Source organism: Variovorax sp. JS1663, from assembly GCF_002157355.1.
GTDB lineage: Bacteria > Pseudomonadota > Gammaproteobacteria > Burkholderiales > Burkholderiaceae_C > Variovorax.
The window spans coordinates 1-55,280 of sequence record NZ_LYMK01000045.1; the positions used below are offsets into that span (position 1 = coordinate 1).

The following is a 55,280-nucleotide window of genomic DNA, read 5'->3' on the forward strand; positions in this document are numbered from 1 at the left end:
TAGGCGTTGTGGTGCTTGCCGTAGTGGTACTCCAGCGTTTCCTTGGAGTACTCGGGGGCCAGCGCGTCCAGGGGGTATGGAAGGGGTGGGAGGGTGTGTTCCATGGGGTTTCCTTTCTTGGTGGGTGGTGGGGGAACGGGAAATCCGGTCAGGCGCGGGCGCGGGGCCGCACCGCGTAGGCGCAGCGCCGCGCGCCCGCAAGCACGTGCTCGACGCGGCTGACCTCGACGTCGGGGCCGAGCACTTCGCCGAAGAGCTGCAGCTCGCTGCGGCAGAAGCCGGTGCAGGCGCGTGCGGCGGTGCAGATGGGGCAGTGGTTCTCGATGAAGAGGTAGCCCTCGCCCTCGGGCCGGAACTCGGCCATGTAGCCTTCGCGGCTGCGCACTTCGGCCAGCCGCGCCAGGCGCGTCTTGAGGCTGCGCGCGCCGCGCATCGCGTCCTGGTAGGCGGCGCGCATGGCGTCCTCGCGCGCGCCGATCAGGCGGTCCATGCCCTCCTGGCCGAAGACGCTGATGACGGCACCGATCATCTGCACCGTCATCTCGGCATGGGTGTCGGGGAAGCGGGCATGGCCCTCGCGGGTCAGGTGCCAGATCTGGGTCGGCCGGCCGCGGCCGGCGGCGCGGGATTCCGCCTCGACCAGGCCGTCGGCCTGCAGCCGCGCCATCTGCTGGCGCACCGCCTCGACGCTGACGCCGAGCAGCTTCGCCAGGTCGGGAATGCCCAGCGTGCCCCGGGTCTTGAGCAGGGACAGGATGCGCTCGGCCGGCTGGTGCGGCACCGGCAGCCAGGACGGGGTGTCGTCGGGCGCGGACATGGTTCTCGTGGGGGTGGGACTCAGGAAGCGATTGTCAGCTCGCGGGACCGCTCGCGGCCGGTGCCTGTGCAGCCGCGGCGTCGGATGGCGCTTCCCATCCACCGCCCAGCGCCTTGTAGAGCGCGACCAGGCTGGTGTAGGAGGCCGTCTCGGCCTCGGCCACCGCCTCCTGCGCGCGCAGCAGCGTGCGGTCGGCATCGAGCACCGTCAGGTACGGCGCCGCGCCTTCGCGGTAGCGCACCGCCGCCAGCTCGGCAGCGCGCCGGCTCTGCGTGGCGGCCTGCGCCAGCTGCTGCAGCCGCGCCTGGTTCTGGCCGTGGCTGGCGAGCGCGCCTTCCACTTCCTCGATGGCGCGCAGCACGGCCTGTTCGTACGCGGCCCGTTCGCCCTCGCTGCGCGCCTCGGCGCCGCGCAGGCGCGCGCGGGCCGAGCCCAGGCGCAGCGCGGGCCAGCGCAGGCCTGGCGTGACGCTGAAGGCGCGGCTGGCGGAACTGCCGAGGTCGGCGCCGCGCAGGGCGACGAAGCCGATGAAGGCGTTCAGGTCCACGCGCGGGTAGAGCTCCGCGGTCGCGGCGCCGACATCGGCCGTGCTGGCCGCGAGGCTGCGCTCGGCGCGCAGCACGTCGGGCCGGCGCGCCAGCAGCGTGCGCAGGTCGCCGAGCGGCAGGCGCTTGGCCAGCGGCTGCAGCGGCCGGGGCGCGATCAGCGGCTCCAGCTCGGCGGGGCGCAGGCCGGCGAGCACCGCGACCCGGTAGGCCGCCAGCCGGCGCGCGGTCTCCAGCGCGGGCAGCTGTGCCTCGGTGGTGGCGAGGTTGGCCTCGGCGCTGGCCAGGTCGCCCTCCAGGCCGCGGCCGGTGCGCACCTGCGCCTGCGTCACGCGCAGGCCGGCGCGCAGGCTGTCCAGCGTGCCGCGCGTGATCGCGATGCGCTGCTCGGCGCCGCGCATCTCGTAGTACTGGCGCGCCAGCTCGGCCACCGCGACGATGCGCACCTGAGCGAGGTCGGCGGCGCTGGCCTGGGCGCGTGCGTCGGCGGCCTCGGAGAGGCGGCGCAGGCGGCCGAAGAGGTCGATCTCCCAGGCGGCGTCGAAGCCCGCGCGGCTGCTCTCGGCCAGGGTGCGGGCTTCGGGCGGCTGGCCGTTGCCCTGGGCGATGCTGCGCGTGCGCTCGGCGCCGAAGGTGACGGCCGGCCAGCGCTCGAGCGCGGCCTCGTCGGTGACGGCGCGCGCCTCGGCCAACCGGGCCTGGGCGATGCGGATGTCGTGGTTGTGGGCCAGTGCGCGCTCGATCAGGGCATCGAGCTGCAGGTCCTCGAGCTGGCGCCACCAGTCGCGCTGCACCGCGTCGCTGGAGAACAGCGACTGCTCGGGCGCGGCGATCGCGACCGGCTCTACAGGGGGCGCGGCGTAGCGGGGGCCGACAGCGCAGCCGGCCAGCAGCAGCGCGAGCGCCGGCAGAAGAAAAGCGAATCGCGTCGGCATCGTGTCGGTCCTCATGCGCGTTCTCCCACCGGCAGCAGCTCGGCCAGCTCCGCCGCGCGCTGCGAGGCGCCGGCCGCTCGGTGGTCGCGCGCCAGCAGCGTGTACATCGTGGGCAGCACGAACAGCGTGAACAGCGTGCCCACCAGCATGCCGACCACGATCACCAGGCCGATGCTGAAGCGGCTGTTGGCACCCGCGCCGCTGGCGAACAGCAGCGGCACCAGGCCCACCACCATCGCGGCGGTGGTCATCAGGATGGGCCGTAGCCGGATGCGTGCCGCCTCCTCGATGGCCGTGCGCCGGTCGAGGCCCCTGTGCACCTGGATCTCGTTGGCGAACTCCACCATCAGGATGCCGTGCTTGCTGATGAGCCCGATCAGCGTCACCAGCCCGATCTGCGTGTAGATGTTGATGGTGCCGAAACCCAGCGCCAGCGGCACCAGCGCGCCGCAGATCGACATCGGCACGCTGATCAGGATGATCAGCGGATCGCGCAGGCTCTCGTACTGCGCCGCCAGCACCAGGTAGATCACCACGATGGCGAACACGAAGGCCATCACCAGCGCCGAGCCCTCCTGCGTGAACTGCCGCGCGTCCGACTGCCAGTCGTAGCTGAAGCCGGCCGGCAGCTTCTTCGCCTCTTCGCTCAGGAAGGCCACCGCGTCGCCCATGGTCACGCCCGGCATCGGAATGGCCTGGAAGGTGGCCGCATTGAGCTGGTTGAACTGCGTGAGCTTGTTGGGGCCCACGCTGGTCGAGAGCTGCACCAGGTTGGCCAGCGGCACGGGCTGGCCGCTCGCGCTCTTCACGAAGTAGCGCGAGAGCGCCTCGGCCGTCAGCCGCTGCTCGCGCGGCGACTGCGGAATCACGTCGTACGAGCGGCCGTCCATGCCGAAGCGGTTGACGTAGTTCTCGCCCACCAGCACCGCGAGCGTGTCGCCGATGGACTTCATCGTCACGCCCAGGCTGTTGGCCTTGGTGCGGTCCACGCGGATCTCCACCGTGGGGTTGTTGAACTCCAGGTCGCTGTCGACGACGGCGAACCTGCCGCTGTCGCGCGCCGACTTCTTCAGCGCCTCCATGGCCTCGAACACGGTGCGGTGGTCGCCCGCGCTGCGGATCACCATCTGCACCGGCAGCCCGCCGGTCGAGCCCGGCAGCGAGGGCAGCTGGAACGCGAAGACGCTGCTGCCTTCCACCTCGTTCATGCGGCCCTGCGTGTCGGCCTGGATCTGGTCGGCATCGCGCTGGCGGTCCTTCCAGTCGGACAGCTGCACGCCGCCGATGCTGTTCGACACGCCGTCCGAGCCGTTGATGAGCCAGCGGCCCGTGTTCTCGGGCAGCGCGGCAAACACCTCGTCCCACTTCTTGCCGAACTTCTCGACGTAGTCGATGTTGGCGTGCTGCGGCGACTTGATGGCGGTCAGCACCATGGCCTGGTCTTCGCCCGGGGCCAGCTCCCGCTGCGCCGCGTTGTAGAGAAAAGGCAGGCTCACCAGCACCAGCGCCGCGAACGCGCCGCTGGCCCAGCGGTGGTGCAGCGACACGTCGAGCAGCCGGCCGTAGCCCGTGGCGAGCCGATGGAAGAAGGCCTCGGCGGCGCGCGCCATGCGGCTGCCCGTGGTGTCCTGCGGCAGCAGGAACGAGCTCATCACCGGCGACAGCGTGAGCGCGATCACGCCCGACACCACCACCGCGCCCGCCAGCGTGAAGGCGAACTCCTTGAAGAGCGAGCCCGTGAGGCCGCCCATGAGGCCGATGGGCGCGTACACCGCCGCGAGCGTGAGCGTCATCGCGATCACCGGGCCGGCCACTTCGCGCGCGCCGATCAACGCGGCCTGCACGCGCGACCTGCCTTCCTCGATGTGGCGGTGCACGTTCTCCACCACCACGATGGCGTCGTCCACCACCAGCCCGATGGCCAGCACCATCGCCAGCAGCGTCAGCAGGTTGATGCTGAAGCCGAACAGCAGCATCAGCGCAGCCGCGCCCAGCATCGACAGCGGAATCGTCACCACCGGAATGAGCACCGCGCGCACCGAGCCCAGGCACAGGAAGATCACGATCACCACGATGGCGATGGCTTCGAGCAGCGTGTGCCGCACCTCGTCGATGGAGGCCTCGATGAAGCGCGCCAGCTCGAAGGGCAACTGCACTTCCACGCCCGGCGGCAGGTTCTGCTGGATGCCGGGCAGCAGCTCGCGGATGCGCTTCACGATCACCAGCGGGTTGCCGTTGGGTGCCGACTGCAGGCCGAGGTAGATGGCGGGCACGCCGTCCATCGTCGCGCTGCTGTCGGCGCTGGCCGCGCCCAGCTCCACCGTGGCCACGTCGCCCAGGCGCACGATGGCGTCGCCGTCGCGCTTGATCACCATGTCGCGGAACTCCGCCACGTTCACCAGGTCGGTGTTCACGCGGATGTTCGACACCACGTACAGGCCCTTCACCTGTCCGGGCGCGGCCTGCACGTTGTTCTGGCGCAGCGCGTCGGCCAGCTCGCCGGCCGAGATGCCGCGCGCGGCCATGCGGTTCGGGTCGAGCCACACGCGCATCGCCAGCGTCTGCCCGCCCGACACCTCGACGCCGGACACGCCGGTGATGGAGGCGAACTGCGGCTGCACCACGCGCGAGAGGTAGTCGGTGAGCGCCGGCATCGGCATCGTCTTGCTGGAAAAGCCGACGTACGCCACGGCCGTGGCCTCGCCCGAGGACTTCAGGATCACCGGATCGAATGCTTCGGCCGGCAGCCGGTACTTCACCTGGCTGACCTGCGCCATCGCCTGCGTGAGCGCCTGGTTCGCATCGGCATTGAGCTTCATGCGCACACTGATCACGCTGCGGCCCAGCGTGGAAGACGAGGACAGGTAGTCGACGTTCTCGATGGTCGCCACCGCCTGCGCGATCGGTTGCGTGACGAAGCCCTGCATCAGCTCCGGCGAGGCGCCGGGGTACTGCGTGGTGATGGTGAGCGTGGTGCTCTCCGTCAGCGGGTATTGCCGCACCGGCAGGTCGCCCAGCGCACGCGCGCCGAGCAGCAGGATGAGCGTGCTCACCACCAGCGCCAGCACCGGCCGGCGCACGAACAGGTCGGTGAACTTCATGAGCGGCGCTCCTGCGCCGCGGCCAGCGTGTCCTTGTCGTTGGGCTGCACCGGCGCGCCGTTGTAGAGCCGCAGCTGACCCGAGGTCACGACCCGGTCGCCGGCCTTCAGGCCGTGCTCGATCACCACGGTGCCGTCCTGCCGGTCGCCGGCCTTCACGAACACCTGTTCGGCCTTGAAGCTGCCGGCCGTCTCGCCGGGCCGGAGAACGAAGACGGAGTCGCCGTGCGTGCTGTAGCTGATCGCCGTCTCGGGCACCACGATCGCATCGGGCCGCGGCGGCAGCGCCACCCGGCCGCTCACGTACATGCCGGCGCCGAGCGCGGCGTCGGCGTTGTCCACCGTGGCCTGCAGGCGCACGGTCCGGGTGTCGCCGCCGATCTGCGGCTCGATCGCGCTCAGGCGGGCCTCGAAGACCCGGCCCGGCCAGGCATCGGCCTGGAGCAGCACGGCCTGGTTCTGCTTCAGCATCGGCAGCGCGGTCTCGGGCAGCGTGAGGTTGGCGTAGAGCGTGCGGCTGTCGGTCAGCGAGACGAGGGCGTCACCGGCCCGCACGAACTGGCCCAGGTGCACCTTGCGCAGGCCCAGCTTGCCGTCGAAGGGCGCCTTGATGCGCTTCTGATCGATCAGTGCCTGCAGGCGCCGCAGCTCGCCGCTCGCCGCATCGAAGCCGGCCTGCGCCTGCTCCAGCTGTTCCTGCGTGGCGGCCTGCTGCGGCAGCAGGCGGCGGGTGCGTTCCAGCAGGGCCTTGGCATTCGCGCGCTGGGCCTGCAGCCGTTCCAGGTCGCCCTGCTCGGGCGCGTCGTTGAGCTGCACCAGCGGCTGGCCGGCGCGGACCTCGGCCCCGGGGCTGAAGAGGATCTTCGCGACCCGCCCCTCCACCTCCGCCGGCACCTCGACCTGGCGGTGCGCCTCCAGCGCCCCGATGCCCGCCAGGTAGCGCGGCCGCTCGGTCTGCGAGGCGGTGGCCACCGCCACCTTGGCCGGCGGCATCGCGCCGCCGCCACCACCGCCGTCGGCCGGCTTGGCCCGCGCCATCAGCGCATAGCCGGCGGCTGCCGCGGCCAGTGCGGCGAGGCCGGCGGCCAGCCATGTTCTTGTTCTGGGGTTCATGACAGTCCTGCTATTAATCAAAGAAAGAACTTTGATTATTGGAGGGCTGCCGCCGGGCTGTCGAGAAGCGCTCCGCTATGCCCTGCATAGGCCGGGGCTATCACGCCGCCTGGCGCGCAGGCAGCAGGTAGACGTCCGGTCCCGGGTCCTTGTGGCAGCGCGGCGCTTTTACGCTTTCTTTACGGCCGCTCCCCGACTCTGTTCCCCATCTTTATGTGCGTCTCGCGAGACTGCCTGCCTATGCATTGCATGCAGGAGTGACAGATGGATTTCGTATGGATCGCCGCGATCGCGGTGTTGTGGGTCGTCATGGCCGAGGCCGTGCTCGGGCTGGTGAAGCTCGACGCGCCCAAGGGAGAGCCCAAGTGATCGGCCTCGGTGTGCTCTATGGATTCGCAGGCCTCCTGGCCGTGATCCTGTTCGCCTACCTCGTCTTCGCGCTGATCTGCGCCGAGGAATTCTGATGACCAAGCTCTCCCCCAGGCTCCCCCACTTCGTGTGGTCCGCCAACCCCCTCGCCGGGGGCAACACCAGCGGCCCGGCAAAGCCGGCTCCGCGGTGTTCGCTGGCGAAGGCATTCCACTGCGGAGGCTGCATCCATGAATAGCTCTGCCTGGACCTTGCTGGGTCTTTTCCTGGTGACGTTGTTCCTGCTCGCCTGGCCGCTCGGCCGCTGGCTGGCCGCGTTGTGCGAGGGGCGGCTGCCGCGCTGGATGCAGCGCGCGGAGGCGCCGCTCTACCGCCTGGCCGGCGTGGAGGAGGAGCGCTCCATGCATTGGCGCAGCTACGCGCTCGCGCTGCTGGCCTTCAACGCCATCGGCGCGCTGGCCGTCTATGGCCTGCAGCGGCTGCAGCACCTGCTGCCGCTCAACCCGGCCGGCATGGGCGCGGTGTCGCCCGACTCGGCCTTCAACACCGCGGTGAGCTTCGTCTCCAACACCAACTGGCAGGGCTATGCCGGCGAGTCGACGATGAGCTACCTGACGCAGATGCTCGGCCTGTCGGTGCAGAACTTCCTCTCGGCCGCCACCGGCATCGCGGTCGCCTTCGCGCTCGCGCGCGGCTTCGCGGCGCGCAACACGGATGGGCGCGGCTTCGTCGGCAACTTCTGGGTCGACATGACGCGCATCACCGCCTGGCTGCTGGTGCCGCTGTCCTTCGTGATCGCGCTGCTGCTGGTGGGGCAGGGCGTGATCCAGAACTTCGACGCCTACAAGACGGTGACGACCATCGAGGCCACCGCCTACCAGAACCCCAAGCTCGACGCCGCCGGCCAGCCGCTGAAGGACGCGGCCGGCAACGCGGTGACGGAAGACGCGAGCACCACCACCCAGACCCTGGCCATGGGCCCGGTCGCCTCGCAGGAGGCGATCAAGATGCTGGGCACCAACGGCGGCGGCTTCTTCAACGCCAACTCGGCGCACTCCTACGAGAACCCGACGGCGCTCTCGAACTTCGTGCAGATGCTGGCCATCTTCCTGATCCCGGCCGCGCTGTGCTTCGCCTTCGGCCGCGTGGTCGGCGACCAGCGCCAAGGCATCGCGATCCTGGCCGCGATGACGGTGATGTTCGTGCTCGCTGTGGTCGCGGTGATCCCGGCGGAGCAGGCGGGCAACCCGCTGCTGCCACCGCTGGGCGTGGACCAGGCCGCCAGCGCCGTGCAGGCCGGCGGCAACATGGAAGGCAAGGAAGTGCGCTTCGGCATCGCCGCCTCGGGTCTGTTCGCGGCCATCACCACCGCGGCTTCCTGCGGCGCGGTGATCAGCATGCACGACTCCTTCACCCCGCTGGGCGGCATGGTGCCGCTGGTGCTGATGCAGCTCGGCGAAGTGGTGTTCGGTGGCGTCGGCACGGGCCTCTACGGCATGCTGATCTTCGCCGTGCTCGCGGTCTTCATCGCTGGCCTGATGATCGGGCGCACGCCCGAGTACCTGGGCAAGAAGATCGAGGTCCACGAGATGAAGCTGACCTCGATCGCCATCCTGATCACGCCGATCCTGGTGCTCGCCGGTACCGCCGTCGCGGTGATCGCCGACGCCGGCAAGGCGGGCATCGCCAACCCGGGCGCACATGGCTTCTCCGAGATCCTCTATGCCTTCACCTCGGCCGGCAACAACAACGGCAGCGCCTTCGCCGGCCTGTCGGCCAACACACCCTTCTACAACGCCCTGCTCGGCGTGGCGATGTGGATCGGCCGCTTCGGCGTGATCGTGCCGGTGCTCGCCATCGCGGGTTCGCTGGCCGCCAAGAAGCGCCTGCCGGTCACGGCCGGCACCATGCCCACGCACGGCCCGCTGTTCGTGGTGCTGCTGATCGGCACCGTGCTGCTGGTCGGCCTGCTCAACTACGTGCCGGCGCTGGCCCTGGGCCCGATCGTCGAGCACCTGATCCTTTGGAAATGAGGCCCGAGGCCATGAAGAAGAATCCCTCCCCCGTCGCGGCGATCGGCGAGCCCACCGAGGCCGCGCTGACCGCCGATGCCAAGGCCCTGGCGCGCAGGAAGAAGCACCTGGGTCTGTTCGATGCCGAGCTGGTGCGGCCCGCGCTGTGGGCCTCCGTCGCCAAGCTGGACCCGCGGGTGCAGTGGCGCAACCCGGTGATGTTCATCGTCTACATCGGCAGCATCCTCACCACGCTGCTGTGGGTGCATGCGCTGAGCTTTCCGGGCGACACCGGCATGCAGCCCGGGTTCGTGCTGTCGATCTCCATCTGGTTGTGGTTCACCGTGCTATTCGCCAACTTCGCGGAGGCGCTGGCGGAAGGCCGCAGCAAGGCGCAGGCGGCTTCGCTGCGCGGCCTGCGCAAGGACACCTGGGCCAAGAAACTGGTGGAGCCGTACCACGGCGGCAAGTCTTTCGCCGCCGGGCCGCCCCAAGGCGAAAGAGCCCCCTCGGGGGGCAGCGCAGCACACGCAGTGGCAAGCGTGGGGGCCTGGTTACCGCAGCAGGCGCCGGAGCTGCGCCGCGGCGACGTGGTGCTGGTGGAAGCGCACGACGTCATCCCGCTGGATGGCGAGGTGATCGAAGGCGTGGCCTCGGTCGACGAGAGCGCCATCACCGGCGAATCGGCACCCGTGGTGCGCGAATCGGGCGGCGACTTCTCGGCCGTCACCGGCGGCACGCGCGTGCTGTCGGACTGGCTGGTGGTGCGCATCACGGTCAACCCGGGCGAGTCCTTCCTCGACCGGATGATCGGCATGGTCGAGGCCGCCAAGCGCCAGAAGACGCCCAACGAGATCGCCCTGACCATCCTGCTGGTGGCGCTGACGCTGGTGTTCCTGATGGTCACCGTCACGCTGCTGCCGTACTCGATCTTCAGCGTCGACGCGATGAAGGCCGGCACCGTGGTGTCGCTCACCGCGCTGGTCGCGCTGCTGGTGTGCCTGATCCCCACCACCATCGGCGGCCTGCTGTCGGCCGTGGGCGTGGCCGGCATGAGCCGCATGATGCAGGCCAACGTGATCGCCACCTCGGGCCGTGCGGTGGAGGCCGCCGGCGACGTGGACGTGCTGCTGCTGGACAAGACCGGCACCATCACCCTGGGCAACCGCCAGGCCAGTGCCTTCCTGGCCGCGCCCGGCGTGCAGCAGCAGCGGCTGGCGCGCATCGCGCTGCTGGCCTCGCTGCCCGACGAAACGCCCGAGGGCCGCAGCATCGTCGAATTGGCGCGCCGCGGCGGTGCCGACGACAAGAGCGTGGAAGGCGCGCATTTCGTGCCTTTCACCGCCCAGACCCGCATGAGCGGTGTGGACCTGCCGGCCGCGCCGGGCAGCCTGGATGGGGAGCCGGTGCAGCTGCGCAAGGGCGCGGTCGACGCGGTGCGCCGGCACGTGGAGGCGCATGGCGGTGCGATGCCGCCCGAGGTGATGCGCGCGGCCGACGAAGTCTCGCGCCGCGGCAGCACGCCGCTGGCGGTGGCCGAGGGGAACCGGGTGCTCGGCGTGGTCGAGCTCAAGGACATCGTCAAGCCCGACATCCGCGAGCGCTTCGCCGAGCTGCGCAGCATGGGCATCCGCACGGTGATGATCACCGGCGACAACAAGCTCACCGCCGCGGCGATCGCGGCCGAGGCCGGCGTGGACGACTTCCTGGCCGAGGCCACGCCCGAGGACAAGCTGGCGCTGATCCGCCAGTACCAGTCCGAGGGCCGCCTGGTCGCGATGACCGGCGACGGCACCAACGATGCGCCGGCGCTCGCGCAGGCCGACGTGGCGGTGGCCATGGGCAGCGGCACGCAGGCGGCCAAGGAGGCCGGCAACATGGTCGACCTGGACTCCAACCCGACCAAGCTGCTGGAAGTGGTGGAGACCGGCAAGGCGCTGCTGATGACGCGCGGCTCGCTCACCACCTTCTCCATCGCCAACGACGTGGCGAAGTACTTCGCCATCATCCCGGCGATCTTCGTCTCGACCTATCCGCAGCTCGCGGCGCTCAACGTGATGCGGCTGGCGAGCCCCTCGTCGGCCATCCTGTCGGCGGTGATCTTCAACGCGCTGGTCATCGTCTTCCTGATCCCGCTCGCGCTGAAGGGCGTGCGCTACCGCCCGGTGGGCGCGGCCGCGCTGCTGCGCCGCAACCTCGCGATCTACGGCCTGGGCGGCCTGCTCGTGCCCTTCGTCGGCATCAAGCTGATCGACAGGCTGCTGGTCGCGATCCACCTTGTCTGAAGAAATCACCATGACCAAGACCCTCCGTCCCGCCCTCGTGCTCTTCGTGCTGCTGAGCGCGCTGACCGGGCTGCTCTATCCGATGGCCGTGACCGGCGCCGCGCAGGCGCTGTTCCCGGCGCAGGCCGAAGGCAGCCTCGTGATGCGCGGCGGCAAGCCGGTCGGCTCCTCGCTGATCGGCCAGAACTTCAGCGACCCCGGCCACTTCTGGGGCCGCCCCTCGGCCACTGCGCCCATGGCCTACAACGCGAGCGCGTCGGGCGGCAGCAACCAGGGCCCGCTCAACCCGGCGCTGGCCGATGCGGTCAAGGGCCGCGTCGAGGCGCTGCGCGCGGCCGATCCCGGCAATGACAAGCCGGTGCCGGTGGACCTGGTCACCGCCTCGGCCAGCGGCCTGGATCCGCACATCAGCCCCGCCGCGGCCGAGTACCAGGCCGCGCGCGTGGCCCGGGCGCGCAAGCTCACGCCCGACCACGTGGCGCAGCTGATCGAGGACCACACCGAGACCCCGCTGTGGGGCCTGCTCGGCGAGCCGCGCGTGAACGTGCTCGCGCTCAACCTGGCGCTGGACGCCGCCCGCTGAGGAGTCCGATCCATGGCCTATGCAGGCTATCGAGAACCGGGGCTGGGCGGCATGGCGGTGCGCGCCGCCGGCCGTGCCGACACCTTCCACGTGCTCGACGTCACTGTCGCCTGCGCCGATGCGCGGCGCGTGCGCGAGGCGGTGGCGCGCTGCCCGCTGGCCGGCGTGGTGCGCTGCGAGCCGCTGCTGCATGGCTGCAGTTCGCAGGAGGACGACGCGCCGCGCGTGCGCCTGATGGTGCGGCTGCCGCTGTCGAGCTATGCCGCGGTGCTGCACGGGCTGATCGAGACCGTGCCCTCGGGCGAGATCGGCCGGCTGATAGGCTGGCGCGAACACCTGGCCCGCTGCGTGTCGCGCCATGGCCGATGAAGTGCTCCACGCGCTGTGCGCGCTCGCGGCCTTCTTCCTGCCGCTCGGCTTCGCCTGGCTCGTCGTGTGGCGCGGCACGCGCCGGCATGCATCGCGCCGCCGCCGTGGAGAGCGTCCGATGCGCTAACCTGCGGCGTTGCCTGCCTTCATGAACGACGCCGCCCGCCCCGACCCCGATGCGCTGCTGGCCGAGTTGCGCGCCCAGGACGAGCGCGCGCGGCGCGGCAAGCTGCGCATCTACTTCGGCGCCAGCGCCGGCGTCGGCAAGACCTGGGCCATGCTGAGCGCGGCGCAGCGCGAGCGCGCTGCCGGCCGCGACGTGGTGATCGGCGTGGTCGAGACGCATGGCCGCAGCGAGACCGCCGCGCTGCTCGCCGGCCTGGAGAGCCTGCCGCTGCGCGAGCTGCCCTACCGCGGCCGCACACTCGCCGAATTCGACCTCGATGCCGCGCTGGCACGCAAGCCGGCGGTGATCCTGGTGGACGAGCTCGCGCATTCCAACGCGCCCGGTTCGCGCCATGCCAAGCGCTGGCAGGACGTGGAGGAGCTGCAGGCCGCCGGCATCGAGGTCTGGTCGGCGCTCAACGTGCAGCACCTCGAAAGCCTCAACGGCACCGTCGGCGCGATCACCGGCGTGCGCGTGCACGAGACCGTGCCCGACACCGTGCTCGACGAGGCCGACGAGGTGGTGCTGGTCGACGTCACGCCCGACGAGCTCAGCGCGCGGCTGGCGGCCGGCAAGGTCTACCTGCCGCAGCAGGCCGAGCGCGCGGCGCAGAACTTCTTCCGCAAGGGCAACCTGATCGCGCTGCGCGAGATCGCGCTGCGCCGCACCGCCGAGCACGTGGAGGACGACGTGCGCGGCTGGCGCATCGAGCAGTCGGGCCGCGGCGGCGAGGCGGCGCCGCCGGCCTGGAACACTTCGGGCGCGATCCTGGCCTGCGTGGGGCCGCACGAGAGCGCCGGCCAGACGGTGCGCACCGCGGCGCGGCTGGCCGGGCAGCTCAACGTGCGCTGGCATGCGGCCTACGTGGAGACCCCGCGCCTGCAGCGCCTCGACGCGCCGCGGCGCGACCGCATCCTGGCCATGCTGCAGCTGGCCGAGAGCCTGGGCGCCGAGACCGCGGTGCTCACCGGCGAGAACGTGGCCGAGGCCCTGGCCGGGCAGGCGCAGCGGCTCAACTGCGCCACCCTGGTGGTGGGCCGCGCGGAGCCGCCGCGCGGCTGGCGCCGCTGGTGGCCGCAGCAGGCGCTGGCGCGGGAGCTGGCACGGGCGGCGCCCGGCGTCGACATCGTCGAGGCAGCCCATGCCGAGAGTTCGCGCCGCATCGCCCACGCCCGTCCCGGCCGCCGCGGCGATCCCGGCGTGGAGGACAGCGACCGCCCGCACGCGCGCTGGCCCGGCTATGCCTGGGCGGCAGCCAGCAGCGTCGCCGTCACCCTGCTGGCCACCCCGCTCGTGGGTGTGCTGGAGCTGGCCAACATCGTGATGCTGTTCCTGCTCGGCGTGGTCGGCGTGGCGATGCGCTTCGGCCGCGGCCCGGCGGCGCTGGCGGCGGTGCTCAACGTCGCCGCCTTCGACTTCTTCTTCGTCTCGCCGCGCTTCTCCTTCGCCGTGAGCGATGTGCAGTACCTGGTGACCTTCGTCGTGATGATGGGCGTGGGCCTGCTGGTGGGCCAGCTCACCGCTGGGCTGCGCTTCGCGGCTGGCGTCTCCACCAGCCGCGAGCGGCGCGCGCAGTCGCTGTTCGAGCTCACGCGCGAGCTGTCGGCGGCGCTGGAGGCCTCGCAGGTGGTGCAGCTGGGCGCGGCCGCGGTGCAGGGCCATTTCGGCGGCCGCGCGCTGGTGCTGGTGGCCGATGCGGGCGATCGCCTCGTGCTGCCCGCCGAGGCGCCGCCGGGTTTCGATCCGAGCGTGGCCGACTGGAGCTTCCGCCAGGGCCAGCCGGCCGGCCTGGCCACCGCCACGCTGGCGGCGCAGCCCTGGCACTACGTGCCGCTGAAGGCGCCGATGCGGGTGCGCGGCGTGCTCGCGCTGGAGCCGGCCCATCCGCGCTGGCTGCTGATCCCCGAGCAGGCGCAGCAGCTCGACACCCTGGCGCGGCAGATCGCGATCGCGCTGGAGCGGGTGCACTACGTCGAGGTGGCGCAGCAGGCGGTGGTCGAAATGGAATCGGAGCGCCTGCGCAATGCCCTGCTGGGCGCGATCTCGCACGACGTGCGCACGCCGCTGACGGCGCTGATCGCGCTGGCCGAATCGCTGCAGGCGCCCGCCGGCGCGGGCCGGACAGTCGACGCGCCCGAAGTGGCGCGCGCCATCGTTGCCCAGGCCCACCAGTTGCATGCGCTGGTCAACAACCTGCTGGACATGGCGCGGCTCGAAAGCGGCATCGCCGGCGGCAGCGTGAGCCTCCGGCGCGACTGGCAGTCGGTGGAGGAAGTGGTCGGCGCGGCCATCCGCGCGGCGCGGCCGGCGCTGGGCGAGATGGCGGTGCGCACCGAGCTGCCGGCCGCGCTGCCGCTGGTCGAGTTCGACGCGGTGCTGATCGAGCGCGTGCTGGTCAACCTGCTGGAGAACGCCGGCAAGTACGGCGCGCCGCCGGTGGTGGTCAGCGCCCGCGCCACCGAGCGCGCGCTGGAGCTGGCCGTGCGCGACCACGGGCCCGGCCTGCCGGCCGCGCTGCGGGGGCGGGAGCAGACCCTGTTCGACAAGTTCACCCGCGGCCAGGCCGAGTCGGCCACGCCCGGCGTGGGCCTGGGGCTGGCGATCTGCAAGGCGGTGGTCAGCGCGCACGGCGGCGAGATCCGCGCCGCCAACGCCGCGGGCGGCGGGGCAGAATTCACGGTCACGCTGCCGCGGCGCGATCCGCCCGAACCGGCCGAGCCCATCGATAGCTGAGACAGACATGCCCGCACCCACCGCCGTCGTCATCGAGGACGAGCCCCAGATCCGCCGCTTCGTGCGCGGCGCGCTGGAGGCCGAGGGCTGGCAGGTGCACGAGGCCGGCACCCTGCGCGACGGCCTGGCCGCGGCCGGCACGCGCCAGCCCGACCTGCTGGTGCTGGACCTGGGCCTGCCCGACGGCGACGGCGTCGCGCTGATCCGCGACGTGCGCGGCTGGTCGGGCGTGCCGATCATCGTGCTCTCGGCCCGCACCGACGAGGCCGACAAGATCGCTGCCCTCGATGCCGGCGCCGACGACTACCTGACCAAGCCCTTCGGCACCGGCGAGCTGCTGGCGCGGGTGCGCGCCAACCTGCGGCGCCCGCGCGCGGCCAGCGGCAGCGAGGAGCCGGAGCCGGTGTTCCGCTTCGGCGAGGTCGAGATCGACCGCGGCGCGCGCCTGGTGCGCCGCGCCGGCGCGGAGGTGCACCTCACGCCCACGGAGTACCGGCTGCTGTCGGTGCTGGCTGCCAACGCCGGGCGCGTGCTGACGCAGCGCCAGCTGCTGCGCGAGGTGTGGGGCCCGGCGCATGCCGAGCAGAGCCACTACCTGCGCATCTACATGGGCCACCTGCGCCAGAAGCTGGAGGCTGATCCGGCCCAGCCGAGGCACCTGCTGACGGAGACGGCGGTCGGGTATCGGCTGGTGCCCTGAGCGTTCTTTTTCTTCTACTCCGCCGTGGTCGGGCTGATGATCGCGTGCACCTGCGACACGCTGTCGGCCGGGAAGCCGCCGCGCTTTGCATGCTCGCGGATCATCTCGGCATTGGGCGCGACGTAGACGCAGTAGAGCTTGTTGTCGGTCACGAAGCTCTCGACCCAGTTGATCTCGGGCCCGAGCTCGTGCAGCACGTTGCGGGACTTGATCGACAGGGCCTTGAGGTCGCGCTCCGAGAGCTTGCCGGCGCCCTCGAGCGTGCGTTCGATGACATAGCGTGGCATGTATGCCTCCTGGGGAATGGGTGGCGAACCGTGGCTTGAGTATGGCCGCTGGCGCGCGGCTTGGCCATTTGCCATCCGGCCTGTGCCGCGCGCCCGGTTCGACCGGATGGCGGACAATGACGCGCCGATTCCGCCGCTGCCTTCCATGCCCGACGCCGCCCCCGAACCGATCCGACTCAACAAGCGCATGGCCGAGCTGGGCCTGTGCTCGCGCCGCGAGGCCGACGAGTGGATCGCGCAGGGCTGGGTCAAGGTCAACGGCCGTGTGGCCGAGATGGGCCTGAAGGTCGGGCCGGCCGATCGCATCGAGGTCGAGCGCCGCGCGCAGGAGCGGCAGCAGCAGCAGGTGACCATCCTCCTGCACAAGCCGGTCGGCTACGTGAGCGGCCAGGCCGAGGACGGGCACGAGCCGGCGGTGGTGCTGGTCAACGCCCGCACCCACTGGCGCGAGGACCCGAGCCGCCACCGCTTCGCGCCGCAGCAACTGCGCGGCCTGGCGCCGGCCGGGCGGCTGGACATCGATTCGGTGGGCCTGCTGGTGCTCACGCAGGATGGCCGCGTGGCGCGCCAGCTGATCGGCGAGGACTCCGGGATGGAGAAGGAATACCTGGTGCGCGTGAGCTACGGCCATGTCACGCAGAACCCGCAGGCCGCCTTTCCGCGCGAGCAGCTGCAGCGCCTGCGCCACGGGCTGAGCCTGGACGGACAGGCGCTCAAGCCGGCACGGGTGGACTGGCAGAACCCGGAGCAGCTGCGCTTCGTGCTGACCGAAGGCAAGAAGCGGCAGATCCGGCGCATGTGCGAGCTGGTGGGCCTGCAGGTGGTGGGGCTCAAGCGCATCCGGATCGGGCGGGTGATGCTGGGGCGCCTGCCGGTGGGGCAGTGGCGGTACCTGGGGGCGGACGAGCGGTTCTGAGCCGACGTCCCGGGCGACCTTTCCTGGCCTCCTAGATGGCGGTGAAGCCGCCATCCACCGCGTGCGCGATCCCGGTCACGAACGACGCGTCTGCCGAGCACAGCCACAGCACCGCCGTCGCCACTTCGTGCGGTTCGCCGATGCGCCCGACCGGGTGCATGGCCGCCATGCGGGCCGGCATGGCCGGATCCATGTTCGCCCAGCGCTCGGACATCGGCGTGCGAATCATGCCCGGGCAGACCGCATTGATGCGGATGTTCTGCCTGGCGAACTCGGCCGCCGTCGATCGCGTGAGCCCGACCACGGCGTGCTTCGACGCGGAGTAGGTCGCCAGCCTCGGCGCACCTTTCAGGCCGGCGACCGACGCCGTGTTGACGATGGCGCCGCCACCTTGCGCTTCCATTTGCTTGAGCTCGTGCTTCAGGCACAGCCACAGGCCCTTGACGTTGACCGCCATGATGCGGTCGAACACCGATTCGTCGCATTCGGTGATGCGCGAGGTCTCGATCTCGATGCCTGCGTTGTTGAAGGCGCAGTCGAGCCGGCCATAGGCGGCGACCGTCGCCGCGACCATGGCCGCCACGTCGGTTTCGCGGGTGACGTCGACCCGGAGGAAGCGCGCCTCGCCGCCCTCCGCGTGCGCCAGGGCGGCCGTCTCCTCGCCCGCGGACACGTCGACGTCGGTCACCATCAATCGCGCGCCGGCCGCCGCGAAGGCCTGCGCCGTGGCGCGGCCGATGCCGCCCCCGGCGCCGGTGACGAGAACGGCCTTGCCGTTGAAATCGTGGGTCATCGATGCCTCGCTTGCGTGACGGTCAGGGGTGGTGATTGTCGTGCGCCGGCGCCCCGGCGGGTGAGGCGAGCTATACACTTCGGTCGCGTCGATCGACCTCCGATCGATTGGCAACGCTCTTTCCATGTTCCGATCGAGGAGCGCATGAGCAAGGTCCGGGAATGGCTCGACGCCCACAAGCTGACCGAGATCGCGGAGGTGCTCGAACGCGAGCAGATCGACTGGGAAGCGCTGCTGGTGCTGACGCCGGCCGATCTCAGGGACCTTGGACTTCCGGTCGGACTGCGTGCCAAGCTGTCCGCCGCCTTGCGCTCGCTTCCGGGCGCGCATGCATCGTTCGAAGCCGAGTCCGGATCGCCGGCGAAGCCCCTGGGCGAGTCGGCAGGATCGCCAGACGATGGCGAGCGCCGCCAGTTGACCGCGCTCTTCTGCGACATGGTCGGCTTCACCGAACTCGCCAATCGCACCGATCCCGAAGTGCTGCAGCAGATCGTCCGCGCCTACGAGAATGCCTGCGAGGTGTGCATCGCACGCTACGAGGGCTACGTGTTCCAGCTGCTGGGCGATGGCGTCGTGGCCTTCTTCGGCTACCCGCTCGCGCACGAAGGCGAGGCCGAACGGGCGATCCATGCCGGGTTGGAGATCGTCGAGACCCTGTCCAGGCTGGACATCCCCGTGGCGGGTCGCCTCGCGGTGCGCATCGGCATCGCGACGGGCGTCGTCGTGGTGTCCTCGGCGGGAAAGGGTGCGGTCGGGGAGGCGATGAACCTGGCAGCCCGGCTGCAGGGCCTGGCCCGGCCCGGCCACGTGCTGGTGAGCGAGCAGGTGCATCGGCTGGCCGGGGGCAGTTTCGACTACGAGGATCTCGGCGAACAGGCGTTGAAGGGCATCGCCCGGCCTGTCCACGTCTATGGGATTGCGGGCGTCAGTGAAGCGGCCAGCCGCTTCGAGGCCGCGACCCTGGAAGGGCTGACGCCGCTGATCGGCCGCGAGCAGGAGATCGGGCTGCTGCTGGAGCGCTGGTCGCTGGCCCAGGACGGCGAGGGCCAGGTCGTCATGCTGTCCGGCGAACCGGGCATCGGCAAGAGCCGCATCCTCAATGCCTTTCGTGAGCGCGTCGAAAGCCAGGGCGCGAAGGCGCTGAACTTCCAGTGCTCGCCTTACTACGTGAACAGCGCGTTCTGGCCCAGCGCCAACAACTTCGAGCGGGGGTTGAAGTTCGCCCCCGACGAGTCGCCCGAGTCCAGGCTCGACAAGCTCGAAGGCCTGATCGTCGGCGTCTACGGGCGCCCGCTGGCCGATGTCGGCTTCATCGCCTCCATGATGTCCATTCCGTGCGGCGAACGGTACGGGACGAGCGCCATGACCGCGCAGAAGCGCAAGCAGGAAACGCTGCGCACGCTGGTCGACCTCACCGAAGCCGCGGCCCGCACGCAGCCGAGCGTGATGCTGTTCGAGGACGTGCACTGGGCCGATCCGACCTCGCTGGAAGTGCTGGACCTGCTCATCGACCGGGTCCGCAGCATCCCGCTGCTGATCGTTCTGACCCATCGCCCGGAGTTCAAGCCGCGCTGGTCCGAGCAGGGCCACGTGAGCGCATTGAACCTGTCCAAGCTGACCCGGGCGCAGGGTGCGGCGATGGTGTCGAGGCTGGCGGGCAACAAGGCGCTGCCCGCCGCGCTGCTCGAACAGATCCTCGCCAAGACCGATGGCGTGCCCTTGTTCGTGGAGGAGCTGACCAAGGCCATTCTGGAATCCGGCGAGTTGACGGAGCAGGCGGACCACTACGAATACCGGGGCGCGGCGAGTGGGATCACCATCCCGGCCTCGCTGCGGGATTCGCTGATGGCGCGGCTGGACCGCTTCAATCCGGTCAAGTTCATCGCCCAGGTCGGCGCGGCGATCGGACGCGTGTTCAGCTACGAGCTGATCGCGGCCGTGGCGCCGATGACGCAGGAACAGCTCGACGAGTCCCTCGCACGGCTGACCGAGTCGGGGCTGGCGTCCCGCAGGGGGTCACCGCCGGAAGCGACCTACACCTTCAAGCACGCGCTGGTCCAGGATGTGGCTTACGACTCGCTGCTCAAGAGCCGGCGGCAGGAGCTGCACGCCAAGATCGCCCGGGCGATCGAGGAGCGCTTCACGAACACCAAGGTCGCCGAGCCCGAAGTGCTGGCCCACCACCTGACCGCCGCGGGCCTGGCCGCCGAGGCCGTTCCGCTGTGGCAGAGCGCCGGCGAGCTGGCGTTCAAGCGCATGGCCCTGGTCGAGGCCATCTCGCATCTCAACCAGGGGCTGAAGCTGATCGCCACGCTGCCGCGCTCGATCGAGCACGACAGGCGCGAGCTCGCCCTCCGGCGCGCGCTCGGCGTGGCCTGGATGGCGGCCAAGGGCTGGCCCGCGCCCGAGGCCCGCGAGAGCCTGCTGCCGGCATTGAAGCTGGTCGACTCGGCCGCGTCGGGGCGGGACACGCTGCCGGTCTACTGGGGCCTGTTCGCCAACACCCTGAGCATGGGGCGCGTCGCGGAGTCGGTGCAGTGGGCCGAGCAGTTGCTCGCCATGGGCAAGGAAAGCGGCGACACCGACATCCTGGTCACCGCCCATCTGATGATGAGCGTCTCCACGTTCTGGCTGGGTGATCTGCTGACCTGCCGCGCGCACGCGGAGGCGGTGGCCAGCGTCTACGACCCCGTCAGGCACCGCCATATCGCCGACGAGATCAACCACGATCCCCTGACCGGCGCGGGCATCTACCGGGCGCAGGTGAGCTGGATGCTCGGATTCCCGGACCGTGCCGTCGCAGAGTGCGATGCCAAGGACGAGCACGCGCGCCGGCGTGGTCACGTGTTCGATCGGGGCTTCGCGTTGGCCGCCGGCGCGGACGTCTTCGAGTACCGCGGCGAACCCGATGCGCAGCGTGCGCGCGTCCAGGAATGCGAGCGCCTGGGCCGCGACAACGGCCTGTCCGTGCTCTGCCAGGTGGTCGCGCCGCTGCGCTACGGCGCGGCGCTGGTACGCGCAGGGAGGGCTGCGGAGGGCGTGGGCCTGCTGCAATCCGGCCTGTCGCTGCGCGAAGCGGGCGGCGGCTACGGTGGCAGCAACCCCTATCTCCAGGCCCTGCTTGCCGAGGGCATGGCCGCGATGGGTGACATCCCGGGCGCGCTGCGCGTCGTTGAAAAGCAGATCGAGCAGATCTTGCGGCCGGGCTGGGGTGAGCGCTGCCACTATGCCGAGATCCGTCGCCTGGAGGGCTGCCTCCACGCGCAGCGCGGCGACGCCGAAGCCGCCGAAGAGAGCTACCGCCTGTCGCTCGAATGGGCCCGGGTTCAGCAGGCCCGGTCCTGGGAGCTGCGCACTGCGGCCAGCCTGGCGGACATGCTTCGGCAGCAGGGCCGGGCGGCCGAGGGGCGCGCGCTGCTGATCCCCGTGTACGAGTGGTTCACCGAAGGCTTGGGCACGCGGGACCTGGTCCACGCCCGCGAGGTCATCGAGGCGCTGGGTTGAGCGGGTGCTTCGACCCGATCCACCGAAGTGCACTGATGCTCGGCAGGAAGGTGTAGGCACCGCCGCGCGTGCGAACGAAGCGCGGCAAGCCCCGCAGGCGGACCGAACCCGCGCTGGTCACCACATCGAACCAGCTCGCGTCCTCCTGGTTCGCACCCAGCAGCGGATCGTTGGAGCCGGTGATGCGAGGGTCCTGCAGCCCGAGGTTGATCCAGTCGTAATAGACGGCCTCGAACTGGGCCGACAGGTCGGCGCAGATGAAATTGCCCAGCAGCCCGCGCTCGACCCGCTCGTCGGCATCGCGATCGGTCGCGTCCCAGCGGGGGCCGTAGGGCATGCCGCGGCGCACCAGCCGGCGCGTGTGGTTGGCGATCCGTTGCACGATCCTGGCACCGCGCGGATTCGTGCGCCGGGTGTGCGCGCCCAGGGGGCATTTCAACCCCTCGTCGTCGTCGACAAAGTCGAAGTCGGTGTCGGACACGCGCGGACTCGGGGTGGGATCGCGCGGCGACAGCGCCAGCGGTGTCCCGTTGCGCCACCGGCCCAGCAGCTTGGCGGCGACGACTTCGCGCATGGACGCCAGCCGTGCCGATGGAGAAGCCTCGTCGCCCGCGCCGCCGATGGCCAGCAGGCTGTCGGCCAGGGGACTGGCCAGCAGCTGCGCGGCCGCGCGGTCCAGGAAGTTCTCGAAGGCAGGCACGTCCTGCTCGAGCACCCGGAACGCATTGAACGCACCGTTGAAGCCGAGCACGGGTGGATCGGGCAGGGTCCACTGCAACTGCTCGAGCGCCGTCTCGTAGCCCAGCAGCACGGTGCCGAGCGGCGCGAGGGGCTGGCCGTCGAGCTTGTAGGGCGGGCTGACCTGCGCGAACCGCGGCTGCGAGATGTTGTCCCGGTAGCCGAAGTGCACCTCGTCGCCATTGAATTTGGCGCCCTCGTTGCGGCCGCGGATCCTGAACGCGCGGCCGGCCAGGCCCGCCATCATGTCCTTCTCGAACCGATCGAGCAGCGCGGCGGTGTCCGCGTGCAGCGTCACGATCAGATGGACGGCGTCGCTCGCCTGGAACCACGGTATCCAGTGCTCGGGCGCGGAGTCGCCCCAATCGCCGATCTTCGAGGCGCGTGCGGCCATGCCTTCGCGGTACGCCTCGGGAAACGCGCTCATGGCGGAAGGCGGAACACCCAGTGCCTGCATTCCCGTGAACGTGATTCCGAGGTTGAAGCACACATCCGGTGGCCGCGCGCCCCAATGCGCGGCGTCCGTGATCGCGGGTGCCAGTGAACGATCGGGCCCGGCCGTGGCACCGACCCATGCGCTGGCCTGGCGCGCATCGATCACCTGGGCGATCAGGTGGCGCACCATCGACTTGCGGTAGCCACGCAGGATGTTGCCCTGCACGTCGGCCAGGTCCACCGATTCGCCCACGACGGCGCCGCGCGTCGGTGCGGCCATCACCAGCCCACCCCCAGCTTTTGCCGCACCTGGGCGACGGAGTATCCCGGGTAGGCGCGGTAGGCGCCGAGTTGAACGTTCGGGTTCCTGTCCAGCTGAAGCACCAGGTAGCGCGACAGATCCTGCAGGTTGTCGAGGTCCGGGGCCACCACGTCGATCATCGTTCCCGGGTCGTCGGGCAGCTGGAAGGCGTCGCGCTGGTGGACCCATTCGATGAAGGCGTCCACGTGCTGCCAGCACGGCAGCGGCGGCGGGTCCTCGATCAACGAGACGACGCCGTCGAAGGCGTTCCCCAGCGTCATGATGAAGTCGCGGATGTACGCGTGAAAGTCGCCGTCGTAGAACGAGAACATGAGCAGGTTGTTGTCGACGATCGTGAAGCGCGCCATGTGCACCGTGCCGACGTTGTCGAGCCCGCTGTAGATCTCGTCGAGGCTGGAGCCGACCACGAGCGCGGCCTGGGCGCGGCCGATCGCCGTCTTGTTCTTCAAGGGCATCACCAGGTTCATCGTGCGCATCACGTTGTCGGTCGGCTGCCGGCTGTCGCGGGGGCCGCCGGGTGCCACCGGTGTTTCCTGGAGCCAGCGCCAGATGCGGATGAGGATCTTCTCGAAGAGTTGCTTCAACCCGTTCGTGATCGAACTCATCGCGTGCTCCCGCCGCCCGAATGCAGGGGGCAACCCATGCCCCGGCGCTCCTGGCATCCGAGCTGGTAGATCTCGCCGCGGGCCCGGAGGATCTCGTCGCCGGAGGCTTCGATCCCGGCCGGCAGCCGCATCGGGTTGAAGCTCAGCTGCTCCACGTCGACCTGGTCTTCTTCGGCGAGCCGGTCGATGAAGAGCGTCCCCATGTTGATGGTCCGCCGCGTGACGGGCCATGACCTGGACGGGTCGTTCACCGCGTCGCCCGGGTCGCCGATCGCCATCTTCAGCGTGAACTGGGCGGCGGACCGGGTCAGGCGGGCCCGCATTTCCGTGGTCAGGAAATCGGTGGCCTTGGCGGCGATCTGGTCGGCCGGAACCGGGAAGACGCCATCGACCGGCTGCCATGAGAAGCGCACCGGCCGTCGCTCGCCGTCCGGCGCGATCGCAACGAAGGTGTGCACGGCGTGGTAAGCCGTGCGGGCCCAGCTCACCGGCACCTGCGAAAGCCCGGCCTCGATGGTGAAGGCCCGCACGAAGGGATGCGAGCCCGCATATTGCGCAAGTCCGGGGCCGCCGCTGATCGTCACGCCGGGGGGCAGGGGCGGCGGAGGACTTCGCAGCATCAAGGGGTCGAGGATGTGCTGCCGGATCCACGACGCCGGCTGCACCGGTTTCGGCACGAAGGCTGCTGCCACGTCCAGAAAGTCCTCGCGGGTCGTGGACCCGAAGACGCTCAGGGTCATCGACAGCAGGTCGCAGTCGGCGGCGTCGGCCAGATGGAACTTCACCGCCAATCCCCGGGTGTCGGGGCGCTCGTCATGGCGTTCGGGATCGGAAGAGCCATTCGAGAAGCGGGCCGTGACCGGGATCGGGCGGCCCTGGAAAGGCTCGGCGATGCAGAATTCCCTGGCCACGTCGGAGGCGACGAAATGCCCCAGAACGCCCAGGCCATGGGTGTGCGCCCAGCGGGTGTCCGCAGCATGTCCGGGGGCGTCTTTCTTGAACGCGTCCAGCATCTGCGCTGCCGTGATTTCTTGGTGCATTCAGGTGCCTTTGGCGACAGGACGTGCGAGCGTACTTCCGCACTACCGGCTCCACAAGCGAATTCGGCCGTCGATGGAATCGGCGGAGGCGCGAACGGCAGGGGCGCGAGGCGCCCAACCCTCATGACACGCTAAGAATCCGCGTGTAGCCTTGATTGCTTTCGCGAAAAGGAGGCGCCGTGCGCACGCTGCTGGTGGAAGACGACGAGATGATCGGGAGCAGCCTGCGGCATGCGCTCGAAGGCGCCGGCTGGTCGGTCGACTGGGTGCGCGACGGCGCGCTGGCCCAGAGCGCCTTCGCCGACGGCGGCTACACCTGCGTGCTGCTCGACCTCGGCCTGCCCAGGCAGGACGGCACCGAGGTGCTGCGCCGGGCACGCGAGCGTGGCGACACCACGCCCGTGCTGGTGCTCACCGCGCGTGACGGCCTGGAAGACCGCATCCAGGGCCTGGACCTCGGCGCCGACGACTACCTGCTCAAGCCCTTCGAGTTCCGCGAACTGCTGGCGCGCATGCGTGCGGTGATCCGCCGCCGCGACGGCGCCGCGCATTCGGTGATCGGCGGCGCCGGCCTGCAGCTGGACCTGACCACGCGCGAGGTGCTGCGCAACGGCGAGCGCGAGGCGCTGACAGCGCGCGAGTTCGCGCTGCTGCATGCGCTGCTGGAGCGGCCCGGCGCGATCCTTTCGCGCGAGCAACTCGAGAACCGCATCTACGGCTGGGGCGAGGAGGTCACCAGCAACGCGGTGGACGTGCTGATCCACGGCATGCGGCGCAAGCTCGGACCCGACGCGATCCGCAACGTGCGCGGGCTCGGATGGCGGGTGGCGGCGGCATGAGGGCCGTGAAGAAGCTGGCCGACCACCCCTGGTACAAGCCCTGCTCGCTGCGGGGCAAGCTGCTGCTGTGGCTGGTCACGCTGCATCTGATCGCGGCCGGGGCCGCGGCCTGCGCTTCTTACATGAGCTACGGCCGCATGGTCCACACCTTCATGGACGACCAGATGCGGCTGCTGGCCAACTCCTATGCGGCCAACGACAGCACGCCGGTGCTGCAGCCGCTGGCCGACGATGGCGTCTACAAGTGGGGCTCCTTCATCGTGCAGATCTTCGGTCCCGACGGCCGCCTGCTCGCGACCTCCTGGCCGAAGCTGGCGGTGCCGCTGCAGGCCGAGCCGGGCCTGCGCAACGTACGCACCGGCGCCGGCCGCGACGAGGACTGGCGCGTCTTCACCGCCGAGGCCGGCACTCGCGCCGGGCAGCCGCGCGTGCAGATCGCGCAGAGCGGCAGCTTCCTGCGTCACGAGGTGGCGCACCGTGCGCTGTTCGCGGCGCTGCCGATCGCGCTCCTGCTGCCGGTTTCGCTGGCGGTGCTGTGGCTGGTGGTGTGGTTGAGTTCCTACTCGCTGCATGCGGTGGCGCGCGAGGTGGCGGCGCAGGACGAGCGCAGCCTGTCGGAGCTCTCGCTGGCGCGCGTGCCCGACGAGATCGCGCCGCTGGTCGGCGCCTTCAACAGCCTGCTGGCGCGGCTGCGCGACGCCTTTGCCGCGCAGCGCCGCTTCGTGCAGGATGCGGCGCACGAGCTGCGCACCCCGGTGGCCGCCATCGGGCTGCAACTGGAGAACCTGCGCGCCCATGTGCCGTCCGGTGATGCCGCCGAGCGCTTTGCACAGCTGGAGGCCGGCGTCACCCGGGCCCAGCACCTGATCGAGCAGCTGCTGCGCCTGTCGCGCCAGGAGAGCGCGTCCCCGGCGGGGGGCGCCGAGCCGGTGGACGTGGCCGCGCTGTTGCGCGAGAGCCTGGGCCAACTGATGGTGGTCGCCGACCGGCGCCACATCGACGTGGGCTTCGACGGCAGCGTCACCCCGGTGGTGAGCGCCCCCGCAGCCGAGCTGCGCAGCGTGTTCGACAACCTGATCGACAACGCCCTGCGGCATGCGCCCGAGGGCGGGGTGGTGGACGTGCGGCTGCACGAGGTCCAGGGCCAGCCGGTGGTGGACGTGGTGGACAACGGGCCGGGTATCCCGCCGGAGTTCATGGGCCGGGTCTTCGACCGCTTCTTCCGCGTGCCCGGCACCTCGGCGGGCGGCAGCGGCCTGGGCCTGGCGATCGCCCGCACCGCGGCCCTGCGGCACGGCCTGCGCATCGCCTTGCGCAACCGCAGCGAGGAGGGGGAGGGCACCGGATTGATCGCGCGGGTCTACCTTCCGGTGTAGTAGTTGTGTAGTACTTCTCCAAAAGTCGTATGTAAGAAGAAAATCTAAAAAACCAGGCTTGTAACCTTATGTTTACATAGGCACAATGTATTACATGCAAGTTCAAGCCGACACCCAAACCCAGTGGTCCTCCAAGGGCCTCCTCCGCCTCCTGCGCGCCACCCTGCCGCCGGCAGGCAAGGCACCGGCGTCTGCCGCTTTCGACGCGCCGCCGCAGCGCCTCAGCAGCGAACAGCTGAGCGAGCTGGCGGAAAAGTGGCGCCGCCGCTCCGCCGAGGGCGACAAGGGTGCCGATTCGGTCGCGATGGCGCTGGAGCAACTGGCCGAGCGCCGGGCCATGGAACGGCCTTCGCGCATCCAGGCCGTCGGCCGGCGGCTGTCGGAGCTGATGCAGCTCAGCTGAAACTGACGTCCTCCGCTCGTAACGTCGAATTGGGCGCACTCAGAATCATGAAAACCCAAACCGAAGCGATCCGTGAAGGCTATGACATCGACCTGTCGGGACCTGGCCGGCCGATGGGTGCCAAGGGCAGGTATCCCAAGTACGAGGTGATCCCGCTGCTCACCGACATGGAAGCGGAACTGCTCAACACCCTGGGCCTGATCCGCACGCTGCTGACCGAGGGCACGCCCACGCCCGAGGCGCGGAACGGGGTGGTCCACGCCATCGACGGTCTGCTCTCTGTCGCACGCGCCTGAGCATGGGCGCCAGGCCGGGGCTAATGCCTGGCTAAGTTTCCTCTAACGATCGGCTCAGCCTGGCTGCCTAGAGTGCAGCCCAGGTCAGCCGAGGCGCATGTCGCACCCGGCGCGAGACCTGCCTCTCATCCCCGGAGCCCATCGCCATGCAAGCCTCCCTGAAGTTCCTCGCCGTCGCCTCCCTGAGCGCCCTTGCGGGCCTGGCCTCTGTGGCCGCTCGCGCCGAAAGCTATGACGGCGTGCACCAGAACGCCTCCACCCTGAGCCGCGCCGCGGTGGATGCGGAAGCCGCGCGCACCGCGGCTGCGCCGGACCAGAACGTGGTGCGCGGCTCGCGCGGTGCCGAGCCCTTCAAGGCGGTGGCCGACCGCAACGCGGTCGCACAAGAGGCCATGCGCGCGGCCGCCGCGCCGGACCAGAACGTGTCCTCCGGCTCGCGCGTGAACAGCAAGGTGATCTCCACCCTGCCGCATCCCATGGATGTGCGCACCTCCAACGCCAGCGGCGGCAGCCGGCTCTGATCGACGCGCAGCCTCGGCGCGGGTGACACCGGGCCGGACCTGGAGCCCCCTCCGTGCACCCGTCACACCCCTCGCGCGCGCCGCGCTCCGCGGCCGCGCTGCTTCTCCTCTTCCTCATCACGACCATGACCACGCTGGGACTGAGCGCCTGCGGCAGCACCGCCGACCGCCATGCCGATTCGCCGCAGTTTCGCGACGGCGCCTTTCACAACCCCGTGCCGCCGAAGACGGTCGGCTGGCGCGAGGCGCCGCGCCTGATCTGGCGCTTCCTGTTCGACAAGCCGGCCGAGGCGGCGCCCGCCACGCCCTTGCCGGTCGCGCAGATCAGCCGCGAGCAACTGTTGGCCGCGCCCGACCGCAGCCTGGTGCGCCTGGGCCACTCGACCGTGCTGCTGAAGCTGGACGGTGCCTTCTGGCTGACCGACCCGGTGTTCTCCGAGCGTGCCTCGCCGGTGCAATGGGCCGGGCCCAAGCGCTTCCATGCGCCGCCGATCGCCATCGAGGACCTGCCGCCGATCCAGGGCGTGGTGCTGTCGCACGACCACTACGACCACCTCGACAAGGCGGCGATCCTGCAGCTGGCGGACAAGGTCCGCTGGTTCGTCGCGCCGCTGGGCGTGGGCGACCTGCTCGTCGAATGGGGCGTGGACCCGGCCAAGGTGCGGCAGCTGGACTGGTGGCAGTCGACCACGGTCGAAGGCATCCGCCTGGTCGCGACGCCGGCGCAGCATTTCTCGGGGCGCAGCCTGCTGCGCAGCAATCCGACGCTGTGGGCCTCGTGGGTGATCGGGGCCGGCGACTTCCGGGTCTTCTTCAGCGGCGACACCGGCTACTTCGACGGCTTCAAGGCCATCGGCGAGAAGTACGGCCCCTTCGACGTGACGATGATCGAGTGCGGCGCCTACGACCGCCAGTGGTCCGGCGTCCACATGCAGCCCGAGGAGACGCTGCAGGCCCACCTGGACCTGCGCGGCCGGCGCCTGATGCCGGTGCACAACGGCACCTTCGACCTGGCGCTGCACGACTGGCACGACCCCTTCACCCGCATCGCCGCGCTGGCATCGGCGCGCGAGGTGGCGCTGCTCACGCCGCGCATCGGGGAGCCGCTGGACCTGCAGGCGACGACGGCCACCGCCGCCTGGTGGGCGCCTGCGCCCGCGCTCACGCAAGCCGACTGACCCCACCATCGATTCGCCAGGAGAACACCATGTCGCAGGCGCAATGGGACCGCAGCACGATCGGGGGCGCCGGTGCGGACGCCGGCCGCCGCCGCATGCTGGGCGCCGCGGCCGCCGGCCTGGCTGCGGGGCTGACGGCCGGCTTCATCGCCGGCATCGCCAGCGGCGTCGTGTCGGCGCATGCGCAGACGCTCTCGGGACCCGCCGACATCCGGCCCGGTCCGGTGATGCACGACCCGGATCGACGCTGAGGGCTGATGAACAGGGTGGGCCGCAAGGTCAGGCTGGCCTAAGCACGGCAACCTAGATTGGCCGCACGCACAGCCGCCGTGGCGCATGTCGCGCCGCGGCCACGCTGGGCCCTTTCATGCAGGAGACAGGCATGCGTGCTTCCACCCGAATTCTCACGATCGTCGCCGTTGCGGCACTGGCGTCTTTTGGCGCGCAGGCGCAGGAGAAGACCGACGGCTCCGACTACCACCCGCTGATGATGAATTCCCCGGACAGTCCCGAGGTGCAGGCCGGCGCGATGGCCGCGGCCCGGCCGGCCAGCACCGAGGTCGAAGGCCAGTCCACCGCCGCGCCGGCGATGGCCTCGAAGGTGTCGGATTCCGACGTGTATGCCGGCGCGGTCGCGGCCTCGCACCCGTCGGGCACCGAGCTGCCGGGCCAGAGCACGGCGCCCATGCCGCCCTCGGGCAGCACGCACTGAGCGAGCGCTACAGGCCGTGCACCACGTACAGCGCCGAGGGTGCGGCCGGTACCCTCAGCGTGGCTTCGCCCACCCGGTCGAAGCGGAACTCGCGGCCGTTGAGTACCACCGAGCGCTGGTTGGTCCACACGCGGTATTCGTGGCCCCCGCCATCGGCGTCACCTGCAGCACCCGGAACACCGGCGGCACGATCACCGTGAAGTTCAGCCGGGCTGTTGCGCTGTTCGTGCCCAGCCGGGTTTCTGCCAGGCAAGGAAGCGGCAGCGACAACAGCAGCAGGGCCGGCAGGGCGCTTCATGCAGATCCCCTTGGAGAAAACGCTGGCGGGTATAGGGCGTTAAAAAGTTACCAAGTAAGACTTTGTGACGCGTCGCATCGCCGCCACGCGTGGGCTGGAGCGGCTGGGGGTGGATTTCTTCACGTTGGCCCCCACTTGGCACTCTTGTAAAGTCATCGGTTCGCCTTTCGCGGCGCCTTTTTCCCGTTTCTCTTTCAGAGTCATGACGATCTCCAAGACCAAGCTCCCCTTCCAGGCCGAAGTCGCGCAACTGCTTCACCTGGTCACGCACTCGCTCTACTCCAACAAGGAAATCTTCCTGCGCGAGCTGATCTCGAACGCCTCCGACGCCTGCGACAAGCTGCGCTTCGAGGCCATCGACCAGCCGGCGCTCTACGAGGACCAGCCCACGCTCGAGGTGCGCGTGTCCTTCGACAAGGCCGCCAGGACCATCACCATCGCCGACAACGGCATCGGCCTGTCGCAGCAGGAAGCCATCGACAACCTGGGCACCATCGCCAAGAGCGGCACCAAGGAATTCATGAGCCGGCTGTCGGGCGACCAGAAGGCCGACGCGCAGCTGATCGGCCAGTTCGGCGTGGGCTTCTACTCGGGCTTCATCGTGGCCGACCGCATCACCGTCGAATCGCGCCGCGCCGGCCTGCCGGCCGAGGAGGGCGTGCGCTGGGTGAGCGCCGGCGCCGGCGACTTCGAGGTCGACAGCATCAACCGGCCGCAGCGCGGCACCAGCGTCACGCTGCACCTGCGCGAGGACGCCGAGGAGTACCTGAACCTCTGGAAGCTGAAGTCCATCATCTCCAAGTACTCCGACCACATCTCCCTGCCGATCCTGATGGAGAAGGAAGAGTGGAAGGAGGGTGAGGACAACAAGGGCGGCGAGATGGTCAAGACCGGCGAGTGGGAGCCGGTCAACAAGGCCAGTGCCCTGTGGACCCGGCCCAAGAAGGACATCAGCGACGAGCAGTACGTCGAGTTCTACAAGAACGTCAGCCACGACTTCGAGGCGCCGCTGGCCTGGAGCCACAACCGGGTGGAGGGCAGCACCGAGTACACCCAGCTGCTCTACATCCCCGCCAAGGCGCCGATGGACCTGTGGAACCGCGACAAGAGCGCGGGCGTGAAGCTGTACGTCAAGCGCGTCTTCATCATGGACGACGCCGAGTCGCTGATGCCGAGCTACCTGCGCTTCGTCAAGGGCGTGATCGACTCGGCCGACCTGCCGCTGAACGTGAGCCGCGAGCTGCTGCAGGAGAGCCGCGACGTGAAGGCCATCCGCGAGGGCAGCACCAAGCGCGTGCTGTCGATGCTGGAGGACCTGGCGAAGAAGCAGAAGACCACCACCAGCAACGCGGAAGGCAAGGTGGACGTGGGCTCCGGCGAATCGGTGCCGGCGCCCAACCCGGCCGACGGCGTGACCGACGTGGTCGACAAGAACGCCGACAGCACCCTGGCCGCCGAAGCCGCGGCCGAGTTCAGCGATGAATCGGGCAAGTACGCGAAGTTCTACGCCGAGTTCGGTGCCGTGCTCAAGGAAGGCCTGGGCGAGGACTTCGCCAACCGCGAGCGCATCGCCAGGCTGCTGCGCTTCGCCTCCAGCACCACCGACACGGTGAACGTGGGCTTCGCCGACTACAAGGCGCGCATGAAGGAGGGCCAGGAGGCGATCTACTACATCACCGCCGACACCCTGGCTGCCGCGAAGAACAGCCCGCAGCTCGAGATCTTCCGCAAGAAGGGCATCGAGGTGCTGCTGATGACCGACCGCGTCGACGAGTGGGCGCTCAACTACCTCACCGAGTTCGACGGCACGCCGCTGCAGAGCGTGGCCAAGGGCGCGGTGGACCTGGGCAAGCTGCAGGACGAGGCCGAGAAGAAGGCGGCCGAGGAAGCGGCCGAGTCCTTCAAGCCGCTGCTGGAGCGGCTCAAGGAGGCGCTGAAGGACAAGGCCGAGGACGTGCGCGTCACCACGCGCCTCGTCGATTCACCGGCCTGCCTGGTGGTGCAGGACGGCGGCATGAGCACCCAGCTCGCGCGCATGCTCAAGCAGGCCGGGCAGCCGGTGCCGGAGCTCAAGCCGGTGCTGGAGGTGAACGCGGAGCATCCGCTGGTCAAGAAGCTGGAGGGATCGGCGCATTTCGAGGACCTGGCGAACATCCTGTTCGACCAGGCCCTGCTGGCCGAGGGCGGCCTGCCGGCCGACCCGGCCGCCTACGTGCGGCGCGTGAACGCGCTGCTGGTCTAGCGAGGGCGCCGTGGGTCAGGCCGGTGCGTCCCCGATCGACATCACCGGCTTCGACCTGCGCGACCCCGGCGCGGCCTTCTACGAGAACCCCTATCCCTGGTACGCCGCGCTGCGCGAGGACTCGCCGGTGCGCCGCATGCCCGACGGTTCGCTGCTGCTCACCCGCCATGCCGACTGCGTGGCCGTCTACAAGAACACGCAGTGCTTCAGCTCCGACAAGCACGCCGAGTTCGCGCCCAAGTACGGCGTGGGCAGCCCGCTCTACCAGCACCACACGACCAGCCTGGTGTTCAACGACCCGCCGCTGCACACGCGCGTGCGCGGCCTGATCAACGGCGCGCTCACGCCGCATGCCATCGAGTCGCTGGAGGATGGCCTGCGGCACCTGGTCGAGGGACTGCTCGACCGCATGGAGGAGCGCCAGCATGCCGGCGGCACGGTGGACCTGATCGAGGACTTCGCCGCCGCCATCCCGGTCGAGATCATCGGCAACCTGCTGGGCGTGCCGCGGGGCGAGCGCGAGCCGCTTCGCCGCTGGTCGCTGGCCATCCTGGGCGCGCTGGAGCCGCAGCCCACGCCGGCGCAGCTGGAGGCCGGCAACCAGGCCGTGGTCGAGATGGTGGCGTACCTGCGCACGCTGGTGCTGGAGCGCAGGCAGCATCCGGGCGACCCGGCGCACGACGTGCTCACCCGGCTGATCCAGGGCGAGGAGGACGGCGGCGAGCGCCTGACCGAGAACGAGCTCTACCAGAACTGCATCTTCATCCTCAACGCCGGGCACGAGACCACCACCAACCTGATCGGCAACGGCCTGGTCGCGCTGCTCGACTGGCCGGACGAGAAGCGGCGGCTGCTGGACGACCCCTCGCTTGTCCGCTTCGCGGTGGAGGAGTTCCTGCGCTTCGAGAGCTCCAACCAGCTGGGCAACCGCATCAGCACGCAGGACAGCCAGGTCGGCGGCATCGACGTGCCCACCGGCACGCGGATCACGCTGTGCATCGGGGCGGCCAACCGCGATCCAGCCGTGTTCGCGGACCCCGACCGGCTGGACATCACGCGCTCGCCCAACCGCCACCTGGCTTTCGGCTCCGGCGCGCACCAATGCGTGGGCATGAGCCTGGCGCGCCTGGAAGGGCGGGTGGCGATCGGCGCCTTCCTCGCGCGCTTTCCCGACTACCGCGTCGGCGGGCCGGTCCGGCGCGGCGGCCGGGTGCGCTTTCGCGGCTACTTGAGCGTGCCGCTGAGCCTCGGGCTGCCGATCGAGTCCTGAGGTCCTTCAGCCTTCGAGGAAGCGCTCCCCCGGCGTCAGCGGCGCATGCCGATAGCTCGCTGGCGTGCGCGACAGCTTGATCGGCGAGGCGATGCCGCGGTAGCCGCCCCCGAGTTCGACCACCATGCCGCGGTGCGCGGTGTGCGGATGCTGCAGGGCGGCATCGACCGGCAGCACCGGCGCGGCGGGCACGCCGGCGGCCATCAGGGTGTCGACCAGCGTGCGGCCGTCGAAGGCGGCGAGCGCGGCTTCCAGCTGCTGCTTGAGTGCCTCGCGGTTCACCGAACGGGAGCGGGCGTCGCGGTACTGTGGATCGTCCGCCAGCGCCGGCAGGCCGATGCATTGGCAGAAGCTCGCGAACTGGCGGTCGTTGCCCACCGCGACGAAGATCGGGTCGGTGCCGGTCGCCAGCGCGTCGTAGGGGTAGATGTTGGGATGCGCATTGCCCGTGCGCTTCGGCGTCGCGCCGTCGAGGAACCAGTTGGCCGCATGCGGATGCAGCAGGGCCAGGCCGCTGTCGTACAGCGCAGCCTCGATGAACTGGCCGCGGCCGCTCTTCGCGCGCTCCTGCAGCGCCAGCAGCACGCCGATGGTGGCGTTCAGCCCGGTCACCATGTCCACCACCGGCAGGCCCACGCGCAGCGGGCCGCCCTCGGCCTCGCCGTTGATGCTCATGATCCCGGTCATGGCCTGCACCGCGGCGTCGTAGCCCGGCAGCGCGCCCAGCGGGCCGTCGGCGCCGAAGCCCGAGACGCGGCACCACACCAGCCGCGGGAAGCGCTGCGACAGCGTCTCGTAGCCGATGCCCCAGCGCTCCATGGTGCCGGTCTTGAAGTTCTCGATCAGCACGTCGGCCTCGGGCAGCAGCGCCATCAGCGTGGCGCGGCCTTCCTCCGAACCCAGGTCCAGGTGCTGCACCCGCTTGTTGCGGTTGAGGCCGCGGTAATAGGAGGACACGCCGTCCTGGAAGGGCGGGCCCCAGCCGCGCGTGTCGTCGCCCTGCGGCGGCTCGATCTTCAGCACGTCGGCGCCGTGGTCGCCCAGCACCTGGCCGCAGTAGGGGCCGCCCAGCACGCGGGAGAGGTCGAGGACGCGGACGCCCGAGAGCGCGCCGGTCGGGGTGGTGGTGTTCATGTGCAGTCTCCCGGGGTTCAATCGAGCTGCGCGCCCGACTGGCGCACGACCGTGGCCCACATCTGCATCTGCGCCTGGATGAACTTCGCCAGTTGCTCCGGCGCGGCGGAAGGCGCGGGCTCCAGGCCCTGGGCCGCGAACTGCTGCTTCACCTTGGGCGAGGCCAGCACTTCGGCGAAGGCCTGGTTGAGCTTCTTCACCCGGTCGGCCGGCGTGCCGGCCGGCGCCACGATGCCGAAGAACACGCTGACGTCGTAGCCCTTCAGGCCCTGCTCGGCGATGGTCGGCACCTCGGGCAGCGCCTGCGAGCGCGTGGCGCTGGCCATGCCCAGCGCGCGCAGCCTGCCCGCCTTGACGTAGGGCAGGGCAGTGAGCACGTCGGTGAAGCTCATGCTGACCTGGCCGCCCAGCAGGTCGTTCAGCGCCGGGCCGGTGCCCTTGTAGGGGATGTGCTGCAGGTCCACGCCGGCGGTCGTGTTGAAGAGCACGCCTGCCAGGTGCGAGGAGGCGCCGTTGCCCGAGGAGGCGTAGCTCAGCTTGTTCGGATTCGCCTTGGCATAGGCGACCAGTTCCTTCACGTCCTTGGCCGGCACCGAGGGATGCACCACCAGGATGTTGGGCAGGTGGCCGACCTGGATCACCGGTGCGAAGCTCTTCACCGGGTCATAGCCGATCTTGCGGTAGAGGCTGGCGTTGATGGCCAGCGGGCCGGAGGTGCCGAAGAGCAGCGTCTGGCCGTCGGCCGGCGCACGCGCCACGAATTCGGCGCCGATGTTGCCGCCGGCGCCCGCGCGGTTCTCCACGATCATGGGCTGCCCGAGGCGTTCCTTCATCTCGGCGGCGAGCGTGCGGGCCATCGCGTCGGTGGGACCGCCGGGCGGGAAGGGCACGACCAGGGCGATGGGCTTGTCGGGGAAGCTGTCGGCGTGGGCCAGCGGCACGAGGGCCGCGGCGCAGGCGAAGGCGAGGGTGGCGAGCAGTCGCATGAGGGTGTCTCCGTTGTTCGTGATCAGGATGCTGTGTTCCAGCCCGCCGGCACGGCGTCGGCCGAGAGCGGGTCGCGCGGCAGCACGCGGTGCAGCAGCACGCCCTGCGCCCACTGCACGCGCTGCGCCGAGCCGGTGCGGGCGCCTTCCCAGGCCATCGCGATCGCGCTGCAGCAGTGGTAGAGCGCGGAGGCCGCCTGGCGGGCGAGCAGGTCGCCGCCTTCCTGCGCGGCCTGCCGGGCGAGGGCCGAGGCCCGCCCCAGCGCGTCGCGCAGTGCGGCGGCGAAGGCGGGCGCGATCTCCGCCTCGGCCAGCAGCGCGCCGAAGTGCGCCTCGAGCGCGGGCAACGAGTTCTCGCGCGTCACGGCGCGGATCACGTCGAGCGCCACGATGTTGCTGGTGCCTTCCCAGATCGAGCCCAGGTGCGCGTCGCGCACCAGCCGCGGATCGGCCCATTCCTCGATGTAGCCGCAGCCGCCGCGCACTTCCATCGCATCGCCCGTCACCTTGCGCGCGTCGCGGCAGGCGCGGAACTTGATCAGCGGCGTGAGGATGCGCAGCAGCGGGTAGGCCGCGGCGTCGCCGCCGTCCGAGCGCGCCAGCGCAAGCGCGGTCTGGAACACCATGCTGCGCGCCTGCTCGGCCGGCAGGCGGAGCTTTTGCAGCTGGCGCTGCATCAGCGGCATGTCGGCCAGCCGCTTGCCGAAGGCGCGGCGCTCGCTGGCGATGAACTCGGCTTCGGCGACGGCACGGCGCATCAGGCCGGCGGCGCGCACGCCGTTCGACAGGCGCGAGTTGTTGACCATGTCGGCCATCTGCACGAAGCCGCGGCCGGGCTCGCCGACCAGGTAGGCCACGGCGCCTTCCAGCCGGATCTCGCCGCTGGCCATCGAGCGGGTGCCGAGCTTGTCCTTCAGGCGGATGATGCGGTAGTGGTTGGCACTGCCGTCCTCCAGTGTGCGGGGCAACAGGAACAGCGACACGCCCTTCATGCCCGCCGGCGCGCCTTCGGGGCGGGCCAGAACCATGGCGAAGTCGGCGTCCGGGTTGGAGCAGAACCACTTGTCGCCGGTCAGGCGCCACTGGCCGGCGGCATCCTGCGTGGCGCGGGTCTGGGTGGCGGCGATGTCGGAGCCGGCGGCCTGCTCGGTCATGAACATGGCGCCCTGGGCCAGCGTGTCGAAGTCGAGTGTGGTCAGGCGCGGCAGGAAGCGCGCCACCAGTTCGGGGCTGCCGAACTTCTTGAGCGTGCGCGTGAGCGAATCGGTCATCGAGACCGGGCAGCACAGGCCGAACTCGGCCTGCACGAAGAGGAAGGTCAGCACGTACTTGACCAAGGGCGGCATCTTGCCCTTCCAGCCCAGGGTTTCGTCGCGGTGCGAGATCGCGGCCAGGCCGAATTCGGAGAGGGCGAGACGCTCCATCTGCACGTAGGCCGGGTGCTTGACGATCTCCTGCCGGTCCAGGCCGGTGCGGGTGCGATGCGCCAGCGTTGGCGGGTTGCGGTCGGCGGTGCCCGCCAGTTCGTCGAGCAGGCCGCCGGCCAGCCCGCCCAGCCGCTCGAAGTGCGGCTGCATGTGCGCCAGCAGGTCGGGCGGCAGGTACAGCGCGAGCAGGCGCTGCAGCTCGGTGTCGGTGCTGAAGAGGTTCTGACCGTGACGGTCGGGCACGGGGTGGGCGGCGGTGTCGGCCATGAGTTTGTCTCCTTGCTGGAAAGGATTGTTCGTGGCACGACGATTTCTGTCTAATATCGATTAGGTCTTGTTCGATTCGATCTGACTATTCATGGAACTGAGGCATCTGCGCTACTTCTCGGTGCTGGCCGACGAGCTGCATTTCGGCCGCGCTGCCCGCCGGCTGTCGATTTCGCAGCCGCCGCTGAGCGTGGCGATCCGGCAGCTGGAAGAGTCGGTCGGCGCGCGCCTGTTCGAGCGCAACAGCAAGGAGGTGCGGCTGACGCCGGCCGGCCAGCAGTTCATGGCGTCGGCGCGCGCCTTGCTGCGCCAGGCCGAGGAGGCGGCACTCCAGGCGCGCGACGTGGCTTCGGGCTCGGCCGGGCGCCTGCGCATCGGCTTCGTCGGGTCGATGCTCTACCGTGGCTTGCCGCAGGCGCTGCGCAGCTTCCAGGCCCGGCATCCGTCGGTGCGGGTCACGCTGACCGAGCTCAACTCGGGCGAGCAGATCGCCGAGCTGCTGCACGACCGGCTCGACATCGGCTTCGTGCACAGCAGTCGCCTGCCGCCCGAACTGCAACATCGTCTGCTGCTGGCCGAGCCCTTCGTCTGCTGCCTGCCGGCCCGCCATGCGCTGGCGCGGCGGCGCTTGCTGGCGCCGGCCGATCTGCGGGCCGAGCCCTTCGTGCTGTTCTCGCGCAGCGCTTCTCCCGACTACCACGAGCGCATCCTGTCGATCTGCGCCGATGCGGGTTTTCGCCCCGAAGTGCGGCACGAGGTGCGGCACTGGCTGGCGGTGGTGTCGCTGGTGTCGCAGGGCATGGGCGTGGCGCTGGTGCCCGATGCGATGCGCCGCTCGGCGCTGCGGGGCGCCGTGTTCCGGCCGCTGGACCGGCCCGTCGCGCAGTCGGAAGCCTACGCCGTGTGGCGCGCAGGGCCGGAGAACGTGCTGGTGCAGCGGCTGCTGAACGCGATAGAGGCCTGAGCGAAAGACCCCCAGGCTCTCACGGGAAGCTGCCGTTCCGGCCGCAGGTACTTCTTCAGCGCCGCGTTGACGGCATCGGCGTCCAGCGTCTCGTAGGCCTGCGTGAAGCGCGCGTAGTGCGCCATGTCGCGCCCGTGGCGCAGGTTCGTGGCCAGGGTGCCGGCCAGGTTGGCGGGCTGGGCCAGGGCGTCGGCGCGGCCGCTCACGATGGCGCGCCGCGCGAAGCCGACCTCGGGCGCGGCGCCGGCGCGGCCGCCGAGCAGTTGCACGCCGGCGAACAGCGCCGGGAAATCCGGCGCCTCGGCATTCATCGCCAACGGGATGCGGGCGACGTAGTTGGCATTGGCCTTGTCGGGCACGCTGATCGGCGCCGGCGGCGCCAGCCGGTCGAGGTCGCTCGGGTAGGCGAAGACCCAGCCGCGGCGCCGCTCCGGTGCCTTCCAGTCGCCGATGGCCTGCTGCCGTTGGGCGGTGACCTCGTCCGGCGCGAGCGGGCCGATGAGCACCAGCTCACCGACGGTGGCGCCGCAGCACGGTGTGCGCGTCGATGTTGGCCGGTGTCAGCGCGAAGTCCTCCACCGCCGCGGTAGTCGGCAAGGACCTGCGCCATGTCGGTAGCCTGCGCCGGCGGTGCGCGCGGCGGCAGCGTGTCGCTCGGCAGGTAGCTGCCGCTGGTGCGGTTGGAGGCCAGCAGCCAGGTGGCGGCCATCCGCTGCACCTCGGCCGGCGTGACCGCCTCGATCCAGTCGCGCATGGCGAACCAGAGACGCCAGTCGCCCAGCGCGATCGATTCCGAGAGGCCGAGGCTCAGTTGTTCCGGGTCGCCGCGCCGGTCCGGACCGCGGCCGTGCCGCAGCCCGCCAGGAGGAGGGCCGCGAAAAAGCCGGCCAGCAGCAGCCGCAATGCCTTCATCATGTCGTCGCCTCCTCGATGTGCCGGCAGCCTTCAGGCGTACAGCGGCTCCTCCGCCATCGCCTCGCACTGATCCTGCAGCATCTGGATCTGCCCCTTCCAGTAGTCGCTCGAGCCGAACCAGGGGAAGTTGATCGGGAAGATCGGATCGCGCCAGCGCCGCGCCAGCCAGGCGCTGTAGTGGATCTGGCGCAGGGTGCACAGCGGCTCGATCAGCGCGAGCTCGCGCCGGTCGAATTCGCGGAACTGCTCGTAGCCTTCCAGCAGGCCGCTCAGCTGCGCGGTGCGCTGGGCGCGGTCGCCGCCGAGCAGCATCCACAGGTCCTGCACCGCGAAGCCCATGCGGGCATCGTCGAGGTCCACGAAATGCGGGCCGCCATCGGGCCGGTCGGTGGGCGTCCACAGGATGTTGCCGGGGTGCACGTCGCCGTGCAGGCGCAGCGTCTTCATTTCCGTGTAGGTGTCGGCGCCGAGCGCGGTGGCCGCGATCATCTCGAAGGCCTCGCTGCAGGCCTTTTCCCAGTCGCGCTGCACGTCCAGCGGGATCATCTCGTGCGCCAGCAGCCAGTCGCGCGAGGCCAGGCCGAAGCTCGCCAGATCCAGCGCCGGCCGCTCCACGAAGGGCCGCGCGGCACCCACCGTGTGGATGCGCGCGAGGAAGCGGCCCACCCATTCGAGCACCTCGAAGTCGTCGAGCTCCGGGCGGCGGCCGCCGCGGTAGGGGCTCACGCTGAAGGCGAAGCCGGCGTGGTGGTGCAGCGTTGCGCCCGCCAGCGCGAGCGGCGCGACCACCGGCACCTCGGCGGCGGCCAGTTCGCTGGACAAGCCGTGTTCCTCCGCGATCTGCGTGTCGCTCCAGCGGCCCGGCCGGTAGAACTTGAGCACCACCGCGCGCTCGTCCTCCAGGTGGGCCTGGTAGACCCGGTTCTCGAAGGAATTGAGCGCCATCAGGCGGCCGTCGCCGTACAGGCCGAGGCTGGTGAGCGCGTCCAGCACCACGTCGGGCGTGAGCGTTTCGTAGGGGTGCGCGGAAGAGGAGGAAGAGGATGCGGGGGTCACCGCGACATTGTGGGGCCTGGGCGTGACCCGGTCAGCGCTCAGCCGCGCGACAGCGACAGGATGTGCCCGATGCGCGGATCGCCGCGCCCGCCCAGCACTTGTGCATAGGCGGCCTGCACCGCCGCCGCGCCGTCGTGGTGCTGCGCCACCAGCCAGGGTGTCGCGGGCTGCGCCACCTTCGCGAGGAAGCCCTGCCACGCCTGCACCATGCGCCGGCCGAAGCCGTCGGCGCCCCATTCATCGGTGCGCTTCTTGATCTGGGCCGGCGCGAAGAAGAAGGCCGCGCGCGGGCCCGGCAGCTCCTTCGCCGTGCCCGGCGGCGCGAGCTGCTCGACGTGCGTGCCGCCGATCACGCAGTCGTGGCGCAGCTGCGGGAAGCGCGTGTGGATCGCGCGCCGCAGCTCGCCGTTGCCGGCGAAATCGATGTACACGCAGGCTGCATCGGCCGCCACCTGGTCCAGCTCGCCATAGGCCAGCACGCGGTGGTAGCAGCCCAGGCTTTCGCAGAAGGCCTTGTTGGCGGCCGAGGTCAGGCCCACGACCTCGATGCCCTCGCGCTGGTGCATCTGGAAGGCGGTGCCGTAGGCCGTCTTGCTCGACGCGCTGGAGAGCAGGGCGATGCCGGGCCGCGCGCCGAAGAAATCGTTGTCGTCGAAGAAGTCGTCGATCAGCCAGGAGGTGATGAAGAGCGGGCGCAGCAGCGCCTGCAGGTCTTCGGTCTCGGCGCTGTAGAGCGGGTCGCGCGCGCAACGGAAGTACTGGTTGTAGACGGCCGGCAGCGCCGCGCGGTGCGGCGTGCCGTCGGTGAAGCGCGCCGGCGACAGCCGCTCGGGCGAGAGCACGACGCTGGAGGCCATCGGCACGTAGCCGTACAGCCGCTCGCCCACCGCCACGCCGGGATGCGACGACTGCACCACCGAGCCGAAGCCCCACACCGGGATCGAGCCCCAGCCTTCTTCGCCGGTCGGGAAGAACTGCCAGTAGCTCATCGATTCGCCGAAGGCGGCGTAGGTGATGTTGTTGGAGGTGAGCGCGAAGCGGTCGATGCGCAGCCGGACCTGGCCGTCGGCCAGCGCCGTGTCATCGGCCGTGCGCAATTGGGTGGAAGCGAGTTCGTCCTTGCGGACCAGCAACTGCGTGGTGGTGCTCATTCGATGCCCTCCGCGCGCCTGTGGGAACGGCCCCGCGGCGCATGGCCGGCACCTTAGCGCGAAGCCGCGTCCGCTGCATGAAAAAAGCCCGGCATGGCGTCACCTGGGCGACGCGATGCCGGGCCTCCGGAGCGGGACTGCGTCAGGCGATCGAGAGCTCGACCTCGATGTTGCCGCGGGTGGCGTTGGAGTAGGGGCACACCTGGTGGGCGGTGTTGACCAGCAGTTCCTTCTGCGCCGCGTCCAGGCCCGGCAGGGTGATCGCCAGCTTGACCGCGATGCCGTAGGCCTTGCCTTCGTCCGTCGGGCCCAGCGAGACGCTGGCATCCACCGCCACGTCTTCCGGCACCTTGACATTGATCTTGGGCGCCACCGCCTTCATCGCGCCGATGAAGCAGGCCGAGTAGCCGACCGCGAACAGCTGCTCGGGGTTGGTGCCGGGCTTGCCGGAGCCGGGCGGGTTGAGCTTGACCTCGAGCGCGCCGTCGCTGGACTTGCCGGCGCCGCCATCGCGGCCGCCGGTGGTGTGGGACTGGGCGGTGTACAGGACCTTGTCGAGCTTCTTGACCATGATGATTCCTTCAGGTTGGTGGTTGGAAAAAAGGATGCTTCGTTGCCGAAGCGGCTGGGGAACTCTCGATGAAAACTAGGCGGCCGCCTTCACGCGGTCACGCAGTTGCTGGACCTGCTGCGTGAGCGCCACCAGCTCCTCGATCGAGCACTGGCTGGCGGCCATCAAACAGGCCGGAACGGAAGCGGCACGCGCCTTGAGGCGGCGGCCGGCGGTGGTGAGGCTGATGTGCACGCGGCGCTCGTCGGCCGCGTCGCGGATGCGGGCCACCAGGCCATTGGCCTCGAGGCGCTTGAGCAGGGGGGTCAGCGTGCCCGAGTCGAGCGAGAGGCGCTCGCCGAGCTCCGACACCATCAGGCCGTCACGCTCCCACAACACCAGCATCACAAGATACTGAGGGTAGGTGAGATTCAGCTTGTCGAGCAGCGGCTTGTACAGCTTGGTCATGGCCAGGGAGGCCGAGTAGACCGCAAAGCACAGCTGGTTGTCGAGCCGCAGCATCTCGTCCTGGGTGATGGTGGCTTGGGGCATGGGTTGAATTGTAGAGTGCAATTAAGTTGTGCGCAAGTTAATTGCAAGAATACCTTGTTCACTCTCCCGCTGGGAGAGAGGGCGCAAGTCAGCGCCCGCTGAACCGCGCCGGCCGTCTCTCGACGAAGGACCGCACCCCTTCCGCCGCATCCTCGCTGTTCGCCAGCCGCTGCTGCACCGGAACGAAGTCCTCGACGGCCGCCAGCGGCCCCTGCTCGATCGCCTTGAGCACGTTGAGCCGCGTGGCCACCACCGCCAGCGGCGCCTGCGCCGCGATGCGCTGCGCGATCGCCAGGGCTTCGTCCAGCTCCTGGCCGGCCGGCACCACCTTCTGCACGAAGTTCAGCCGCAAGGCCTCGGCGCTGCCGAATTCGTCGGCCGTGAGAAGGTGCAGCATCGCGTTGCCCAGGCCCGCGCGCTCCGCCATGCGCAGCGTCGCGCCGCCGGTGGCCATGATGCCGCGCTGCACTTCCATCTGCGAGAAGCGGCAGTTGTCGGCGGCCACCACGATGTCGGCGCCCAGCATCAGCTCGATGCCGACGGTGAAGCAGATGCCCTTGACCGCCACCACCATCGGCTTGGTGCGCCGCCGGTAGCCGGGCAGGCCGAAGTCGTGCGGCTCGACCAGGCCCTCGGGAATGGCCTTCTCGCCGCGCTTCATGTATTCGGCGACTGCGGGCAGGTCCAGGCCGGCGGTGAAGTGGTCGCCGAAGGCGTGCAGCACGCCGACGCGCAGCGCGGGGTCGTCGTCCAGCCGCGTGTAGGCCTCGGCCAGCTCCCGGAACATCTTCGGCGTCCAGCCGTTGCGCTTGGCGGGGCGGTTGATGCCGATCAGCAGCACGTGATCGCGTTTCTCGGTTGTGATGATGCCTTCGGGTGGTGAGAGGGACATGCAGAAGCCTCGCTGGAGATCGAACGTGCCTGGATCCTAGCGTGATTGCTCCATGCCGCCGGGAACGACGTGTCGTGTCCCTGGGCATTCATGGGCACCTGGGCTATGCCGTCGTCGCGCGGCGTTGATTTCTATCGATCACGTCAGCCGCAAACGGCACGAACGGAAGCGGCCCCAGAACGTTCAAAGGGTCGATTCTGTACTTTTCCCGCGTTCCTTTTTTCCCGGCAGTGAGCGACTTCCATATCTCGAAGTGGAGATGTGGGTAGGCTGCATCTCCGTTGCCGCTGATGCCGGTCAGTCCAATCAGGTGAGCCTTTTGTATCGGTGAGTCCTTCTTGACGTAGGTTTCCGCAAGGTGAGCGTAGAGCGAGAACCAGTTGCCCTTGTGACGGATCAACACGGCATTGCCCCAGTCTGTTGCGTCTTTCGGCAGGATCCACTCCACAACGCCGGGGGCGACCGCAAAGCAAGGCGTGTTTTGCTCAGCGAAAAGATCCACCCCGCCGTGGAACTTCGTTCGCGGCTTGCCGGAGCCGTCGGCTCGGACATATCCATAGGTGCCACCCACGAGCAACTGCAGATAGCGATCACATCGCAAGAAGCACTTGCGCAGCGGCAGATTCGTCGCGCAGGGCTGCGTCGGGGCCTTCGGGCTCGTGGAAGGAAGTGTGGCCATGGTGATTCGTCGAGTGCTGCCCTGAGTGGCGATTTTTGAAGCTTGGCTCATCTCTTCGGCAACGCAACCAGCTCTTGCCTGTCGTATTGTTCGATCATCCCGTTGGCGAGCCGCACCTTGGTCTCGTGAATGATGTCTGCGTCAATCCCCGGGGCGAGCCAGATGTCGCGCTCCAGCGCCGCGCGGCGATCGAGGTTGAAGCCACGCGCTTCGATCTTGTAGGCCTCGAAGCGGCCGGCAGGTACCGTGACGGTTTCCTTGCCCACCACTTTGAGCTGGTACCTGAAGGTGTTGTAGGTGCCGCGCTCGCGCGACTGGCGGAACATCGTGATCCATTTCTTTCCGACATACAGCTCGGCCGGATAGAACTGCCGCGGGCTGTCCATGGCGCCGCGCTGGTTCTTGACCACGTTGCCCATGCCGTCGGACACGTATTCACCGCCGTTGTACGTGACCTCGTCCTTTGCAAGGTCGATGCCGGTCACGCGCAGTTCGAGCGGCGCCGCCGAGCCGTTGAAGCGGTTGACGACCTGGTACTTGAACACGTCGCCAAGCTGGAAGCGACGCACGTACTCGTACGAACCCTGGTAGGTGGGCGTGGCGGGGACCGTGAGGTCCTGAGGCAGATCGACGGCGACGTCTTTGGATGCAGCGACTTGCTGGAGAACAACGGGTGCGGCTTGCGCGGCGGGTGGCGCGGCTGCAAGCTCGACGGCAGGTTCCGCCTGCTCCGGGGCCGCCGCTGCGGGCGGCATTCCTGGCGGGCTCGTGCTGGCGACGGCAACCGGTGGCGTCTCGGGCGCCGCCGCCGGCGGTGCTGCAGATGGCGGCATCGCGGCAGATGTCTGCTGCGCATCGGGCGGGACTGGCGCCGGCGCCTCTTCCGTCGCCCGCGTGACGGGCATCGTCGCTGCAGCCAGCACCATCTTGTCGGGTGGCGCCACGCTCGGCGATTCGGGAACATGCAACTGCGCGAGGCGGGGCCGCGGCGCCAGAGCGCGAAGCAGCGCGTTGAGCCGGGCCTGCGCCAGCTCGCTCACATTCCCGCTCGGAAATTCGCGCAGGAAGGCCGCCAGTGAATCGACGCTGTTGGTGGTCTTGGCAACGCGCCAGGCGTCGATCTCCTTGTCCAGCAACGCCTCCTGCTCGGCATTCGACAAGGCCGTGCGGCGTTGCGGCGGATAGATATAGAGATCCTCCTCGAGCGAGGTGCTCTCCCATGGAATCTGCCGACCGCGGGATGCCAGCCGCACGCCCAGGCGCACGCGCTTGAATGCGTCTTCCACGCGTACGCCCTTCACCGACAGCTCGCGCAACAGGTAGGTGGTGTAGAGCCCGTTGCGGCCCGCGCCATCGCTGGCCACACGGCCCGGACCCGTCGCGTAGGCGAGCAGGCTGCCTGCGGGTGCGTCGTACTGGCTCAGGCCCTTTGCAACTGGCCGGAAGGCGTTGCCGAAGGGATCGTCGCGGCAGGCGTCGAGGATCATCAGGAAGTTGCGGTCGCGCGTACGCGCCATCTCGGTCGTCAGCTCCGAGACGTCGACCGCCATCTGCGCCACGTCCTCGGCCGACTGCACATTCGCGTCGACCGGAACCAGGAAGTTGCGCCAGGCCTGCTGGGCACCGTGGCCCGCGTAGTAGAAGACGCCGACCCTCGTCCGCTTGTCCTTCAGCGTCTCGCCGAAGTCCTGCAGCGTCTCCAGCAGTTGGACCTTGGTGGTCTCCAGGCGCAATTCCACCTGGAAGCCCGCCTGCCTCAAGAGCTCGGCCATGTCGCGTGCATCGTTGACCGAGTTCTCCAGCGCACCGGCCCGGTAGGCGGAGTTGCCGATCACCAGGGCCACGCGCTCGGCGCCAGGGGCGGGACTGGCGTGGACGACGGCTGCGGCCGCTGCCAGTGCGCCGGCAGCCAGCCAGGATGCAGCGACACGGCTGTTCATGATGCCTAGTTGAACCGGGCGGTGCTGTAGACGCGGAAGCGTGCGTTCGTCGAACCGACGCCGGCCTGCCGAAAGCCCATGCCGGCGTACCCCGCGATCTCGATGGCATTGGGGTCTGCACAGGATGTTCCTGCTGCGGCGGTGCTGGGTGGCTGAGCGCTCACGGCGTCGACGTCGGCGTTGATGATCCTTGCGCCATCGGTGACGAACACCGAGTCCACAGGTGCGGCTGTTCCGTTGATGGGGTACCACTGGAACTGGAAGAAGCAGCGGGGAGGGGCGATCAAGCCCGGATCGAAAGCGGACGACGCCGCGAATTTGTTGTGTGGCAGCAGTTCCAGGTATTTGGGGGGCATCACGGGCGCCAGGATCCGGGCCGTCTCCACCCAGTCGGGCGTGCCCGTCGTATTGCTCGTGAGGAAGTATTCGATGGTGTAGCGGCTATAGGCCTGCATCGACGAATAGTCGGTCAGCGGCGCATCGGCGTGGTCTGGACTGCCAGCGCCCCAGGAGGGGTTGGCTGTAGGCTGGCTGTCGGCGGTCTTCTCTATTCCAAGGTAGAAGATCGGCCGGGTTCTGGCGTTTGTCATGCTCCCTGCGGTGATCTCGCCCGTCTTGTTGTGCGGCGTGAAGAAACGCCCCGCGCCGGGTGCCGTGGTAGGGGAAAGCACCAGGCCGGCGCTGGGCAGTCCCGGGCCCTTGACCCGCGCCGCCCGGAGATCGGCGGACACATAAGAACGCGTCGCGACATCGAAGCGCAACGGCGAGACTCGGATCTCCAGAAGGGATTCATACGTATGCGGCAAGAAACTCCAGAGGGCCAAGTGCCACTGGAACGCATACTGATAGCCAGGCTGGATCGAGGCGTCGAAGCGCTTCTGGTTGCCGCCCAATATCCAGTTTCCCGCTTTGGCCCTGGGGCTTGTCGTCGTCACGAATGACATCATGGTGGTGTAGCGAACGCGCCCGGCCACGTTGCCGGCCAGCGGACCGGTGCGCGGCTGGTCCACCGTGAATTCCACGATCGTTGCAGCAGATTCGGGCGGTGCGCTGCTTGCCGGGAAGTTGACGAGGATGGCGGGGTTGCTCAAGGTGCTGCCTTGCACGGCCGAGCGATCCGCCTCGCTGTACAGCGTGCGATAGGCTTCGGCGAGGTCCTTGCCGTTCTCCCTGAAGCCGGGCGATACCAGCCGGCTGCCATCGGCGTCGGCGCACTCCGGGTCGGCGGCGCGCGCTGCGGAGCTCAATGCGAAACACCGGTTCATCTCGTTCATCCAGGCCGTGATCTTCGCGAAGGCCAGCGCCGGGCTGCTCTCCGTGGCGACTGCGCTGGGCGCCAGCGGGGTACTGGCCGTGATCAGGCTCGGCGTCACGCTGCCATCCGCATTGGTCTGCGCGGCAGTCAGCTTGGTGCGCAACTGCGTCGCGCCGGTGGTCGGCTCGCGTGAATGGGTGATCGATTCGATGACCGCATCCACGCCCTTGCCGTCCAGCTCATAGATCGACCGCATCGGGTCGAAAGCGCTGCTGTCGGAAATGCCCGCCACAGCGAGCGCGGCCTTGGAAGATTCGACGAGGTTGCTCGTGGCCGTTGCGAGCCTGCTCAGATCCAGTTGCGAGCCGACCACGCGCTTGTCCGTGCTGCCCGCACTGGGCGCCAGCACGTCGGAGGCGATCTTGTCCGTCAGCGGGTTGACGTTGAGGCGGATCGCCATCCCCGTGGGGACCTGTTCCGCCGTGGTGCTTGCAAGCACGTTGCCGCCCGCATCGATGACCTGCAGGAGCAGGGGTGGCCTGATGGTCGCCGTCCTGAACTTGAGCAGGAACCTCCCGTTCGCATCGGTGGTGCCGCGGGCCACTTCGGGGTCGGGCGGAGGGGCGCCCGTATAGTTGGGCGGGACGACAGGAAGCGGCGTGGCGTCCTTGAGGATCACCGTGACACGGCGCAGTGGCGAGCCGTCGCCGGCCGAGCCCCCCACGCCGCCATCGCCCCCTGCATCGCCGCCGACGCCGCTGGGATCGATGGCCCACAGACCCAGGACCCTGCTGAGGTCCACCGGTTCAGCTGGTTGCAAAGGTGCCACCGTTGCCGTCTCCGTCCATGCGTAATAGCCGATGCCCTCGGGTGTGAACTGGGGAAATCTCGCGCGAACGTCAGCCTCCTCTTGCGCCGAGATGGTGTAGAAGTGCGTTCCCGTGCTCGCGTTGTAGAACCGGTACATCGGGATGCCCGACCCGTCGCCGCCGGTCGCTGCATACCAGGCCGGCCCATCGAACACGTAGACGGCGGCAAGGGTGTTGATCACCGTATCCCGCTCGGCCTCGCCGATGGTGTAGAAGTGCGTGCCGGTCCTCACGTTGTAGAACCGATAGACAGCGTTGAGTCCGGGTTGAGGGGCGGCATATGCAGTGAACCCCACACCCTCGTAGTTGAACTGCGGGAACCGGACCATGACCATGTCGCGCTCTTCGGCCGACATGGTGTAGAAGTGCGCGTTGGTCCTCGAGTTGTAGAAGCGGTAGATGGGCGTTCGGGGCCCGGTCAACGCGACGGGCCCCGCCTGGGCAGCGGCTGGGGCCGATGGCGCACTCGCAACGACTTGCGCGCTTTCCTTTGTCGGCGCAGGTAGCGCCACTGGTGCATTGCTGCCGCTGGCACCGCTGGCAACGTCGCCACCACCGCTACCGCCACCACCACCGCCGCATCCGGCAATCAATGCCGCGCAAAGAAGAGGTGCCGTCAAGGCGCCGATGCGCGCCGCCGCAGTCCGCACAGACATGTGATGCCCTCCAGCGAGCAGGCCCAGAAATGACAGGGCGATCTTTTCTTTGGGTCTCGCCGACGCAATCGTCGAGTGAAGCGCGCATCGGCGCATCAACCAAAAGTACTACACATTGTTGGAGATGCCAATGGCTCGAGCCGGGAGCCAAGGAGGCGCAGGACCCCTGGCAGGCTTCGGAGGACAGGAAGAACGCGGGACGCCGGGTTGGCCATCCCGCCGTCCTGCGTGCAGCCAGCCCAGGCGCGCAGGGCTGGCGCCGCGATCGGCAATTTCAGTAGGTGTAAACCCCGCGCCCGGTCTTGCGCCCCAGTTGCCCGGCCGCCACCATCTCCTTGAGCAGCGGGCACGGTCGGTACTTCGAATCCCCGAACTCCTTCAGGTACACCTCCATCACCGCCAGGCACACGTCCAGCCCGATCATGTCCGCCAGCGCCAGCGGACCGATGGGCTGGTTGCAGCCCAGCTTCATGCCGGCATCGATGTCCTCGGCCGTGGCCAGCCCCTCGGCCAGCACGAAGAAGGCCTCGTTGATCATCGGCACCAGGATGCGGTTGACCACAAAGCCCGGTGCGTTCTTCACCGTGATGGGCGACTTGCCCAGCCGCTCCGCCAGAGCCTTGACCGCGTCGTGCGTGGCGTCGCTGGTCAGATAGCCGCGGATGATCTCGACCAGGGCCATCATCGGCACCGGGTTGAAGAAGTGCATGCCGATGAAGCGGTCGGGCCGGGAGGTCGCGGCGGCCAGCTGAGTGATGGAGATCGAGGAGGTGTTGGAGGCGATGATCACCTCCGGCGCCAGCAGCGCCTCGGCCTGCTGGAGGATCTTGAGCTTGAGCTCGTGGTTCTCGGTGGCCGCCTCGATCACCAGCTGCGCGGCCTTCAGGTCGTCGTAGTTCGTCGAGCCCTTGATCAGCGCCAGCGCCGCATCCTTCTGCGCGGTGCTGAGCTTGTCCTTCTTGATCAGCCGGTCGAGGCTGCCGGCCACGGTGGCCAGGCCCTTGTCGACCGCGGCCTGCGCGATGTCTACCATGACCACGTTGACGCCCGCCACTGCGCAGGCCTGGGCGATGCCGTTGCCCATGGTGCCGGCGCCGATGATGCCGACGGTCTGGATTGCCATTTCGAGTGCTCCTTGAACTGAAAACCCACGATTGTGGAACAGCAGGCGCGGCGCGGGTGTTGCCGGCGGTGACAGCCGCGGTGATTCAAAATGCCGGGCTTCCCTCCCTCCCACCGCGACGACCTCCCATGACCACCCTCGGCACCCCTCTGTCCCCCACCGCCACCCGCGTGATGCTGCTCGGCTCCGGCGAACTCGGCAAGGAGGTGCTGATCGCGCTGCAGCGCCTGGGCGTGGAAACCATCGCGGTCGACCGCTACGAGAACGCGCCCGGGCAGCAGGTCGCACACCATGCCCGCACCATCACCATGAGCGACCCGGCGCAGCTCAAGGCGCTGATCGAGGCCGAGAAGCCCCAGCTGGTGGTGCCCGAGATCGAGGCCATCGCCACGCCGATGCTGCAGCAGCTGGAAGAGGCCGGCACCGTGCGCGTGATCCCGACAGCACGCGCCGCGCGCCTGACCATGGACCGCGAAGGCATCCGCCGCCTGGCCGCGGAGACACTGGGCCTGCCGACCAGCCCCTACAAGTTCTGCGATTCGCTGGCCGAGCTGCAGGCCGCGATCGATGGCGTGGACGGAAAGGCAATTGGCTACCCCTGCATCGTCAAGCCCGTGATGAGCAGCTCCGGCAAGGGCCAGAGCAAGATCGACGGACCGGACGACGTGCAGAAGGCCTGGGACTACGCGATGGCCGGCGGCCGCGTGAGCCATGGCCGGGTGATCGTCGAGGGCTTCATCGACTTCGACTACGAGATCACGCTGCTCACCGTGCGTGCCCTGGGCGCCGACGGCCAGGTGCAGACGCAGTTCTGCGCGCCCATCGGCCACGTGCAGGTCAGCGGCGACTACGTGGAGAGCTGGCAGCCGCATCCGATGTCGCCCGCCGCGCTGGCAAAGGCGCAGCGCATCGCGCAGGCGGTGACGGCCGATCTCGGCGGCCAGGGCCTGTTCGGCGTCGAGCTCTTCGTCAAGGGCGAGGAGGTCTGGTTCAGCGAGGTCAGCCCGCGCCCGCACGACACCGGCATGGTGACCATGGCCACCCAGTGGCAGAACGAATTCGAGCTGCATGCGCGCGCGATCCTGGGCCTGCCGGTGGACACCACGCTCAAGAGCCCGGGCGCGAGCGCGGTGATCTACGGCGGCGCGGATGCCCGGGGCATCGTGTTCGACGGCGTGGACCACGCGCTGCAGGTGCCCGGCACCGAACTGCGCCTGTTCGGCAAGCCCGAGAGCTTCGTCAAGCGCCGCATGGGCGTGGCGCTGGCGCATGCGGACGACGTGGAGGCCGCGCGCCGCAACGCCAAGGAAGCCGCCTCGCGCGTCAAGCCGCGCGCCGCCTGATCCCCCACATCCCCAGGAGACCGCCATGCTGCATCCCCAGGCCCAGGCCTTCATCGACCTGCTGATCGAGCGCAAGGTGCCGCCGACCCACACGCTGCCGGTGACCGATGCACGCAGCTTCTACCGCGAGCGGCGCGCCATCACCCAGCCCGCGCCGGGCGAGGTGGCCGAGGTGCGGGAGCTGAGCGCGCCGGGGCCGCAGGGTCCGATCCCGCTGCGCTTCTATCGTCCGCTGGGCAGCGCGGCCGGCGCGCTGCTGCCGGTGCTGGTCTACTACCACGGCGGCGGCTGGACCATCGGCGACCTCGACACCCACGACACGCTGTGCCGCGCGCTGTGCAATCAATCGGGCTGCGCGGTGGTGGCCGTGGACTACCGCATGGGGCCGGAGCATCGCTTTCCCGCGGCCGTGAACGATGCACTGGCCGCGACCCGCTGGGTGCACAACCAGGCGCAGGCGCTGGGCGTGGACGCCGCCCGCCTGGCGGTCGGCGGCGACAGCGCGGGCGGCAATCTCGCGGCGGTGGTGGCGATCGCCGCGCGCGATGCCGGCGACCTGCCCATCGCCTTCCAGCTGCTGATCTACCCGGCCACCGACATGCGCCGCGTGCACCCCTCGCACACCAGCAATGGCCAGGGCTATGTGCTGACCCGCGACACCATCCGCTACTTCCACGACCACTACATCACCGACCCGGCGCACGACCTGGACTGGCGCGCCTCGCCGCTGCTGCACCCCGACCTCTCGCGCCTGCCGCCCGCCCTGGTGCTGACCGCGGGCTACGACCCGCTGCGCGACGAGGGGCTGGACTATGCGCGCGCGCTCACCGCGGCCGGCAACCGCGCCGCGTACCTCTGCTTCGAGCGCCAGATCCACGGCTTCATCACCATGGGCCGGCTGCTCGACGAGGCGAACACGGCCGTGTCGGTCTGCGCGGCCGAGCTGCGGCGCGCGCTGGCGCCCTGACAAGCTGTGAACCTTCAGCGCGGCGGCAGCTGGATCACGTTGCAGCTGCTGCCGCCGCTGCTGGCGCCGTACTCGGCGCGGCAGACCAGGATGCGGTTCTTCACCGGATCCAGCATCCAGGCGACCGAGGATTCGCCGGTGCCCGAGACGCCCAGCGGGACCAGCGGGGTCGATGCCGGCGCAGGTGCCGATGCAGGCGCGGCATGGATGGGCATCGCGAACGCAATCGCGGCGAGGGCCAGGAATCTGTACGGCATGGCGGTCTCCTTGCGGGTCGGGCTGGGACGGGCACTATCGCCCGCACACCCGCCGCACGCAACCGCACGCCGGGGTCAATCGGCCTTCGCCGGCGCCGGGTCGCTCCACAGCCTGCCGCCGGTGGCCCAGTCCTGCTTCTGGATGTCGAAGAACAGGATGTCGACGGACTCGGGCGAGGCGCCGATCGTGCGCACGGCGGCTTCGGTCAGGGCCTGCGCGAAGGCGCGCTTCTGCTCGACGGTGCGGCCTTCGAACATTTCGACGCGGATGGTGGGCATGGTGTCTCCAGGGGAAGTGAAAGGGTTGTGGATGGTTCAGTCGCGGTAGCCGGGCGCTGCGCGGTCCAGGCGGCGCAGCAGGGCCGGCCACTCGACGTCGCCGTCCCATTCGCTGCCATCGCCGACCCACTCGCGGTAGGTGCGTGCGGCCAGGTCCTCGCGGACCGCGTGCACCGCGCCGCCGGCCGCGGCCATGGCACGCAGCTGGGCCTGCGCGGCCCGCTCCAGCAGGTGCATCAGCATCCAGGCCTCGGCCACGGTGCGGCCCACGACCAGGGTGCCGTGGTTCTCGAGGATCAGGCCGTCGAGCGCACCAAGGTCCGCCACCAGCCGCTGCTGCTCGTCGGCGCCCAGCGCCAGCCCTTCATAGGCATGGCGGCCGAACCGCTGGTGCAGCCGCATCGCGTACTGCGAGGTCGGCTGCAGGCCGCCGGGCAGCATCGACAGCGCCACGCCCCAGGGCGTGTGCAGGTGGATCACGCATTCGACCTCGGGCCGCGCCGCATGCACCGCGCCATGGATGGCGAAGCCGCTCGGATTGACGCGTGCGCCCGAGCCGTCGACCACCTCGCCGCGCAGGTTGACCTTGACCAGGCTGGACGCGGTGATCTCCTCGAAGGTGGTGCCGAAGGGATTCAGCAGGTAGTGCCCCGGCTCGCCCGGCACGCTGGCCGAGAGATGGGTGTAGACCGTGTCGTCCCAGCCGTTCTGCCAGGCCATGCGGTAGGCGGCGGCGAGGTCGATGCGCACCTCGCGCTCGGTGCGTGCGGGGCGTGGACGGGGTGGGGCGGGTGCGGTCATTCGATGAAACGGAGCGAGCGGCCCATTGTCGCGTCGCCGCGGACGCGGGCGCGGCGCGCCAAAGAAAAGACCCGCCGAAGCGGGTCAAGGACAGCCCTGGATGGAGGGAGGAGGAGGAGACGAAATGGGCTGCCGGGATCCAGTGTCGCGGCGCTGTCTTAGGCGAAACTTAAGGCCGGGCCCAAGGCGAAACCACTCCATGTCGGCCCGTCTCCAGGGGCACGGACAGGTTCCGTCCCTATGTCCAGCCTGAAGGTCAACCCGATCGTTCCGTATCTCGCGCTGACCTGCACCTTCTAGACGGCTTCAAGCAGGCGATCGAGAGCGGTGCATCCGAGCACTTGACATGCAGGCATTTGCCTGCATATCATCGCCTCACGCACGAACACACGGATGGACGACGCTGACAAGGTTTTCAAGGCGCTGGGCGACCCCACACGCCGAAGGCTGCTCGACCTGCTCTGCGAGCGGAACGGGCAGACGCTGGGCGAGCTGTGCGAGCACCTGGACATGGCGCGGCAATCGGCCACCCAGCACATCGGGATCCTCGAGGCGGCGAATCTGGTGAGCACGGTCTGGCGTGGCCGGGAGAAGCTGCATTTCATCAACCCGGTGCCGCTGCACGAGGTCTACGAGCGGTGGGTGCGCAAGTTCGAACGTCAGCGGCTGCGCCTGCTGCACGACCTGAAGAAGGAACTCGAAGGAGATTGACGATGAGCCAAGAGAAAGAGAAGACGAGCTTCGTCTACGTGACCTACATCCGCTCGACGCCGGAAAAGGTGTTCGAGGCCATCACGAAGCCGGAGATCGCGCGCCGCTACTGGGGCCACGAGAACGTCTCCGACTGGCAGCCCGGATCGGGCTGGCAGCACGTGCGCGCGAACGAGCAGCGCACGGTCGAGCTGGTCGGCAAGGTGGTCGAGGTCGTGCCGCCGACGCGCCTGGTCATCACCTGGGCCAATGCCTCGCAGGCCGCCGAGCCGGCCAGCTACAGCCGCGTGAGCTTCGACATCGCGGCGTACGAGGACATGGTGCGGCTGACCGTCACCCACGACGAGCTCGAGGCCGGCAGCGGGATGGCCAAGGGCATCCAGCAGGGCTGGCCGATCGTTCTTTCCAGCCTGAAGTCCCTGCTGGAAACGGGGCAGGGCATCGATGTCTTCGCCAAGCCGAAGGCGGCCTGAACCGGCAGCCACGGGAGTCGTCGCAATGACCCAGCCCTACACCGGCGGATGCGCGTGCGGCGCGATCCGCTACGCCACGAAGCACGCGCCCATCTTCCAGAACCACTGCCAGTGCCGCGACTGCCAGCGGCGCAGCGGCGCCGGCCACGGCGCCTGGCTGACCTTTCCCGCGCGGGCCGAGATGACGATCACCGGCGAGGCGACGCACTGGGAGGTCGCGGCCGACAGCGGCAACGTGAAGGTCCACGCCTTCTGCCCGATCTGCGGAACGCCGGTCTACCTGCGCTTCGTCGCGATGCCGGAGCTGATCGCCGTCCCTGCGGGCAGCCTGGACGAGCCGGGCCGCTTCGCCCCCCAGGCGCTCACCTACCGTGCCCGCGGATTGGCGTGGGACGGCATCGATCCCGCGCTGCAGGCCTTCGACGGGATGCCGCCCGGCTAGGGAAAGTCCCCGGCGCCGCGGCCGTGCTGCGCCGGGGCCTGACGCTACGATGACCCGATGCGCGGCCCTGCGCCTGGCCCGCGCCTATG

General features: G+C 69.6%; 52 protein-coding genes and 1 pseudogene. 26 read left to right on the plus strand and 27 right to left on the minus strand.

The genetic code is table 11. The annotated features are described in order from the left end of the window. The 5 genes and pseudogenes from A8M77_RS27930 to A8M77_RS27950 all read right to left on the minus strand — a co-directional run. Positions 1-104: pseudogene (locus A8M77_RS27930) on the minus strand (superoxide dismutase [Fe]); the annotation flags it as partial. 44 nt (positions 105-148) lie between these two features. Then, entirely contained in the window at positions 149-817 is a 669-nt protein-coding gene (locus A8M77_RS27935) for a helix-turn-helix transcriptional regulator (protein WP_086924729.1), read from the minus strand. A gap of 34 nt (positions 818-851) precedes the next feature. After that, positions 852-2,312 carry an efflux transporter outer membrane subunit gene (locus tag A8M77_RS27940; RefSeq protein ID WP_238137000.1) on the minus strand — a complete coding sequence of 487 codons (1,461 nt, stop codon included), beginning with the start codon at positions 2,310-2,312 and terminating at the stop codon, positions 852-854. After that, positions 2,309-5,398 (minus strand): MexW/MexI family multidrug efflux RND transporter permease subunit, encoded by a 3,090-nt coding sequence (locus A8M77_RS27945; protein ID WP_086924730.1) that lies wholly within the window; start codon positions 5,396-5,398, stop codon positions 2,309-2,311. The genes A8M77_RS27940 and A8M77_RS27945 overlap by 4 nt, the downstream gene beginning before the upstream one ends. Further along, the gene (locus tag A8M77_RS27950) at positions 5,395-6,510 is read right to left on the minus strand and encodes an efflux RND transporter periplasmic adaptor subunit (RefSeq protein WP_086924731.1); all 1,116 of its coding nucleotides are present in this window, start codon (positions 6,508-6,510) and stop codon (positions 5,395-5,397) included. The genes A8M77_RS27945 and A8M77_RS27950 overlap by 4 nt, the downstream gene beginning before the upstream one ends. Positions 6,511-6,875: 365 nt before the next feature. Here A8M77_RS27950 and kdpF point away from each other — a divergent pair, with 365 nt between their 5' ends. From kdpF to kdpE, 8 genes are all read left to right on the plus strand, one after another. Continuing rightward, entirely contained in the window at positions 6,876-6,974 is a 99-nt protein-coding gene (gene kdpF / locus A8M77_RS27955) for a K(+)-transporting ATPase subunit F (protein ID WP_086924732.1), read from the plus strand. Between the two features lie 135 nt (positions 6,975-7,109). Further along, complete coding sequence (gene kdpA / locus A8M77_RS27960) at positions 7,110-8,912, plus strand: potassium-transporting ATPase subunit KdpA (protein WP_086924733.1); 1,803 nt, start codon at positions 7,110-7,112, stop codon at positions 8,910-8,912. Between the two features lie 11 nt (positions 8,913-8,923). After that, positions 8,924-11,176, plus strand: coding sequence for a potassium-transporting ATPase subunit KdpB (gene kdpB, locus A8M77_RS27965; protein WP_238137001.1), 2,253 nt, complete (start codon positions 8,924-8,926; stop codon positions 11,174-11,176). A 10-nt stretch (positions 11,177-11,186) separates the two neighbouring features. Next, positions 11,187-11,759 (plus strand): potassium-transporting ATPase subunit KdpC, encoded by a 573-nt coding sequence (gene kdpC, locus A8M77_RS27970; RefSeq protein ID WP_086924734.1) that lies wholly within the window; start codon positions 11,187-11,189, stop codon positions 11,757-11,759. A 12-nt stretch (positions 11,760-11,771) separates the two neighbouring features. Next, positions 11,772-12,128 carry a hypothetical protein gene (locus A8M77_RS27975; protein ID WP_086924735.1) on the plus strand — a complete coding sequence of 119 codons (357 nt, stop codon included), beginning with the start codon at positions 11,772-11,774 and terminating at the stop codon, positions 12,126-12,128. After that, positions 12,118-12,255, plus strand: coding sequence for a hypothetical protein (locus A8M77_RS36510; protein ID WP_192871693.1), 138 nt, complete (start codon positions 12,118-12,120; stop codon positions 12,253-12,255). Before A8M77_RS27975 ends, A8M77_RS36510 begins: the two co-directional genes overlap by 11 nt. Before the next feature lie 21 nt (positions 12,256-12,276). Beyond that, on the plus strand, positions 12,277-15,027 hold the full coding sequence (locus tag A8M77_RS27980; RefSeq protein ID WP_086924776.1) for a DUF4118 domain-containing protein: 2,751 nt from the start codon (positions 12,277-12,279) through the stop codon (positions 15,025-15,027). 7 nt (positions 15,028-15,034) lie between these two features. Then, the gene (gene kdpE / locus A8M77_RS27985; RefSeq protein WP_086924736.1) at positions 15,035-15,727 is read left to right on the plus strand and encodes a two-component system response regulator KdpE; all 693 of its coding nucleotides are present in this window, start codon (positions 15,035-15,037) and stop codon (positions 15,725-15,727) included. A 14-nt stretch (positions 15,728-15,741) separates the two neighbouring features. Here the strand turns inward: kdpE and A8M77_RS27990 are convergent, their stop codons facing one another. Then, complete coding sequence (locus tag A8M77_RS27990; RefSeq protein ID WP_086924737.1) at positions 15,742-16,014, minus strand: DUF4242 domain-containing protein; 273 nt, start codon at positions 16,012-16,014, stop codon at positions 15,742-15,744. Positions 16,015-16,159: 145 nt separating this feature from the next. On the opposite strand from A8M77_RS27990, the gene A8M77_RS27995 reads away from it, so the two are divergent. Continuing rightward, entirely contained in the window at positions 16,160-16,930 is a 771-nt protein-coding gene (locus A8M77_RS27995; protein ID WP_143694782.1) for a pseudouridine synthase, read from the plus strand. Between the two features lie 31 nt (positions 16,931-16,961). On the opposite strand, the gene A8M77_RS28000 is transcribed toward A8M77_RS27995, so the two are convergent. After that, positions 16,962-17,723, minus strand: a complete 762-nt coding sequence (locus tag A8M77_RS28000; RefSeq protein ID WP_086924739.1) for an SDR family oxidoreductase — start codon at positions 17,721-17,723, stop codon at positions 16,962-16,964. A 144-nt stretch (positions 17,724-17,867) separates the two neighbouring features. Here A8M77_RS28000 and A8M77_RS28005 point away from each other — a divergent pair, with 144 nt between their 5' ends. Beyond that, the gene (locus A8M77_RS28005; protein ID WP_086924740.1) at positions 17,868-21,227 is read left to right on the plus strand and encodes an AAA family ATPase; all 3,360 of its coding nucleotides are present in this window, start codon (positions 17,868-17,870) and stop codon (positions 21,225-21,227) included. Here A8M77_RS28005 and A8M77_RS28010 read toward each other — a convergent pair. Genes A8M77_RS28010 through A8M77_RS28020 form a run of 3 tightly spaced genes read right to left on the minus strand, consistent with a single transcriptional unit; the run spans position 21,208 to position 24,367 of the window. Next, positions 21,208-22,680, minus strand: coding sequence for a Dyp-type peroxidase (locus A8M77_RS28010; protein ID WP_086924741.1), 1,473 nt, complete (start codon positions 22,678-22,680; stop codon positions 21,208-21,210). The genes A8M77_RS28005 and A8M77_RS28010 overlap by 20 nt on opposite strands. Next, positions 22,680-23,327 carry a hypothetical protein gene (locus tag A8M77_RS28015; RefSeq protein ID WP_086924742.1) on the minus strand — a complete coding sequence of 216 codons (648 nt, stop codon included), beginning with the start codon at positions 23,325-23,327 and terminating at the stop codon, positions 22,680-22,682. Before A8M77_RS28015 ends, A8M77_RS28010 begins: the two co-directional genes overlap by 1 nt. Continuing rightward, positions 23,324-24,367 (minus strand): catalase, encoded by a 1,044-nt coding sequence (locus A8M77_RS28020; protein WP_086924743.1) that lies wholly within the window; start codon positions 24,365-24,367, stop codon positions 23,324-23,326. Before A8M77_RS28020 ends, A8M77_RS28015 begins: the two co-directional genes overlap by 4 nt. 179 nt (positions 24,368-24,546) lie before the next feature. Here A8M77_RS28020 and A8M77_RS28025 point away from each other — a divergent pair, with 179 nt between their 5' ends. From A8M77_RS28025 to A8M77_RS28060, 8 genes are all read left to right on the plus strand, one after another. Further along, entirely contained in the window at positions 24,547-25,206 is a 660-nt protein-coding gene (locus A8M77_RS28025; protein WP_086924744.1) for a response regulator, read from the plus strand. Continuing rightward, the gene (locus A8M77_RS28030; protein WP_086924777.1) at positions 25,203-26,582 is read left to right on the plus strand and encodes a sensor histidine kinase; all 1,380 of its coding nucleotides are present in this window, start codon (positions 25,203-25,205) and stop codon (positions 26,580-26,582) included. The genes A8M77_RS28025 and A8M77_RS28030 overlap by 4 nt, the downstream gene beginning before the upstream one ends. A 94-nt stretch (positions 26,583-26,676) precedes the next feature. Beyond that, entirely contained in the window at positions 26,677-26,985 is a 309-nt protein-coding gene (locus A8M77_RS28035) for a hypothetical protein (protein ID WP_143694783.1), read from the plus strand. A 47-nt stretch (positions 26,986-27,032) separates the two neighbouring features. Then, positions 27,033-27,281, plus strand: coding sequence for a hypothetical protein (locus tag A8M77_RS28040; protein ID WP_086924746.1), 249 nt, complete (start codon positions 27,033-27,035; stop codon positions 27,279-27,281). Positions 27,282-27,427: 146 nt separating this feature from the next. Beyond that, on the plus strand, positions 27,428-27,802 hold the full coding sequence (locus tag A8M77_RS28045) for a DUF4148 domain-containing protein (protein ID WP_192871694.1): 375 nt from the start codon (positions 27,428-27,430) through the stop codon (positions 27,800-27,802). Positions 27,803-27,927: 125 nt separating this feature from the next. Then, entirely contained in the window at positions 27,928-28,980 is a 1,053-nt protein-coding gene (locus A8M77_RS28050) for an MBL fold metallo-hydrolase (RefSeq protein WP_086924779.1), read from the plus strand. A gap of 29 nt (positions 28,981-29,009) precedes the next feature. After that, on the plus strand, positions 29,010-29,231 hold the full coding sequence (locus A8M77_RS28055; RefSeq protein ID WP_086924747.1) for a hypothetical protein: 222 nt from the start codon (positions 29,010-29,012) through the stop codon (positions 29,229-29,231). A 131-nt stretch (positions 29,232-29,362) separates the two neighbouring features. After that, entirely contained in the window at positions 29,363-29,692 is a 330-nt protein-coding gene (locus A8M77_RS28060; RefSeq protein ID WP_086924748.1) for a hypothetical protein, read from the plus strand. Positions 29,693-29,699: 7 nt separating this feature from the next. On the opposite strand, the gene A8M77_RS37295 is transcribed toward A8M77_RS28060, so the two are convergent. Further along, positions 29,700-29,822 (minus strand): hypothetical protein, encoded by a 123-nt coding sequence (locus A8M77_RS37295; protein ID WP_272947457.1) that lies wholly within the window; start codon positions 29,820-29,822, stop codon positions 29,700-29,702. 370 nt (positions 29,823-30,192) lie between these two features. Here A8M77_RS37295 and htpG point away from each other — a divergent pair, with 370 nt between their 5' ends. After that, complete coding sequence (gene htpG / locus A8M77_RS28065; RefSeq protein WP_086924749.1) at positions 30,193-32,232, plus strand: molecular chaperone HtpG; 2,040 nt, start codon at positions 30,193-30,195, stop codon at positions 32,230-32,232. A 10-nt stretch (positions 32,233-32,242) separates the two neighbouring features. Further along, positions 32,243-33,502, plus strand: a complete 1,260-nt coding sequence (locus A8M77_RS28070; protein WP_443272815.1) for a cytochrome P450 — start codon at positions 32,243-32,245, stop codon at positions 33,500-33,502. 6 nt (positions 33,503-33,508) lie between these two features. Here the strand turns inward: A8M77_RS28070 and A8M77_RS28075 are convergent, their stop codons facing one another. Genes A8M77_RS28075 through A8M77_RS28085 form a run of 3 tightly spaced genes read right to left on the minus strand, consistent with a single transcriptional unit; the run spans position 33,509 to position 37,316 of the window. After that, the gene (locus A8M77_RS28075) at positions 33,509-34,636 is read right to left on the minus strand and encodes a CaiB/BaiF CoA transferase family protein (RefSeq protein WP_086924750.1); all 1,128 of its coding nucleotides are present in this window, start codon (positions 34,634-34,636) and stop codon (positions 33,509-33,511) included. A 17-nt stretch (positions 34,637-34,653) separates the two neighbouring features. Continuing rightward, positions 34,654-35,622, minus strand: a complete 969-nt coding sequence (locus tag A8M77_RS28080; protein ID WP_086924751.1) for a Bug family tripartite tricarboxylate transporter substrate binding protein — start codon at positions 35,620-35,622, stop codon at positions 34,654-34,656. A 23-nt stretch (positions 35,623-35,645) separates the two neighbouring features. Continuing rightward, positions 35,646-37,316, minus strand: a complete 1,671-nt coding sequence (locus A8M77_RS28085; protein ID WP_086924752.1) for an acyl-CoA dehydrogenase family protein — start codon at positions 37,314-37,316, stop codon at positions 35,646-35,648. A gap of 91 nt (positions 37,317-37,407) precedes the next feature. Between A8M77_RS28085 and A8M77_RS28090 the strand changes: the two genes are divergently transcribed. Further along, on the plus strand, positions 37,408-38,280 hold the full coding sequence (locus A8M77_RS28090) for a LysR substrate-binding domain-containing protein (protein WP_086924753.1): 873 nt from the start codon (positions 37,408-37,410) through the stop codon (positions 38,278-38,280). Here A8M77_RS28090 and A8M77_RS28095 read toward each other — a convergent pair. The 10 genes from A8M77_RS28095 to A8M77_RS28140 all read right to left on the minus strand — a co-directional run bounded on the left by A8M77_RS28095 (position 38,211) and on the right by A8M77_RS28140 (position 49,918). After that, positions 38,211-38,786 (minus strand): hypothetical protein, encoded by a 576-nt coding sequence (locus A8M77_RS28095; protein ID WP_086924754.1) that lies wholly within the window; start codon positions 38,784-38,786, stop codon positions 38,211-38,213. The two genes, A8M77_RS28090 and A8M77_RS28095, sit on opposite strands and share 70 nt — an antisense overlap. Positions 38,787-39,225: 439 nt before the next feature. Continuing rightward, positions 39,226-40,251, minus strand: coding sequence for a serine/threonine protein kinase (locus tag A8M77_RS28100; RefSeq protein WP_086924755.1), 1,026 nt, complete (start codon positions 40,249-40,251; stop codon positions 39,226-39,228). Positions 40,252-40,289: 38 nt separating this feature from the next. After that, positions 40,290-41,402 (minus strand): DUF2855 family protein, encoded by a 1,113-nt coding sequence (locus A8M77_RS28105; RefSeq protein ID WP_086924756.1) that lies wholly within the window; start codon positions 41,400-41,402, stop codon positions 40,290-40,292. A 142-nt stretch (positions 41,403-41,544) separates the two neighbouring features. Continuing rightward, positions 41,545-41,973, minus strand: a complete 429-nt coding sequence (locus A8M77_RS28110) for an organic hydroperoxide resistance protein (protein WP_086924757.1) — start codon at positions 41,971-41,973, stop codon at positions 41,545-41,547. Positions 41,974-42,048: 75 nt separating this feature from the next. After that, a complete protein-coding gene (locus tag A8M77_RS28115; RefSeq protein WP_086924758.1) occupies positions 42,049-42,504 on the minus strand; it encodes a MarR family winged helix-turn-helix transcriptional regulator in 456 nt (151 codons plus the stop codon). Between the two features lie 88 nt (positions 42,505-42,592). Then, complete coding sequence (locus A8M77_RS28120; RefSeq protein WP_086924759.1) at positions 42,593-43,396, minus strand: crotonase/enoyl-CoA hydratase family protein; 804 nt, start codon at positions 43,394-43,396, stop codon at positions 42,593-42,595. Between the two features lie 103 nt (positions 43,397-43,499). Continuing rightward, complete coding sequence (locus A8M77_RS28125; protein WP_158101013.1) at positions 43,500-44,075, minus strand: M23 family metallopeptidase; 576 nt, start codon at positions 44,073-44,075, stop codon at positions 43,500-43,502. 47 nt (positions 44,076-44,122) lie between these two features. Further along, entirely contained in the window at positions 44,123-46,015 is a 1,893-nt protein-coding gene (locus A8M77_RS28130; protein WP_086924761.1) for a caspase family protein, read from the minus strand. A gap of 5 nt (positions 46,016-46,020) precedes the next feature. Next, a complete protein-coding gene (locus A8M77_RS28135) occupies positions 46,021-48,795 on the minus strand; it encodes a hypothetical protein (RefSeq protein ID WP_143694784.1) in 2,775 nt (924 codons plus the stop codon). A gap of 274 nt (positions 48,796-49,069) precedes the next feature. Next, positions 49,070-49,918, minus strand: coding sequence for a 3-hydroxybutyryl-CoA dehydrogenase (locus A8M77_RS28140; protein ID WP_086924763.1), 849 nt, complete (start codon positions 49,916-49,918; stop codon positions 49,070-49,072). 128 nt (positions 49,919-50,046) lie between these two features. On the opposite strand from A8M77_RS28140, the gene purT reads away from it, so the two are divergent. Beyond that, on the plus strand, positions 50,047-51,261 hold the full coding sequence (gene purT, locus A8M77_RS28145) for a formate-dependent phosphoribosylglycinamide formyltransferase (RefSeq protein ID WP_086924764.1): 1,215 nt from the start codon (positions 50,047-50,049) through the stop codon (positions 51,259-51,261). 25 nt (positions 51,262-51,286) lie between these two features. Next, the gene (locus tag A8M77_RS28150; RefSeq protein WP_086924765.1) at positions 51,287-52,228 is read left to right on the plus strand and encodes an alpha/beta hydrolase; all 942 of its coding nucleotides are present in this window, start codon (positions 51,287-51,289) and stop codon (positions 52,226-52,228) included. A 14-nt stretch (positions 52,229-52,242) separates the two neighbouring features. Here the strand turns inward: A8M77_RS28150 and A8M77_RS28155 are convergent, their stop codons facing one another. The 3 genes from A8M77_RS28155 to A8M77_RS28165 form a co-directional block, all read right to left on the minus strand. After that, positions 52,243-52,485, minus strand: a complete 243-nt coding sequence (locus A8M77_RS28155) for a hypothetical protein (protein ID WP_086924766.1) — start codon at positions 52,483-52,485, stop codon at positions 52,243-52,245. A 75-nt stretch (positions 52,486-52,560) separates the two neighbouring features. Further along, positions 52,561-52,764 (minus strand): 4-oxalocrotonate tautomerase, encoded by a 204-nt coding sequence (locus tag A8M77_RS28160; protein WP_086924767.1) that lies wholly within the window; start codon positions 52,762-52,764, stop codon positions 52,561-52,563. Positions 52,765-52,800: 36 nt separating this feature from the next. Continuing rightward, positions 52,801-53,565, minus strand: a complete 765-nt coding sequence (locus A8M77_RS28165; protein ID WP_086924768.1) for a class II aldolase/adducin family protein — start codon at positions 53,563-53,565, stop codon at positions 52,801-52,803. Positions 53,566-53,958: 393 nt separating this feature from the next. Here A8M77_RS28165 and A8M77_RS28170 point away from each other — a divergent pair, with 393 nt between their 5' ends. Genes A8M77_RS28170 through A8M77_RS28180 form a run of 3 tightly spaced genes read left to right on the plus strand, consistent with a single transcriptional unit; the run spans position 53,959 to position 55,191 of the window. Then, the gene (locus tag A8M77_RS28170; protein WP_086924769.1) at positions 53,959-54,276 is read left to right on the plus strand and encodes an ArsR/SmtB family transcription factor; all 318 of its coding nucleotides are present in this window, start codon (positions 53,959-53,961) and stop codon (positions 54,274-54,276) included. 2 nt (positions 54,277-54,278) lie between these two features. After that, on the plus strand, positions 54,279-54,749 hold the full coding sequence (locus A8M77_RS28175; RefSeq protein ID WP_086924770.1) for an SRPBCC family protein: 471 nt from the start codon (positions 54,279-54,281) through the stop codon (positions 54,747-54,749). Between the two features lie 25 nt (positions 54,750-54,774). Further along, positions 54,775-55,191 (plus strand): GFA family protein, encoded by a 417-nt coding sequence (locus A8M77_RS28180; protein ID WP_086924771.1) that lies wholly within the window; start codon positions 54,775-54,777, stop codon positions 55,189-55,191. Positions 55,192-55,280: the final 89 nt, after the last annotated feature.

What these genes read in the sequence shown, in the direction of transcription:
- A8M77_RS27935 (WP_086924729.1), bottom strand. Translation starts at nt 817, where the DNA reads ATGTCCGCGCCCGACGACACCCCGTCCTGGCTGCCGGTGCCGCACCAG.
- A8M77_RS27940 (WP_238137000.1), bottom strand. Translation starts at nt 2,312, where the DNA reads ATGAGGACCGACACGATGCCGACGCGATTCGCTTTTCTTCTGCCGGCG.
- A8M77_RS27945 (WP_086924730.1), bottom strand. Translation starts at nt 5,398, where the DNA reads ATGAAGTTCACCGACCTGTTCGTGCGCCGGCCGGTGCTGGCGCTGGTG.
- A8M77_RS27950 (WP_086924731.1), bottom strand. Translation starts at nt 6,510, where the DNA reads ATGAACCCCAGAACAAGAACATGGCTGGCCGCCGGCCTCGCCGCACTG.
- kdpA (WP_086924733.1), top strand. Translation starts at nt 7,110, where the DNA reads ATGAATAGCTCTGCCTGGACCTTGCTGGGTCTTTTCCTGGTGACGTTG.
- kdpB (WP_238137001.1), top strand. Translation starts at nt 8,924, where the DNA reads ATGAAGAAGAATCCCTCCCCCGTCGCGGCGATCGGCGAGCCCACCGAG.
- kdpC (WP_086924734.1), top strand. Translation starts at nt 11,187, where the DNA reads ATGACCAAGACCCTCCGTCCCGCCCTCGTGCTCTTCGTGCTGCTGAGC.
- A8M77_RS27975 (WP_086924735.1), top strand. Translation starts at nt 11,772, where the DNA reads ATGGCCTATGCAGGCTATCGAGAACCGGGGCTGGGCGGCATGGCGGTG.
- A8M77_RS36510 (WP_192871693.1), top strand. Translation starts at nt 12,118, where the DNA reads ATGGCCGATGAAGTGCTCCACGCGCTGTGCGCGCTCGCGGCCTTCTTC.
- A8M77_RS27980 (WP_086924776.1), top strand. Translation starts at nt 12,277, where the DNA reads ATGAACGACGCCGCCCGCCCCGACCCCGATGCGCTGCTGGCCGAGTTG.
- kdpE (WP_086924736.1), top strand. Translation starts at nt 15,035, where the DNA reads ATGCCCGCACCCACCGCCGTCGTCATCGAGGACGAGCCCCAGATCCGC.
- A8M77_RS27990 (WP_086924737.1), bottom strand. Translation starts at nt 16,014, where the DNA reads ATGCCACGCTATGTCATCGAACGCACGCTCGAGGGCGCCGGCAAGCTC.
- A8M77_RS27995 (WP_143694782.1), top strand. Translation starts at nt 16,160, where the DNA reads ATGCCCGACGCCGCCCCCGAACCGATCCGACTCAACAAGCGCATGGCC.
- A8M77_RS28000 (WP_086924739.1), bottom strand. Translation starts at nt 17,723, where the DNA reads ATGACCCACGATTTCAACGGCAAGGCCGTTCTCGTCACCGGCGCCGGG.
- A8M77_RS28005 (WP_086924740.1), top strand. Translation starts at nt 17,868, where the DNA reads ATGAGCAAGGTCCGGGAATGGCTCGACGCCCACAAGCTGACCGAGATC.
- A8M77_RS28010 (WP_086924741.1), bottom strand. Translation starts at nt 22,680, where the DNA reads ATGGCCGCACCGACGCGCGGCGCCGTCGTGGGCGAATCGGTGGACCTG.
- A8M77_RS28015 (WP_086924742.1), bottom strand. Translation starts at nt 23,327, where the DNA reads ATGAGTTCGATCACGAACGGGTTGAAGCAACTCTTCGAGAAGATCCTC.
- A8M77_RS28020 (WP_086924743.1), bottom strand. Translation starts at nt 24,367, where the DNA reads ATGCACCAAGAAATCACGGCAGCGCAGATGCTGGACGCGTTCAAGAAA.
- A8M77_RS28030 (WP_086924777.1), top strand. Translation starts at nt 25,203, where the DNA reads ATGAGGGCCGTGAAGAAGCTGGCCGACCACCCCTGGTACAAGCCCTGC.
- A8M77_RS28035 (WP_143694783.1), top strand. Translation starts at nt 26,677, where the DNA reads ATGCAAGTTCAAGCCGACACCCAAACCCAGTGGTCCTCCAAGGGCCTC.
- A8M77_RS28040 (WP_086924746.1), top strand. Translation starts at nt 27,033, where the DNA reads ATGAAAACCCAAACCGAAGCGATCCGTGAAGGCTATGACATCGACCTG.
- A8M77_RS28045 (WP_192871694.1), top strand. Translation starts at nt 27,428, where the DNA reads ATGCAAGCCTCCCTGAAGTTCCTCGCCGTCGCCTCCCTGAGCGCCCTT.
- A8M77_RS28050 (WP_086924779.1), top strand. Translation starts at nt 27,928, where the DNA reads ATGACCACGCTGGGACTGAGCGCCTGCGGCAGCACCGCCGACCGCCAT.
- A8M77_RS28055 (WP_086924747.1), top strand. Translation starts at nt 29,010, where the DNA reads ATGTCGCAGGCGCAATGGGACCGCAGCACGATCGGGGGCGCCGGTGCG.
- A8M77_RS28060 (WP_086924748.1), top strand. Translation starts at nt 29,363, where the DNA reads ATGCGTGCTTCCACCCGAATTCTCACGATCGTCGCCGTTGCGGCACTG.
- htpG (WP_086924749.1), top strand. Translation starts at nt 30,193, where the DNA reads ATGACGATCTCCAAGACCAAGCTCCCCTTCCAGGCCGAAGTCGCGCAA.
- A8M77_RS28075 (WP_086924750.1), bottom strand. Translation starts at nt 34,636, where the DNA reads ATGAACACCACCACCCCGACCGGCGCGCTCTCGGGCGTCCGCGTCCTC.
- A8M77_RS28080 (WP_086924751.1), bottom strand. Translation starts at nt 35,622, where the DNA reads ATGCGACTGCTCGCCACCCTCGCCTTCGCCTGCGCCGCGGCCCTCGTG.
- A8M77_RS28085 (WP_086924752.1), bottom strand. Translation starts at nt 37,316, where the DNA reads ATGGCCGACACCGCCGCCCACCCCGTGCCCGACCGTCACGGTCAGAAC.
- A8M77_RS28090 (WP_086924753.1), top strand. Translation starts at nt 37,408, where the DNA reads ATGGAACTGAGGCATCTGCGCTACTTCTCGGTGCTGGCCGACGAGCTG.
- A8M77_RS28105 (WP_086924756.1), bottom strand. Translation starts at nt 41,402, where the DNA reads ATGAGCACCACCACGCAGTTGCTGGTCCGCAAGGACGAACTCGCTTCC.
- A8M77_RS28110 (WP_086924757.1), bottom strand. Translation starts at nt 41,973, where the DNA reads ATGGTCAAGAAGCTCGACAAGGTCCTGTACACCGCCCAGTCCCACACC.
- A8M77_RS28115 (WP_086924758.1), bottom strand. Translation starts at nt 42,504, where the DNA reads ATGCCCCAAGCCACCATCACCCAGGACGAGATGCTGCGGCTCGACAAC.
- A8M77_RS28120 (WP_086924759.1), bottom strand. Translation starts at nt 43,396, where the DNA reads ATGTCCCTCTCACCACCCGAAGGCATCATCACAACCGAGAAACGCGAT.
- A8M77_RS28125 (WP_158101013.1), bottom strand. Translation starts at nt 44,075, where the DNA reads ATGGCCACACTTCCTTCCACGAGCCCGAAGGCCCCGACGCAGCCCTGC.
- A8M77_RS28130 (WP_086924761.1), bottom strand. Translation starts at nt 46,015, where the DNA reads ATGAACAGCCGTGTCGCTGCATCCTGGCTGGCTGCCGGCGCACTGGCA.
- A8M77_RS28135 (WP_143694784.1), bottom strand. Translation starts at nt 48,795, where the DNA reads ATGTCTGTGCGGACTGCGGCGGCGCGCATCGGCGCCTTGACGGCACCT.
- A8M77_RS28140 (WP_086924763.1), bottom strand. Translation starts at nt 49,918, where the DNA reads ATGGCAATCCAGACCGTCGGCATCATCGGCGCCGGCACCATGGGCAAC.
- purT (WP_086924764.1), top strand. Translation starts at nt 50,047, where the DNA reads ATGACCACCCTCGGCACCCCTCTGTCCCCCACCGCCACCCGCGTGATG.
- A8M77_RS28150 (WP_086924765.1), top strand. Translation starts at nt 51,287, where the DNA reads ATGCTGCATCCCCAGGCCCAGGCCTTCATCGACCTGCTGATCGAGCGC.
- A8M77_RS28155 (WP_086924766.1), bottom strand. Translation starts at nt 52,485, where the DNA reads ATGCCGTACAGATTCCTGGCCCTCGCCGCGATTGCGTTCGCGATGCCC.
- A8M77_RS28160 (WP_086924767.1), bottom strand. Translation starts at nt 52,764, where the DNA reads ATGCCCACCATCCGCGTCGAAATGTTCGAAGGCCGCACCGTCGAGCAG.
- A8M77_RS28165 (WP_086924768.1), bottom strand. Translation starts at nt 53,565, where the DNA reads ATGACCGCACCCGCCCCACCCCGTCCACGCCCCGCACGCACCGAGCGC.
- A8M77_RS28170 (WP_086924769.1), top strand. Translation starts at nt 53,959, where the DNA reads ATGGACGACGCTGACAAGGTTTTCAAGGCGCTGGGCGACCCCACACGC.
- A8M77_RS28175 (WP_086924770.1), top strand. Translation starts at nt 54,279, where the DNA reads ATGAGCCAAGAGAAAGAGAAGACGAGCTTCGTCTACGTGACCTACATC.
- A8M77_RS28180 (WP_086924771.1), top strand. Translation starts at nt 54,775, where the DNA reads ATGACCCAGCCCTACACCGGCGGATGCGCGTGCGGCGCGATCCGCTAC.